55 protein-coding genes (2 of these 55 cut by a window edge) are annotated in these 57,671 nt (G+C 54.2%); 11 read left to right on the top strand and 44 right to left on the bottom strand.

What is annotated here, in order from left to right:
* The 4 genes in view from BLW59_RS06840 to BLW59_RS06825 are tightly spaced (at most 42 nt apart) and all read left to right on the top strand, a layout consistent with a single transcriptional unit that may run on beyond the window.
* Window positions 1–542: the final stretch of a restriction endonuclease subunit S gene (locus BLW59_RS06840; RefSeq protein WP_074697174.1), read on the top strand. The gene continues 595 nt to the left of window position 1, outside the view; only the last 542 of its 1,137 coding nucleotides appear in the window; its start codon lies beyond the left edge, outside the window; its stop codon occupies window positions 540–542.
* A gap of 20 nt (window positions 543–562) precedes the next feature.
* Complete coding sequence (locus tag BLW59_RS06835) at window positions 563–1,819, top strand: AAA family ATPase (RefSeq protein ID WP_074697194.1); 1,257 nt, start codon at window positions 563–565, stop codon at window positions 1,817–1,819.
* Window positions 1,812–2,468, top strand: a complete 657-nt coding sequence (locus BLW59_RS06830; protein WP_074697173.1) for an HNH endonuclease — start codon at window positions 1,812–1,814, stop codon at window positions 2,466–2,468. The genes BLW59_RS06835 and BLW59_RS06830 overlap by 8 nt, the downstream gene beginning before the upstream one ends.
* A gap of 42 nt (window positions 2,469–2,510) precedes the next feature.
* Window positions 2,511–5,924 carry a DEAD/DEAH box helicase family protein gene (locus BLW59_RS06825; RefSeq protein WP_074697172.1) on the top strand — a complete coding sequence of 1,138 codons (3,414 nt, stop codon included), beginning with the start codon at window positions 2,511–2,513 and terminating at the stop codon, window positions 5,922–5,924.
* Window positions 5,925–5,957: 33 nt separating this feature from the next.
* Here BLW59_RS06825 and BLW59_RS06820 read toward each other — a convergent pair whose 3' ends face one another.
* From BLW59_RS06820 to BLW59_RS06795, 6 genes are all read right to left on the bottom strand, one after another.
* The gene (locus tag BLW59_RS06820) at window positions 5,958–6,542 is read right to left on the bottom strand and encodes a ComEA family DNA-binding protein (RefSeq protein WP_074697193.1); all 585 of its coding nucleotides are present in this window, start codon (window positions 6,540–6,542) and stop codon (window positions 5,958–5,960) included.
* Between the two features lie 99 nt (window positions 6,543–6,641).
* Window positions 6,642–8,309: a 2-isopropylmalate synthase gene (locus BLW59_RS06815; protein ID WP_074697192.1), complete on the bottom strand. Its 1,668-nt coding sequence runs from the start codon at window positions 8,307–8,309 to the stop codon at window positions 6,642–6,644.
* Window positions 8,310–8,442: 133 nt separating this feature from the next.
* The gene (gene dut, locus BLW59_RS06810; protein WP_074697171.1) at window positions 8,443–8,895 is read right to left on the bottom strand and encodes a dUTP diphosphatase; all 453 of its coding nucleotides are present in this window, start codon (window positions 8,893–8,895) and stop codon (window positions 8,443–8,445) included.
* A complete protein-coding gene (gene hfq, locus BLW59_RS06805) occupies window positions 8,895–9,164 on the bottom strand; it encodes an RNA chaperone Hfq (protein ID WP_074697170.1) in 270 nt (89 codons plus the stop codon). Before hfq ends, dut begins: the two co-directional genes overlap by 1 nt.
* 2 nt (window positions 9,165–9,166) lie before the next feature.
* Window positions 9,167–10,135: a tRNA (adenosine(37)-N6)-dimethylallyltransferase MiaA gene (gene miaA / locus BLW59_RS06800; protein ID WP_074697169.1), complete on the bottom strand. Its 969-nt coding sequence runs from the start codon at window positions 10,133–10,135 to the stop codon at window positions 9,167–9,169.
* 7 nt (window positions 10,136–10,142) lie between these two features.
* Window positions 10,143–10,817, bottom strand: a complete 675-nt coding sequence (locus tag BLW59_RS06795) for a metal-dependent hydrolase (protein ID WP_029540541.1) — start codon at window positions 10,815–10,817, stop codon at window positions 10,143–10,145.
* 124 nt (window positions 10,818–10,941) lie between these two features.
* On the opposite strand from BLW59_RS06795, the gene BLW59_RS06790 reads away from it, so the two are divergent.
* The gene (locus tag BLW59_RS06790; RefSeq protein WP_074697168.1) at window positions 10,942–11,652 is read left to right on the top strand and encodes a thiamine diphosphokinase; all 711 of its coding nucleotides are present in this window, start codon (window positions 10,942–10,944) and stop codon (window positions 11,650–11,652) included.
* 1 nt (window position 11,653) lies between these two features.
* On the opposite strand, the gene BLW59_RS06785 is transcribed toward BLW59_RS06790, so the two are convergent.
* From BLW59_RS06785 to infC, 4 genes are all read right to left on the bottom strand, one after another.
* On the bottom strand, window positions 11,654–12,460 hold the full coding sequence (locus BLW59_RS06785; protein ID WP_318258396.1) for a TrmH family RNA methyltransferase: 807 nt from the start codon (window positions 12,458–12,460) through the stop codon (window positions 11,654–11,656).
* Window positions 12,461–12,538: 78 nt separating this feature from the next.
* Complete coding sequence (gene rplT / locus BLW59_RS06780) at window positions 12,539–12,892, bottom strand: 50S ribosomal protein L20 (protein ID WP_074697167.1); 354 nt, start codon at window positions 12,890–12,892, stop codon at window positions 12,539–12,541.
* Between the two features lie 46 nt (window positions 12,893–12,938).
* The gene (gene rpmI / locus BLW59_RS06775; protein ID WP_029540547.1) at window positions 12,939–13,136 is read right to left on the bottom strand and encodes a 50S ribosomal protein L35; all 198 of its coding nucleotides are present in this window, start codon (window positions 13,134–13,136) and stop codon (window positions 12,939–12,941) included.
* A 26-nt stretch (window positions 13,137–13,162) separates the two neighbouring features.
* A complete protein-coding gene (gene infC / locus BLW59_RS06770) occupies window positions 13,163–13,723 on the bottom strand; it encodes a translation initiation factor IF-3 (protein ID WP_074697166.1) in 561 nt (186 codons plus the stop codon).
* A 285-nt stretch (window positions 13,724–14,008) separates the two neighbouring features.
* Here infC and BLW59_RS06765 point away from each other — a divergent pair, with 285 nt between their 5' ends.
* The gene (locus tag BLW59_RS06765) at window positions 14,009–15,283 is read left to right on the top strand and encodes a hypothetical protein (RefSeq protein WP_029540550.1); all 1,275 of its coding nucleotides are present in this window, start codon (window positions 14,009–14,011) and stop codon (window positions 15,281–15,283) included.
* 67 nt (window positions 15,284–15,350) lie between these two features.
* On the opposite strand, the gene BLW59_RS06760 is transcribed toward BLW59_RS06765, so the two are convergent.
* The 8 genes from BLW59_RS06760 to BLW59_RS06725 all read right to left on the bottom strand — a co-directional run bounded on the left by BLW59_RS06760 (window position 15,351) and on the right by BLW59_RS06725 (window position 27,083).
* The gene (locus BLW59_RS06760; protein WP_051650023.1) at window positions 15,351–16,913 is read right to left on the bottom strand and encodes an AAA family ATPase; all 1,563 of its coding nucleotides are present in this window, start codon (window positions 16,911–16,913) and stop codon (window positions 15,351–15,353) included.
* Window positions 16,914–17,079: 166 nt separating this feature from the next.
* Window positions 17,080–17,790 carry a hypothetical protein gene (locus tag BLW59_RS06755; RefSeq protein WP_074697165.1) on the bottom strand — a complete coding sequence of 237 codons (711 nt, stop codon included), beginning with the start codon at window positions 17,788–17,790 and terminating at the stop codon, window positions 17,080–17,082.
* Between the two features lie 153 nt (window positions 17,791–17,943).
* The gene (glmU, locus tag BLW59_RS06750; protein WP_074697164.1) at window positions 17,944–19,317 is read right to left on the bottom strand and encodes a bifunctional UDP-N-acetylglucosamine diphosphorylase/glucosamine-1-phosphate N-acetyltransferase GlmU; all 1,374 of its coding nucleotides are present in this window, start codon (window positions 19,315–19,317) and stop codon (window positions 17,944–17,946) included.
* 53 nt (window positions 19,318–19,370) lie between these two features.
* A complete protein-coding gene (locus BLW59_RS06745) occupies window positions 19,371–20,096 on the bottom strand; it encodes a GntR family transcriptional regulator (protein ID WP_029540573.1) in 726 nt (241 codons plus the stop codon).
* A 41-nt stretch (window positions 20,097–20,137) separates the two neighbouring features.
* Entirely contained in the window at window positions 20,138–21,007 is an 870-nt protein-coding gene (gene ispE / locus BLW59_RS06740) for a 4-(cytidine 5'-diphospho)-2-C-methyl-D-erythritol kinase (protein ID WP_074697163.1), read from the bottom strand.
* Window positions 21,008–21,107: 100 nt separating this feature from the next.
* Complete coding sequence (locus BLW59_RS06735; protein ID WP_081348423.1) at window positions 21,108–22,514, bottom strand: cache domain-containing protein; 1,407 nt, start codon at window positions 22,512–22,514, stop codon at window positions 21,108–21,110.
* A gap of 173 nt (window positions 22,515–22,687) precedes the next feature.
* Entirely contained in the window at window positions 22,688–26,503 is a 3,816-nt protein-coding gene (locus BLW59_RS06730) for a phosphoribosylformylglycinamidine synthase (RefSeq protein ID WP_074697161.1), read from the bottom strand.
* Window positions 26,504–26,612: 109 nt separating this feature from the next.
* Window positions 26,613–27,083 carry a YhcH/YjgK/YiaL family protein gene (locus tag BLW59_RS06725; protein ID WP_029540577.1) on the bottom strand — a complete coding sequence of 157 codons (471 nt, stop codon included), beginning with the start codon at window positions 27,081–27,083 and terminating at the stop codon, window positions 26,613–26,615.
* A 235-nt stretch (window positions 27,084–27,318) separates the two neighbouring features.
* On the opposite strand from BLW59_RS06725, the gene BLW59_RS06720 reads away from it, so the two are divergent.
* Together BLW59_RS06720 and BLW59_RS06715 are read left to right on the top strand one after the other, a co-directional pair.
* Window positions 27,319–27,798, top strand: coding sequence for an Lrp/AsnC family transcriptional regulator (locus BLW59_RS06720; RefSeq protein ID WP_029540578.1), 480 nt, complete (start codon window positions 27,319–27,321; stop codon window positions 27,796–27,798).
* Window positions 27,795–28,982 (top strand): aminotransferase class I/II-fold pyridoxal phosphate-dependent enzyme, encoded by a 1,188-nt coding sequence (locus BLW59_RS06715; RefSeq protein WP_074697160.1) that lies wholly within the window; start codon window positions 27,795–27,797, stop codon window positions 28,980–28,982. Before BLW59_RS06720 ends, BLW59_RS06715 begins: the two co-directional genes overlap by 4 nt.
* A gap of 59 nt (window positions 28,983–29,041) precedes the next feature.
* Here BLW59_RS06715 and BLW59_RS06710 read toward each other — a convergent pair whose 3' ends face one another.
* The 8 genes from BLW59_RS06710 to BLW59_RS06675 form a co-directional block, all read right to left on the bottom strand.
* Window positions 29,042–29,398, bottom strand: a complete 357-nt coding sequence (locus BLW59_RS06710) for a hypothetical protein (protein ID WP_074697159.1) — start codon at window positions 29,396–29,398, stop codon at window positions 29,042–29,044.
* 33 nt (window positions 29,399–29,431) lie between these two features.
* Entirely contained in the window at window positions 29,432–30,850 is a 1,419-nt protein-coding gene (locus tag BLW59_RS06705) for an alanine/glycine:cation symporter family protein (RefSeq protein ID WP_074697158.1), read from the bottom strand.
* Between the two features lie 32 nt (window positions 30,851–30,882).
* Window positions 30,883–32,274: an aminopeptidase gene (locus tag BLW59_RS06700; protein WP_074697157.1), complete on the bottom strand. Its 1,392-nt coding sequence runs from the start codon at window positions 32,272–32,274 to the stop codon at window positions 30,883–30,885.
* Window positions 32,275–32,428: 154 nt separating this feature from the next.
* Window positions 32,429–33,394: a tRNA dihydrouridine synthase DusB gene (gene dusB / locus BLW59_RS06695; protein ID WP_074697156.1), complete on the bottom strand. Its 966-nt coding sequence runs from the start codon at window positions 33,392–33,394 to the stop codon at window positions 32,429–32,431.
* Window positions 33,391–34,185 (bottom strand): type III pantothenate kinase, encoded by a 795-nt coding sequence (locus BLW59_RS06690; RefSeq protein ID WP_029540584.1) that lies wholly within the window; start codon window positions 34,183–34,185, stop codon window positions 33,391–33,393. The genes dusB and BLW59_RS06690 overlap by 4 nt, the downstream gene beginning before the upstream one ends.
* A gap of 29 nt (window positions 34,186–34,214) precedes the next feature.
* On the bottom strand, window positions 34,215–35,210 hold the full coding sequence (locus BLW59_RS06685) for a biotin--[acetyl-CoA-carboxylase] ligase (RefSeq protein WP_074697155.1): 996 nt from the start codon (window positions 35,208–35,210) through the stop codon (window positions 34,215–34,217).
* Between the two features lie 133 nt (window positions 35,211–35,343).
* Entirely contained in the window at window positions 35,344–38,544 is a 3,201-nt protein-coding gene (locus BLW59_RS06680) for an efflux RND transporter permease subunit (protein ID WP_074697154.1), read from the bottom strand.
* Between the two features lie 12 nt (window positions 38,545–38,556).
* Complete coding sequence (locus BLW59_RS06675) at window positions 38,557–39,717, bottom strand: efflux RND transporter periplasmic adaptor subunit (protein ID WP_139283580.1); 1,161 nt, start codon at window positions 39,715–39,717, stop codon at window positions 38,557–38,559.
* 190 nt (window positions 39,718–39,907) lie between these two features.
* On the opposite strand from BLW59_RS06675, the gene BLW59_RS06670 reads away from it, so the two are divergent.
* The gene (locus BLW59_RS06670) at window positions 39,908–40,345 is read left to right on the top strand and encodes a MarR family winged helix-turn-helix transcriptional regulator (protein WP_175463371.1); all 438 of its coding nucleotides are present in this window, start codon (window positions 39,908–39,910) and stop codon (window positions 40,343–40,345) included.
* Between the two features lie 67 nt (window positions 40,346–40,412).
* Here the strand turns inward: BLW59_RS06670 and BLW59_RS06665 are convergent, their stop codons facing one another.
* From BLW59_RS06665 to rsmD, 17 genes are all read right to left on the bottom strand, one after another.
* Window positions 40,413–41,207 (bottom strand): MBL fold metallo-hydrolase, encoded by a 795-nt coding sequence (locus tag BLW59_RS06665; protein ID WP_318258400.1) that lies wholly within the window; start codon window positions 41,205–41,207, stop codon window positions 40,413–40,415.
* A 159-nt stretch (window positions 41,208–41,366) separates the two neighbouring features.
* Window positions 41,367–42,332, bottom strand: a complete 966-nt coding sequence (locus tag BLW59_RS06660) for a type I phosphomannose isomerase catalytic subunit (protein ID WP_029540593.1) — start codon at window positions 42,330–42,332, stop codon at window positions 41,367–41,369.
* Between the two features lie 102 nt (window positions 42,333–42,434).
* On the bottom strand, window positions 42,435–43,151 hold the full coding sequence (gene rnc, locus BLW59_RS06655; protein ID WP_074697151.1) for a ribonuclease III: 717 nt from the start codon (window positions 43,149–43,151) through the stop codon (window positions 42,435–42,437).
* 15 nt (window positions 43,152–43,166) lie between these two features.
* On the bottom strand, window positions 43,167–44,411 hold the full coding sequence (gene fabF, locus BLW59_RS06650; protein WP_074697150.1) for a beta-ketoacyl-ACP synthase II: 1,245 nt from the start codon (window positions 44,409–44,411) through the stop codon (window positions 43,167–43,169).
* Between the two features lie 99 nt (window positions 44,412–44,510).
* Window positions 44,511–45,452 (bottom strand): NAD(P)H-dependent flavin oxidoreductase, encoded by a 942-nt coding sequence (locus tag BLW59_RS06645; protein ID WP_029540598.1) that lies wholly within the window; start codon window positions 45,450–45,452, stop codon window positions 44,511–44,513.
* A 93-nt stretch (window positions 45,453–45,545) separates the two neighbouring features.
* Window positions 45,546–45,779, bottom strand: a complete 234-nt coding sequence (locus tag BLW59_RS06640) for an acyl carrier protein (RefSeq protein WP_029540599.1) — start codon at window positions 45,777–45,779, stop codon at window positions 45,546–45,548.
* Between the two features lie 55 nt (window positions 45,780–45,834).
* Window positions 45,835–46,578 (bottom strand): 3-oxoacyl-[acyl-carrier-protein] reductase, encoded by a 744-nt coding sequence (gene fabG / locus BLW59_RS06635; protein ID WP_074697149.1) that lies wholly within the window; start codon window positions 46,576–46,578, stop codon window positions 45,835–45,837.
* Window position 46,579: 1 nt separating this feature from the next.
* Complete coding sequence (gene fabD / locus BLW59_RS06630) at window positions 46,580–47,524, bottom strand: ACP S-malonyltransferase (RefSeq protein ID WP_029540601.1); 945 nt, start codon at window positions 47,522–47,524, stop codon at window positions 46,580–46,582.
* Between the two features lie 51 nt (window positions 47,525–47,575).
* On the bottom strand, window positions 47,576–48,523 hold the full coding sequence (fabK, locus tag BLW59_RS06625; protein ID WP_029540602.1) for an enoyl-[acyl-carrier-protein] reductase FabK: 948 nt from the start codon (window positions 48,521–48,523) through the stop codon (window positions 47,576–47,578).
* The gene (plsX, locus tag BLW59_RS06620; protein WP_074697148.1) at window positions 48,523–49,560 is read right to left on the bottom strand and encodes a phosphate acyltransferase PlsX; all 1,038 of its coding nucleotides are present in this window, start codon (window positions 49,558–49,560) and stop codon (window positions 48,523–48,525) included. Before plsX ends, fabK begins: the two co-directional genes overlap by 1 nt.
* A gap of 25 nt (window positions 49,561–49,585) precedes the next feature.
* The gene (gene fapR / locus BLW59_RS06615; RefSeq protein ID WP_074697147.1) at window positions 49,586–50,146 is read right to left on the bottom strand and encodes a transcription factor FapR; all 561 of its coding nucleotides are present in this window, start codon (window positions 50,144–50,146) and stop codon (window positions 49,586–49,588) included.
* A 415-nt stretch (window positions 50,147–50,561) separates the two neighbouring features.
* On the bottom strand, window positions 50,562–50,741 hold the full coding sequence (gene rpmF, locus BLW59_RS06610) for a 50S ribosomal protein L32 (protein WP_029540606.1): 180 nt from the start codon (window positions 50,739–50,741) through the stop codon (window positions 50,562–50,564).
* A 30-nt stretch (window positions 50,742–50,771) separates the two neighbouring features.
* Complete coding sequence (locus BLW59_RS06605; protein ID WP_318258390.1) at window positions 50,772–51,329, bottom strand: YceD family protein; 558 nt, start codon at window positions 51,327–51,329, stop codon at window positions 50,772–50,774.
* 23 nt (window positions 51,330–51,352) lie between these two features.
* Complete coding sequence (gene larC, locus BLW59_RS06600) at window positions 51,353–51,823, bottom strand: nickel insertion protein (RefSeq protein WP_074697146.1); 471 nt, start codon at window positions 51,821–51,823, stop codon at window positions 51,353–51,355.
* Window positions 51,824–51,853: 30 nt separating this feature from the next.
* Window positions 51,854–52,486: a DivIVA domain-containing protein gene (locus tag BLW59_RS06595; protein WP_074697145.1), complete on the bottom strand. Its 633-nt coding sequence runs from the start codon at window positions 52,484–52,486 to the stop codon at window positions 51,854–51,856.
* Between the two features lie 81 nt (window positions 52,487–52,567).
* Window positions 52,568–53,050, bottom strand: a complete 483-nt coding sequence (gene coaD, locus BLW59_RS06590; protein WP_074697144.1) for a pantetheine-phosphate adenylyltransferase — start codon at window positions 53,048–53,050, stop codon at window positions 52,568–52,570.
* The gene (gene rsmD / locus BLW59_RS06585; protein WP_074697189.1) at window positions 53,047–53,628 is read right to left on the bottom strand and encodes a 16S rRNA (guanine(966)-N(2))-methyltransferase RsmD; all 582 of its coding nucleotides are present in this window, start codon (window positions 53,626–53,628) and stop codon (window positions 53,047–53,049) included. Before rsmD ends, coaD begins: the two co-directional genes overlap by 4 nt.
* Window positions 53,629–53,789: 161 nt before the next feature.
* On the opposite strand from rsmD, the gene BLW59_RS06580 reads away from it, so the two are divergent.
* A complete protein-coding gene (locus BLW59_RS06580; protein WP_318258389.1) occupies window positions 53,790–55,481 on the top strand; it encodes a DUF4127 family protein in 1,692 nt (563 codons plus the stop codon).
* A gap of 154 nt (window positions 55,482–55,635) precedes the next feature.
* On the top strand, window positions 55,636–57,033 hold the full coding sequence (locus BLW59_RS06575) for an ATP-binding protein (protein WP_074697143.1): 1,398 nt from the start codon (window positions 55,636–55,638) through the stop codon (window positions 57,031–57,033).
* A gap of 107 nt (window positions 57,034–57,140) precedes the next feature.
* On the opposite strand, the gene BLW59_RS06570 is transcribed toward BLW59_RS06575, so the two are convergent.
* Window positions 57,141–57,671 carry the 3' portion of a DUF362 domain-containing protein gene (locus BLW59_RS06570; RefSeq protein WP_029540619.1) on the bottom strand. 597 nt of this gene lie beyond the right edge of the window, so 531 of the gene's 1,128 nt are visible here — the last part of the coding sequence; the start codon falls outside the window, past its right edge; it ends in the stop codon at window positions 57,141–57,143.

Below are 57,671 nucleotides of genomic sequence, written 5' to 3'. Positions count from 1 at the left end.
CTGTCATAGATTTGTGTGATTGTATGGTTCCAGGGCGTGACAAGCCAAAGAGTTTTACTGGAGCTACCCCATGGATCACAATAGATGACTTAAATCCATTAAGTGTTACCAAAAAATCAAAGAAATCTCTAGGTTTAACTGATGAAGAAATAGAAGAAGTTAACAGAAAAAAAGTCCCTGCTAATAGTGTATTAATGAGTTGTGTAGGAAATTTGGGCATATGTTCTATTGCAGGTAATGAATTGATTATAAACCAACAATTACACTCATTCCAATGTGACCCAAATGTGAATCCTTACTATTTGATGTACTCATTAAGCTGGCAAAAAGCATATATGGAAGCAATGGCTACCAAGACAACCGTGCTATATATGAATAAATCGGTATGTAATTCTATACCAATAATGGAAGTACCTGTTAACCTTCAAAACAAATTCGCCGACTTTGTAAAACAAACCGACAAATCGAAATTGGCCTTCCAGCAAAGCATCGACACCCTACAAACTTTGAAGGACAAGCTGATGCAAGACTACTTTGGATAAACATGAAAGGATATATTGTTATGAATGAAAACTTCATTAAGACCCTAAAAATTGATAAAGTACGTCATTTAGAAAACATAACCATTCCTTTATCAGAAGAAAAATGCAAACATTTGATTTTAACAGGCAAGAATGGCAGTGGCAAGACCAGTGTACTTGAAGCATTGAAAGCATATTTATCAATCTATACTGAAGATGCACGGATGCAGGAATTAATAAAATTTTGGCGTGACTCTATAAACAGAAGCAAAAACACCGACAATAAAACTATAACAAGCATAAACGACATAACAAAACAAGAAGAAATAACGGGGTATAAAAAAGAACTAAGTCGTTATGAAAAAGGGCTTGTACCAGAAATAAATAACCTTAATGAAATGCGTGTAAAAATAGCCGAAGGTAAATTTATCATTTCATACTACGGTGCAGAGCGCAATTACGTAATTCAAAACGAAAAACAAATCAGCAAAGTCGATATAAAAACCAAATATAAAATATCTGACCGTCCTGGTGATGTCTTTGTCAAATATATCCTAAATCTCAAAGCAACAGAAGCCATGGCAGAAAAAAACGGAAAGCCGGAGCGTGCTGCTGAAATAAGCGCATGGTTTCAAAGATTCGATAAAACCCTTCAAAAAATTTTCAAAGATGAAAACGCCCATCTCGAATTCAACTTTGAGACCTATGAATTCCATATTATGATCCCCCATCGCGAAGCATTTTCTTTTGCAGAAATGTCAAGTGGCTATGCGGCAGTATTGGATATCATAACAGATATAATGATGCGCATGGAAGAAAAAGTAAAAAGCAGCTTTGACCTTCCTGGTATCGTAATGGTTGATGAAATAGAAACACACTTGCACATAGAATTACAAAAGGACATCTTGCCCATTCTTATAGAGCTATTCCCTAACATTCAGTTTATCGTAACAACACATTCACCATTCATTTTAAGTTCTATAGATAATGCGGTTATTTATGACTTGGAAAGCAAAACATTAGTCAATAATGATAAAGGTCTATCTAACATAACATACGAAGGTGTAGTAGAAGGATACTTCAATTCATCGACTCTTTCCAGAGAACTGGTGAATAAATTCAATCGCTATAAGCAACTGGTCTCTAAGAAACAACTTAGCGATGATGATTACGCAGAAATTATTGATTTAGAAGCTTACCTTGATGAAATCCCCGATTTCTTGGCTATGGAAATAATGGCTGATTATCATAAAATGAAATTAGAATTAAGCAATCGGGAGGCTACCACCAATGGTTAAATGCAATAAATCCAAAGAACCACCAGCCTCGCTGGCTAGGGAGAAATTAAAGGGTGCAAATGGTTCTTGTCGCTGTGATGACGTAATAAATCAGTTGCTTTTTGATTTCAACAATAAATGCTATATTTGCGAAATAAAAGGAATCGCTGATCCAGAAGTTGAACATTTACACCCACACCATAATAGTAAGTATTTAGATTTGAAATTCGATTGGTCTAACTTGTTCTTAAGCTGCGCACATTGTAACAAAGTCAAAAACCAAGCAAAATATGAAAATCACATCATAGATTGTTGCCAAGAAGACCCAGAAATACATTTACACAGTGTTTATAAAGACGGAAATGTATATGTATCAGCCATAGATGATAGCGAAGAATCACAAAGAACAGCTGAATTGATATATGAAGTTTTTAATAAAGAAACACCAGCATTGCGCAACATTGCTTCAAAGTATAGATTGAACGCTTTGAGAATAGAAATGAATAACTTCTTCAAAGAATTAGCTTCCTATAAGAAAGATCCTCAAAACGCTTTCCACAAAAGGAGAATCATGGTAATGCTAAAGACCAGTTCCAGCTTTGCTGCCTTCAAGCGTGATTATATACGTGATAACGCAGATACCTATGCTGATTTATTTAACCAGTTGTAGATGCTTCTCCCATATCAACATACATGACAAGGAGATGACACCATGGTCTCAAACTTCGATTTTGTCTCCCAGACCCCCGCCTGGGAACACATAGCTGAACGAGCAAAGAAGGCCGAGCAGGGGCTGGCTGTAGCCCCGGAAGTAGCGGCTATCTTTGGGCGGTCGGCTATGGAGCTCTCCATCAAGTGGGTCTATGGGGCCGAGGGCATGGATATCAGCGACCCTTGTAAGGCAGGCAAGGACAGGGAGCTTTTCTCTTTGCTGAAGGACAGGGGCTTTGCCGAGGTGGTTGGAGATAGCAGGCTTCTTCACATGCTGGACCAGCTGCGGCTTTTCGGTAACAGGGCTGCCCATGGCGGAACACCTCTCTCCTTCCGGGACGGGGTGCTCTCCCTGAGGATTCTCTTTGAATTTCTCAGCTGGATGGCTTACTGCTACACCTCCATACAGGGAGAAATGGTCTTTGACGAGAGCCTGCTGCCCTCTGCTCAGGAGAAAACTCCCCTCAGCCAGAAAGAACTCCAGAAACAAGCAGCAGAGATTGAAAAGAAAGACGCAGCCCTGTCCCAAAAGCAGCATGAGCTAGAGGATAAGAACCGGGAACTGGACGAGATACGGAAGCAGCATGAAGCGCTGCAACAGGAACTCACCCGCCTGCGGCAGGAACGACAAGCCCAAGGTAGTTTCCATATCAATCCCATTACGGAAGCCGAGACCCGTAAGCGCTATATAGATTTCGACTTGGAAGCTGCAGGCTGGATCATAGGGGAAAATTGCCGCATCGAGGAAGAAATCTCTGGTATGCCCAATGTCTCACATACCGGCTTTACTGATTACGTTCTGTACGGGCGGGATGGGAAGCCTCTGGCTATCGTGGAAGCCAAGCGCACCAGCCTTGACCCCGAGAAGGGTGCCAAACAAGCGTCGCTGTATGCCAAGCTTTATGAAGAAAAGTATAGCCGCCGCCCCTTTGTCTTTATGACCAACGGACTGCGCACCCTGTTTCTGGATGAGGCTTCCGGCTATCCCCGCCGGGAGGTGTCCGGCTTCCTCACCCAGGATGATCTGCAGATGCGCATGGACAGACGCGGGCAGCAGCAGCCCCTCGCCGAGATCGAACCAAACCATGATATTGCGGGACGGCCCTATCAGCTTGAAGCCGTGAAGTCCGTAGAGGAATCCTTCGACCGCAAGCGCCGCAAAGCTCTGATTGTCCAGGCCACAGGCACAGGCAAGACCCGTGTTGCTATCAGTCTCTCCGATGTGCTTTTCCGCGGTGGCTGGGTGAAACGCATACTTTTCCTGGCTGACCGCACCGCTCTAGTGAAACAGGCCAAGCGCAGTTTCATGGATTTCTTCAGCAATGAAATCCCCATGGCCAACCTTATGGACAGCAGGGATGATGCTGCCACGGCCCGGATTATCTTTTCCACCTACCCCACCATGATGAATGCCATAGATACGGCCAAAAATCCTGAAGGGCGCCGCTTCTTCTCCCCTGGCACCTTTGACCTCATCATCATCGACGAGAGCCACCGCAGCATTTATCAGCGATATCAGGCCATCTTCCGCTATTTCGATGCCATGCTGCTGGGGCTGACCGCCACCCCCAAGAACGAGGTGGACAAGAACACCTACCGCCAATTCGAGTTAGAGGACGGCAATCCCACCTTTGCCTATCAATATGACGAGGCGGTGGAGCAGGGCTATCTCGTCCCCTATCAGCAGTTCGAGCGCACCACAGAGCTTTTGCAGAAAGGACTGCATTACAAAGACCTCAGCGAAGAAGACAAGGCCCACTATGAGGAAGTCTTCGGCCTGGCGGGGGACAATGCCCCGGATATCGAGAATACGGCTTTCAACAGTTACGTCTTCAACCGCCAGACGGTGCAGATGGTCATTCAGGACCTGATGAACCTTGGCCACTATGTAGAGGGTGGCGATAAACTGGGCAAGACCATCATCTTTGCCAAGAACAGGAAACACGCCAGATTCATCGTGGATATTTTCCATGAAATGTATCCCGAACTGGGTGATGATTTCATCCAGCAGGTGGACGGCAGCATAGATTACCATGAGCAGATCATCGATGACTTCCGCACACCCGGCAAACACCCCCAGATTGCTGTTTCCGTGGATATGCTGGATACGGGCATTGATGTGCCGGAGATACTGAATCTTGTCTTCTTCAAGATGGTACGCTCATACAGCAAATTCTGGCAGATGATAGGCCGTGGCACCCGGCTTTGCGCCGGGCTTTTCGGGCCTGGGCTGGACAAGAAAAATTTCTATATCTTCGACTACGGCGGGAATTTTGAGTTTTTCAGCCTGCAAGGGAACAAGCTGAAAGAAAGCAAGAACCAGCCTTCGCTGACCGAACGCATCTTCAATTTGCAAGCCAATCTTTACCTGCTGCTTTACAAGGACAAGGATACTGAACGCCAAGCCTTTGCCCAAACGCTTTTCAAAGAATTGCACGGCGCTATAGTTGCCCTAGATGATAATAGCTTCCGTGTGATGCAGAACCGACAGCAGGTAGAGAAGTACCGCAACATGCTCACCTGGGCGAATTTCACGGCAGATGATGTGGCAGAGATTGAAAAGCATATCTCCCCCATCATCCCCGGTCAGGATGAAGAGGTTATGGCCAGATTCTTTGACCAGAAAATTTACGGCATGATGTATGACTATCTGCTTGGCAAGGATATAGGCGCCAAGGCCCAGCAGGTGGAAGAAACGGCAGATAAACTTAGTTCACCTCACCTGCTGACCATTCCCCAAATCAAGGAAAAGCAGCCCTTCATCCAACAGGTGCGCTATCCTGAGTATTGGGATAACGTGACTCTGGCGGGCATCGAAAAAGTCCGCACAGAACTGCGCGGACTGCTGAAATTCCTTGAGACCGAAAACACCAAAATCTACTATACAGATTTCACCGACCATATGCTTACTGTCAACGAGCCCCATACAGTCATGCCCCAGCAGACCTCGGAAACCTACAAGAAGAAAGTGGAGCGCTATCTCTTGGAGCACAGGGACAATATCGCTGTCCACAAGCTCCGTACCAATAAGCGCCTCACTGCCACCGACCTGCGTGAACTGGAAAGGGTTCTCTGGGAGGACTTGGGCACTCAGGAAGATTACCGCCACCTTTACGGCGAACGTCCCGTGGGACTGATGGTGCGCAAAACAGTAGGCATGGACAGAGCCGCCCTGGAGGAAGTCTTCGCAGAATTCTTGCAAGAGAACAGGCTGAACCTAAGGCAGATTGATTTCGTGAAGCGCATCATCGACTATCTGGCCAAAAACGGGGAAATGCTGCCCCAGGATGTCAAGAAACCTGCCTTTGCAGGGCTGAATAATGTGGCACAGCTGTTCAAAGGGCACCTTGATGAGGTGAACCACATATTCGCCAAGGTTAAGGAAGTTACAAATAACGGTACTGAGATTGCGTAAACGAAAGCCTTCCCCTCAAGGGGAAGGCTTTCATCAGATGCACACCTTGTCCTTGAGCTTGGCAAACTTCGCCTCCCCTATGCCCTTGATTTTCTTCAGATCGGAGATATCCTGAAAGCCCCCCTCTGTCTCACGGTATTCTATGATTTTCTGCGCGGTGGAGGGGCCTACCCCCGGCAGGCTGTCCAAGGCCTGGGCATCGGCGGTGTTGATATTGATAAGTTCCCCTGCGTCGGACTTGCCGTTATTAGCGGATTTAGATTTGTCTGCACCTGCCGCTCTGGTGACCTGGGCTTTTTCCGGCACCTGCACCTTCTGCCCATCCTTCAGGACCTGCGCCATATTAATGCGCTCGGCATCCCCGGTGGGGAGCACCCCCCCGCAGCTGTTCACCGCGTCACCTATGCGGGCTCCTTCCTTGAGGGTCACCACCCCGGGGCGGTTCACGGCTCCGGTGACGTAGACGGTGATTTCATGAGCAGGCACTTCCGCGCTCCGGCTCTCACCCGGAGAAAGCTTCACCGCAGAGTCTTGCTCCGAATAGCCATACATGAGCCCCCCTGCTGCCATGGTCCCCAGCAGCAGCAATATCATCATGGAGCGTTTGAACATGGGCACGAGCATCCCTCCCCAAAATTCAGTCAGGCTTTTCCCATAGGCTTCTATACCACTAAAAAATCTCCTGCCAGATGACAGGAGATTTTTCATTATCTTTATTTACTTGCCAGTCTTCATGCGGTTGATGGCGCTGAAGAGGGCCTGGATGGAAGCGGTGATGATATCCGTGTCGAGACCAGCTCCCCAGACGGTACGGCCTTCTTCCGTGACTATGCCGATGTAGGCCATAGCCCGGGAGTTCTGGCCCAGTTCCAGGGCGTGCTCGCTGTAGGTCACGTCCTTGTAGCTGATGCCCAGGTTCTTCTGCAGGGCGTTGGACACCGCATCCAGACGGCCATTGCCCTTGGCCACGAAGGTTTCCGACTGGCCATCTACGATAAGGTCCACGGTGCCCTTGCGGGTGCCGTCCGGTTCCTTTTTCAGCAGGAAGTCAACCAGCTGATAAGGGCTGGTGACATTGACATATTCCTCCATGAAAATCTTGTAGATTTCCTCTGGCATAAGCTCCTTGTGCTTGTGGTCGGAAACGCTCTTGACACAGTAGCCAAAGTCCTCCCGCATCTTCTTGGGCATATCGATGCCGTACTTCTGCTCCATGATGAAGCCCACGCCGCCCTTGCCGGACTGGCTGTTGATGCGGATGACATCCCCATCGTACTCCCGACCCACATCCTTGGGGTCGATGTAGAGGTAGGGCAGGGTCCACTTGTCCGGGTTCTTCTCTTCCTTCCACTTCATGCCCTTGGCAATGGCATCCTGATGAGAGCCGGAGAAAGCGGCGAAAACCAGCTTGCCAGCATAGGGCTGGCGGGGGCTGACCTGCATGCGGGTGACATTCTCATAGAGGTCAACCAGCTCAGGCATATTGGAGAAATCCAGTCCAGGGTCAATCCCCAGAGCAAACATATTCATGCCCACGGTGATGATATCCACATTGCCCGTACGCTCACCATTGCCGAAGAGAGTGCCCTCCACCCGGTCAGCGCCGGCCAAGAGGCCCATTTCCGTATCTGCCACGCCGCAGCCCCGATCATTGTGGGGATGCAGGGACAGCACCACATTGTCACGATACTTGAGGTGCTTGTTGATGTATGCCACCTGCATGCCATAGACATGAGGCATAGACATTTCCACCGTCACAGGCAGGTTGATGATAGCCTTGCGGTCAGCAGTAGGCTGCCAAACATCCAGCACCGCATTGCAGACCTCCAGAGCATATTCCGGCTCCGTGCCGGTGAAGCTCTCAGGAGAATACTCAAAGCGATAATTGGCCCCGGCCTCTTCCGTCAGCTGCTTCAGCAGCTTGGCCCCTTCCACGGCGATTTCCTTGATTTCCTCTTTGGACATCTTGAAAACCTGCTCCCGCTGGGCCACGGAAGTGGAGTTATAAACGTGGACAATGGCGTTCTTCACGCCCTTCAAGGCCTCGAAGGTCTTCTTGATGATGTGCTCACGGGCCTGGGTCAGCACCTGGATGGTCACGTCATCAGGAATCAGGTCCTCCTCCACCAGGCGGCGCAGGAACTCATACTCAGTCTCCGAAGCCGCAGGGAAGCCGATCTCGATTTCCTTGAAGCCCACCTTGAGGAGCATCTTGTAGAATTCCAGCTTCTCCTCCAGGCTCATGGGAATGATTAGGGACTGATTCCCGTCACGCAGGTCCACGCTGCACCACACAGGCGCATGGTCAGGCGCGTCCTTCTTTGCCCATTCCAAATCTATTTCCGGCGGCATGAAATAACCCTTGCTGTATTTCTGATAGTTCATCATCAAAGCATCCCTCCATATATCGTATACTACGATAACACACAGGCCGGATTATAGCAAGTATTTTGTATAATTTTGTAAACCAAGTATTCTTCAAGAAGAAAATAAGAGACAAATGTACTCTATAAAAGAATCATTTGCCCGTGGAGCCAAAACCTCCCTGCCTGTCTTTCCCTGCTCCCGCGGTATCCCCATCAACTGTGAGGTACTTCATGAACACCCCCTGAGCCAGCCGCTCCCCGGCAGCCAGCTCCACAGGCTCCTTGCCCCTGTTCCAGAGAGCGATGAAGATGTGCCCCTCATTGTCGGGATTATTATAGTAGTCCGCGTCCACAACCCCCACGCTGTTCATGAGCACCAGCTGCCGCTTCACAGCCAGGCTGGAACGGATATGGATATACAGCACCTCGTCAGCCTGCATATAAGCCTTGACCCCCGTAGGCACCATAGCCATCTCACCGGGAGCAATCACCATGCTCTCAGCAGCAGAAAGGTCATAGCCCGCACTGGAAGCCGTGCCCCGGCAGGGAAGCTCAATCCCCTTCCCCGCATAGGCGCCAACTATTTCAAAACCGCGCACTGCCATCAATCTGCCTCACCAGATGCTTCTTCCGTCTCCTCCCCTTCAGGCCTGAAGGTATTCACCGGCCTGGCCGGGCTGACGGTGGAGACGGCGTGCTTGTAGACCATCTGCTGGCGGCCCATGACGTCCATCATGATGACGAAGTTGTCAAAGCCTTTCACCATGCCCTTGATCTGGAAGCCGTTTACCAGATGGATGGTCACCTGGATATTGTTCTTGCGCACGTTGTTGAGAAAAGTATCCTGCAAATCGGTGTTATTCTTCTTTACCATATTTACGCCCCCCATATTTCCTTCATCTTCTCATGGCAATTCTTCAATAATTCTCCCACAGGCTGGTCTGCTGCCAACCATTCTATATAGGGCATCTTCCTGTACCAGGTGAGCTGCCGCTTGGCAAAGTGCCGGGTGGATTTCTGGATAAGTTCTATGGCTTCCTCCCGGCTCATTTCCCCTGAGAGATAGCTGGCAGTCTCCTTGTAGCCGATGCCCTTCATAGCCTGAGTATCACGGGCAAGGCCGCCCTCCAGCAGCCTCCGTACCTCGTCTTCCAGCCCTGCTTCAAACATCAGCTCCACGCGCCTGTTTATGCGCTCGTAAAGCTCCTGCCTGTCACGCTCAAGGCCTATCACTATTGTCTCATAGCAAAGTTCCTCACGGCTTAGCTCGCCGTTCCCTGCCTGCCGCCTTTGGGAAATCTGCTCTCCGCCGAAGTGCTGCACCTCCAGGGCACGGATAACCCGGCGGAAATCATTGACATGAAGGCGCTCTGCCGACTGCGGGTCAACCTCAGAAAGCAGGCTGTGGACATACTCCTTGCCTTTTTTGCGTCCCAGGTCTTCAAGATAGGCACGATACTCCTCGTGCCCATCGGTGTCGTTGAACTCATAGCCTTCCAGCAGGGCCTTCACATAAAGGCCCGTGCCGCCTGCCAGGATGGGAACCTTCCCCCTGGCATTTATCTCCCTGATGCAGTGGGCTGCCTCGCTGACGAAATCCGTCACCCCGTAGTTTTCCCAGGGCTCCCGGATATCTATCAGGTGATGTGGCACCCCCTCCTGCTCCTCCTGGCTGGGCTTGGCAGAGCCGATGTCAAAGCCCTTATACACCAGCATGGAGTCCCCGGAGATGATTTCCGTCCCCAGTTCTTTGGCCAGGGCAATGGAGAGAGCAGTCTTCCCCACAGCAGTAGGTCCCAATATGACTATGAGCCTGTCTTTCTTTTCCTTGGTATCTATGTTCATTTATCCTTTATGCTAATTCCAATTCCCCGCCGGGTTCCACAATCAGGACTTTGGCCTGTGTTTCCTTCTCCGCCAGGGCCTTGAACTCCTGCGCATCCTGGGCGATAACCGGCCAGGTGTTGTAATGGACAGGAATGACATGCCTTGCCCCCAGGAACTTGACCGCCTGGACTGCATCCTCGATGCCCATGGTGTAGTTGTCCCCAATGGGCAGCACTGCATAATCAATCCTGTCACGCTTGCCTATCAGCTGCATATCGCTGAACAGGGCGGTATCTCCGGCATAGTAGATGTTGAGGCCGCCGATATTTATGACAAAGCCGCAGGGCGTGCCTCCCGGAACCCCTGCACTGTGCAGAGCCATGGTCATGCGCACACAGCCAAAGGGCAGGTCAAGGGAGCCTCCCAGATTCATGGGATAGCAGGTCAGGTGGCCAACGCTCTCAGCTTCCGAAATGACCTCCGGCGTGGTGATGAGACCTGCCCCGGTGTTGTAGGCAATCTCCGGAGCATTGCCCAGATGGTCGCCATGGGCATGGCTGACCAGCACGAAGTCGCATTTCACATTTTCAGGTTTCACCGTAGCTTTAGGATTACCGGTGAGGAACGGGTCTACCAAAACTTTATGTTTGCCATCATCAAGAAGGAATGCCGAATGTCCGTAGTACGAAAACTTAACCATTGTGTAAGTCCTCCTTTATTATCCCCCTCAGCCTATGCTATTATGTATCATATAGCACTGTTATTATACCATATATAAAATAAAACCTAAACAAAAACCCAACACACAAATAGAGGTCATTGCCATGGAAAAAAATATTTCTCCCGCTTCCCTGCACTTGCCACAACTCACCGCCCTGCTTCCCAAAGGACCGGAGCCAAGCCACCTGCTGGTGGCAGGCGGACGCCCGCCGGAAAGCTCCTGGCTGCAAAAAGCCGCCCAGGGGCGTACTCTCTGGGCGGCGGACCACGGGCTGGACAGCTTGTTCAGAAGCGGCCTGAAGCCCTCATATCTTCTTGGTGACGGTGACAGCGTATCAACAGAAGCGCTGGCCTGGGCGGAAAGCAGCGCCATAAAGGCAGACCGCTTCCCCCAGGACAAGGACTACACAGATACCCAGCTGGCCCTGCTCAAGGCACAGGAACAGGGCGTGAAAAGCGTGCTGCTGGCAGGTGCCATGGGCGGACGCTTCGACCACGCCTACAACACCCTCTTCACCTGCGCCTTTTCCCCCTTGCAGTGCATAGTAGCAGATGAAAGCGAAGCCCTTTTCTACCTCCACGGCCAGGAGGAAATTGCCCTGACCTGCCATGAACGACCCACGGCAGTATCCCTGATTCCCTTCAGCTCCCGCTGCCAGGGAGTCACCTGCCGGGGACTGCACTGGGAACTCACGGAGGCCCTGCTCTTGCAGGGGGTGCCCAACGCCACCAGCAACAGGCTGGCTGACGGTGAAAGCACCTTCTCCGTCAGCCTCGGGCGCGGCACCTTGGGGGTTTATCTCTGCTGGGAATGATTCAGCTGTAATTTCTCTGCCTCAGGGCCTCGAACAGGGCTACTGCCGCTGACACGCCCACATTCAATGACTCGGCACCGCCCACCATGGGTATGTAGGTCTTCTCCCCTGCCTTCAGCAACTCGGGGGAGACACCGTTGCCTTCATTGCCGAAGACCATCATGACAGGCTGGGCAAGGTTACGCTTATAAAGGGGCTTGGCAGTTTCATCAAGGGCGGTAACCAGCAGCGAGCACTCACGCCCCCTGGCAAATCCGATGACTTCATCTGACTTCAGCCCGCCGATGATGGGCAGGTGAAACAGGGAGCCCATGGTAGAGCGCACCACTTTGTCAGAAAACACATCTGCCGTCCCCTTGGTGCAAAGCACAGCAGAAGCTCCGGCGGCATCTGCCGTGCGGATTATGGTGCCCACATTGCCCGGGTCCTGCACTCCGTCCAGGACCACATAGAGAGGATTTTCCGCAGCCTGCAAATCCTGCAGGCTGTTTTTTTGCTGCTCCACGACCAGGAGAATGCCCTGGGGCTGTTCGGTGGTGGCGGCCTTGAGGAAGATTTTCTCTGTTGCAAGGCAGACTTCTGTGATTGAGGATAATCTATCAGCCAGTGTCCTGCCCCGTTCCGTTGACAATAACTGATCAGTCACAAGGGCGAACCTTATTTTCCATGAAGATTCCGCTGCCATTTCGCAAAGGCGCACGCCCTCGGCCAGAAAAAGGCCCTCCTTCTCCCGGCTCTTTCTTTGGTGAAGCGAAGCTGCTAATTTTATTTTTTTGTTGGCATCGCTTTCAATGTGCATGAAGTCCATAGGAGACTCCTTTCAGTTGCTAAAAAATGGGCTGACAGGAATCAATCCTGTCAACCCATTTTGATTTACTGTAATAAATTACAGGTTCTCCTTAGCCACAGCAACGAGCTTGGCGAAAGCAGCGCTGTCGGACACAGCCAGGTCAGCCAGCATCTTGCGGTTGACCTCAACGCCAGCCTTGGTCAGGCCGCACACGAGACGGCTGTAGGACATGCCGTTCAGGCGGGCAGCAGCGTTGATGCGGGCAATCCAGATACGACGGAACTCGCCCTTCTTGGCACGACGGTCACGACGTGCATAGTAGAGGGCCTTCATGACAGTCTCATTGGCCTTCTTGAACTGCTTGCTCTTGGAACCCTTGTAGCCCTTGGCGAGCTTCAGAATCTTCTTATGACGACGATGTGCAGTCACGCCGACTTTAACTCTTGGCATTGTATTTCCTCCTAATATCTATCAGAACTTACGTAGCTATCAATGATTATGCGTAGGGCAGCATGCTCTTGATGCGGCTGTAATCAGCCTCGGAAGCAAGGGCAGCCTTGCGCAGGTTACGCTTACGCTTCGGGCTCTTCTTCTCCAGGATGTGGCTCTTGAAAGCCTTGTTACGCTTGATTTCGCCGCTGCCGGTCATAGTGAAACGCTTAGCAGCTGCACGACGGGTCTTGATCTTCGGCATTATGTTTTCCTCCTCAAAATTCTTTCTTATTCAGCATCCTCAGCGGGTGCCTGCGCCTGAGGCTTCTTGGCCTTCTGTGCCTTGGGAGCCAGAATCATGGTCATGTTCTTGCCCTCAAGCTTTGCATTGCGCTCCACAGAAACCGTGTCTCCCAGGGTTGCTGCCACCCGGTCAAGGATTTCCCTGCCCAGCTCAGGATGGCTCAGCTCACGGCCACGGAACATGATGGTGACCTTGACCTTGTTGCCCTCCTGGACAAAGCGGACAGCATTCTTGACCTTCACATCGAAGTCATGCTGCTCGATGTTGGGGCGAAGCTTGACCTCCTTGATGCTGATGGTCTTCTGCTTCTTCTTGGCTTCCTTCTCGCGCTTCTGCTGCTCATAGCGGTACTTGCCGAAATCCATGATGCGGCAGACAGGGGGCTTAGCCTTGGGAGCAACCTCCACCAGGTCCAGATGCTGCTCCTCAGCCATGCGGAGAGCCTCGCGGGTGGGCATGATGCCCAGCTGCTCGCCGGTAGCGCTGGTGACGCGGACCTCACGGATGTGAATCTGCTCATTGATGCGTAATGATTCCCTGCTAATAGTAAAAACACCTCCTAATTAAAGTAATCGTCTTTAGCAAAAAGAGAGATGGCATACGCCACCTCTCCATAATCTCACATTATGAACCCAAACGGCCTTCAGCCGACAGGTGAGAGCGGTGGCTCTACTTGCTCAACAATGGGTAGTTTACCATTTTGCAGGCCAGGTGTCAAGGATTTTCTTATCATGGAAAAACAGGGCAGGACTTTGCCGCGACGATGTCGAAATAGCAGGATTCAAGAGGATAACTATTGGCTCGGAAAAGATTTCGGAGTGATATCTATCATGAAAAAGGCACAATCAGACAATACCCTCCTGCTCGTGGGCCTGGCCCTGGCCGTCCTGCTGGCAGCCAATGCCCTGCTGGGCTTCATGCTGACAGGCCAGTCCCGCTCAGCCATGAAAGTGCTGATCCAGAACCGCATGCTGGACATATCTAAAACAGCTGCAGACATGCTGGACGGCGACAAGCTCAAAGCCCTCAAAGCCGAAGACAAGGGCAAGCCTGACTATCAGCAGGTAAATGATACCCTGGCGTATTTCCAGAACAATATAGACCTGAAATACATCTACTGCGTGCAGTACATCGGCAACAAGCAGTTTGTCTTTTCCGTAGACCCCACCATAGAAGACCCGGGAGAATTCGGCTCGCCGGTGGTCTACACGGACGCCCTTTATCAGGCCAGCCTGGGCCAGTCAGCCGTGGACGAGGAACCATATACCGATGAATGGGGCAGCTTCTACAGCGCCTACAGCCCGGTATTGGGCTCCGATGGCAAAGTGGCAGGCATCGTGGCCGTGGATTTCGATGCCGAATGGTATGACAACGAACTTGCCAAACAGACGCGCACCATCGCTTTCTGCCTGGCGATTTCCACAGGCCTCTGCATCTTGCTGGTACTGGTGGCTACACGCAGCCTGCGGAGCAGATTGCGGGACATGACGAAGAATCTCAGCGACCTGTCCCATGACCTCAGTGAACTTACCTGGGCAGTGGCCGATATTGAAGCCCAGGGAGATGAACATCAGCCCCCCAGGAAAGATGAAACCAACCTGGGCAATCTGCACGAACGGGTGCAGGAAGTCAGAGACGGGCTGCGCCGCTATTGGGAGGATTCCAGCTCCAAGGCCAATAACATCATCACCGCCCTTGGCTCAGACTACCGCAATGTCTACTATCTTGATCTGGACACTGGCGAAGGTACCTGCCACAAAGCCATCGGTCTTGACTGCAGCCTGACCCCAGGCCAGAAATTCACCTTCCTGGATACCATGGAAGAATATGCGAAATCCTTCGTGGTGGAAGCTGATCGGGAAGCATTTCTGAAGTTCATGCACCCCGAGGCAATCCACCAGGCCATGGGAGAAAAGAGGCTGATCACCCATCTTTTCATGGTGCACCGCGATGAACTTGAATTCTACGAGCTGGTGCGCATCGCCGCCATCAAGAATCCAGACAGCCGCAGCGGGCTGGGGGTACATGCCGTAGGCATAGGCATCAGGGAAGTAGACTGGGAAACCAGCCAGTTCCTCGCCCGAAACCGCCATCCCGAAAAGTAAGACTTGCAACGAAAAGAAGCCTTCCCACAGCTTCATGACAGCTGTGGGAAGGCTTCTTTATGCTTTTTCACGTATCCTGGGCAAAGGAAATGCTCCATACATCCTCTGCCACGATGGTCATGAGATCCTCGTCCGTGAGCTCCTCCGTGCTCTCCGCCAGGCGGTCACCCAGATTGGTGAGGGCCTTTTCGAAGTAGTTGCGCACGGTGCGGCCATTGGCAAAGTCCGGCTTGCGGCGGGCGTAGAGTTCCTTGAAGGACTCCCCCAGGTAATCCTTGGCTTCATCAGAAAGCACGAACTGGGCTTTCTCGCACATGCCCTCAAAGATTGACAGCAGTTCTTCCGGCTTATAGTCCGGGAACTCGATGTACTTGTTGAAGCGGGATTTGAGGCCAGGGTTGGTGCTCAGGAACTTGCCCATGAGGTTCGTATAACCTGCCACGATGACAATGAGATTGTCACGGTGATCCTCCATGAGTTTAAGCAGGGTGTCAATGGCTTCACGGCCAAAGTCCTTGCCGTCTCCCCCGTTCAGGGAATACGCCTCATCGATGAAGAGCACGCCTCCCAGAGCGCTTTCCACTACCTTCTTGACCTTGGGAGCCGTCCAGCCGATGTACTCGCCCACCAGCCCCGCACGGTCAGTCTCGATAAGCTGCCCCTTGGACAGGATGCCAAGCTCCTTGTAGATTTTCGCCAGGAGCCGCGCCACAGTAGTCTTGCCTGTGCCAGGGTTGCCTGCAAAAACCAGATGCCGTGAAACCGGTACCTGCTGCAAGCCACGCTTCTCACGGAGCTTGTTGAGGCGCAGTGAATTGATGATGCTCTGCACATCCTTCTTGACCTGCCCCAAGCCCACCAGGGAATTGAGCTCCTCCATAAGCTCCTCGTAGCTGGGCTCCGGCTCTTTAGCCTTGGCCTTGGCCACGGCTTCATTGACAGCCTCGGTCTTTTCTTCCTCAGTCTGCACCGGGGCTTCCTCTACCGGGCTTTCTTCTTCCACTTCTTCATAGCTGGCTTCCCTTTTTTCCAGCTGCTGGGCTTTTTTCTCTGCCTCGGCTCTGGCCTGAATGCAGTCGGCATAATCGATCTGGTCGATCATGCTGCCCATTTTGGCAAAATAACTCTCAACCGTAATGTGCTTGGAGCATTTCAGTCCCGAAATGCAGATCTCCACATCACCATCTGTCCATGTCAGGGAAGGCAGGCATTCACTTATGTCGCCAACAGCCTCCACGCTATAAGGACTCAAGATTTTCTTGAATGCCCGCTGCGCCAGCTCCACGCTGGTTATCTTCAGCCCATGTTCCTTGGCCTGGTCGTCAACTCCCACAATGAGATCGCAGACCTCACCATAGGTAATGCCGTCTGCCCGGTAGTTGACACAAAGACCGAACAGACCTTTCTTCCTGAAGGAAAAATATATTTCCTCCACCCTGTCCTGGCAAGGCAGGGACATTTCCCCATCGGGAGATAAACTGTAAAGAGATTTATCTGCCGATTCCCCGCTTCCGTCCAGCAGGTGATTCATATCCGCTATATCCATCAACTCTTCCACCGGGCTGTCAAAGCAGACAGTCTTGTGAAAGATTTTCTGGGCAAAGGGGATTCTCATCATATAAGGCGGCATGCCAATATCCCATCCTCTCGTGCATACATTTCTTGCATGGTAACCACCTATCAATTTTTCCTGAGCAGGTGAGACACCTGTTCAATTTTTGATTATATCACAAAAGAAGGCCCAGTTGTAGATAACTGAGCCTTGTATGCAAAAAACTTATTTGGACCAGAGTCCCTTACTCCTGAGCGTCCCCTTCCTCCATCATTTCCGGGGGCGGGCCGCCCTGGGGGCCGCCCATGTGGTGAGGAGCACCCTCGGGACGGAGCTTGCTCTTGTCAACCCCCAGCTGGTCAGCCACATCGCTCCAGCGGTTGTTGATCTTCTTCATGTCCAGCACAGCCTGGACATCCTTGCCGCTTTCCTTGGCGAGGACGGCAGCCATCATGATATCCTTGCTCTGGTAGCCATTCTTGAGCAGGGCCAGGGCCTTATCCTGGGCCAGCAGGCCCTTCTGACCTATGTGCATGGCCCGCATCTCCAGCATGGCCTCCCTGATCTGGGCATGGGTCACGCCCAGGGATTTGCCGATCTCCCTCCAGTCCTTCTGGTCCTTGTGCAGGGCCAGCACATCCTTGAAGGATTTGCCGGTGATTTTCGCATACATGGCCGCCTGGCCAATATCGCGGAAATCTTCCTTGTCCTCGATGGCCTTCTTCACCTCTGACTGCTTCACGCCAAAGGTCTCAGCCACGTGCTTGGCAGCCTCGTCAGCATTCATCTCTACCTTGGGATGCTGGCCCGGCATCTTCTGCCCTGCCATCGGAGGAGACGGCATGCGGTGCCCCTCAGGCGTCTCAGCCTGGGCAGACATGGTCCCCAGACCGCCGCCCAAAAGCACAGCACCAGCCAAAATCCCAGTCAGCATTTTTTTCTTCATAGCATTCATTTCATTCACGCCTTTCCTAAAACGATAACAATCTTGGTTTTCCTTGACTATGACAATAGTATAAAACCTAATGATTAAAAAGTCTTTAGGGACGGATTAGATTTAGATTTAAATTTGCTGAAAGAAAAATGGAATTCCAAGGCTTGAAAGCAATTACTGATTGCGCTTGTCCAGCCAGCCCTCGATGTTCTTCTGGCGGGCGCGGGCAATGGCCAGCGTCCCCTGGGGTACGGTCTTGGTGATGGTAGAGCCAGCGCCGATGTAGGCACCGTCCTCCACGGTAACAGGAGCCACCAAGTTGGAGTTGCAGCCCACAAAGGCATCGTTGCCGATAACGGTGCGGAACTTCTTCTTGCCATCGTAGTTCACCGTGATGGTGCCGCAGCCCATGTTCACCCCGGAACCCATATCGCAGTCACCGATATAGGAAAGATGCGGCAGTTTGGAACCCTTGCCCACAGTAGAGTTCTTCACTTCCACGAAGTTGCCCATCTTCACGCCCTCAGCCAGGTGGGAAGCAGGACGGATATGGTTGAACTGGCCCAGAGCCACGCCATCGTCAATCTGGCAGTCATGGGCATAGCAGAACTGTCCCACTACGTTGTTGCCGCACTTCACATTCTGGAAGCGGACGCTGGGGCCGATTTCGCACTCCTCGCCAATGACCGTGCCGGCTTCCAGCCAGGTCATGGGATAGATGATGGTATCGCGTCCCACCTGCACATCGAAATCCACATAGGTGGTATCCGGGTCCATGAGGGTGACGCCCTCTGCCATCAGCTGCTCATTCTTGCGGCGGCGCAGGATCTTCTCAGCGCCAGCCAGCTGCTGACGGGAATTGATGCCCAGAGTGGACTCGTAATCATCTGCAGCCACAGCCCAGATTTTCTCCCCCTGGCTGCGCAGGATTTCCAGCACATCCGGCAGGTAATACTCGCCCTGGGCATTGTCGTTGGTAACCTTACCCAGAGCCTCGAACATGGCCTGGATATCGAAGCAATAGATGCCGGAATTGACTTCCTTCACCTGGCGCTCCTCTTCCGTAGCATCCTTGTGCTCCACAATCTTCAGCACGGAGCCGTCCTCGCTGCGGATAATGCGGCCGTAGCCCGTTGCATCCGGCATGATGGCCGTGAGCACCGTAGCCTTGGCGCCGGCTTCCTGATGGGACTCATAGAGCTTCTTCAGCAGGTCACCAGTGAGCAGGGGCGTATCACCGCAGAGCACCATGACCGTGCCCTGGGTGCCGGAGAGCAATTCCCTGGTCTGAAGCACGGCATGGCCCGTACCAAGCTGCTCAGCCTGGGTCACATATTCCACACCCTGCTGCTCCCCCATGGTCTCACGGACTACATCGCCGCCAAAACCAGTGACTACCACGTTGCGGACAGCCCCGGCCTCTTTGGCTGCATCTATCACATGCTGCAGCATGGCTTTGCCGGCTGCCTTGTGCAGCACCTTCGGCAGCTTGGACTTCATGCGGGTGCCCTTGCCGGCGGCAAGGATTATGGTTACCAAATCTGACATATTATCCTATCTCCTATCTTCAGCACATCTGCTGTACTTTATCTTACTTTTCCTTACTTTTCCTTCGCGGCCTTGCTGGTTTTCTTGCCCTTGGCCTGCTTCTTGTTCACCACTTCCATGGCCTGCAGGAGGGTCTTTTCTGAGTTTTCCATGTGCATTTCTGCCGCCTTGCGGGCTGTATTCACATCCCCCTGGGCGATGGCTTCCACAATGGCCCTGTGCTCCTCCAACGTAGCCTCCAGACGGCCAGGATAAGACATGGACAAAGTGCGGAAGCGCGTAAGCTGATCGCGCAGATTGGAAATGACCCCCACCAGCCTGGTATTCCGGGCTGCATGGTACAGGAGGTCGTGGAACTCAATATCCGTTTCCACGATTTTCTCAATGTCATTATCCGCTATATAGCCCCCGATGATCACCAGCAGGCGCTGAAGATGCTCCAGCTCCTCATCTGTGATGCGCTCAGCTGCCAGGCCATTGGAAAGAGACTCCAGCGCGGTGCGGATTTCAAAGATCTCGTTGATATCCCTTATGGACATGGTGGCCACATAGGTACCCCGGCGGGGCATCATGATCACATAGCCTTCCAACTCCAGCTTGCGGATGGCCTCCCGCACGGGAGTGCGGGATACGCCCAGTTCTTCAGCCAGCTGTATCTCCATGATCCGCTCCCCGGGCTTCAAGACGCCGTTGCGGATTGCTTCACGCAGTGATTCGCAGACAACTTCCCTCAAGGGCTGGTAGCTGTCAAGCTTGATGGGAGATAATCTCCTGTCCATAACGATTCCCCTATTCTGATTCTGGATTTTACTGAAAGTGTTTATACAAAGCGGGTGCCGCAGCCGCTGGTGCGGGTGACAAACACATCCGCCCGGGTCACATGACGCAGGAAGCCGGCGATGCGCAGGGCTTCGCTTTTCTTGGCGGTCAGGCCGAAGACAGTGGGGCCGCTGCCGGACATCATGCTCACCAGCGCCCCTTTTTCCATCATGAGCTTCTTGTAGCGCTCTATGACCTCATACTTCTTAATAGTAACACTTTCAAGCACATTGCACAACAAGGGCGCCATGGCTTTGAGGTCCTGGGCAATGATTTTTTTCTCCACCAGATCGTTATCAGGGTGGCGCTCCGCCCCCTGCTCGTCGTAGTTCTGATAAGCCCAGGCTGTGGACACGGAAACCCGGGGCTTGGCCAGCACCACCCAGGCAGTAGGCATGCCCTTGAGCCGCCGCAGCACTTCTCCCCTGCCCGTGGACAGCATGGTCCCCCCCATCAGGCAAAAGGGGATATCAGAGCCCAGCTCCGCCCCCAGGGCGCAAAGCTCCTCATCAGAAAGCCCCAGACCGTAAAGCCTGTCCATGCCCCTGAGCACCGCCGCCGCATCAGCACTGCCCCCGGCCAGTCCGGCTGCCACAGGGATGCGCTTGGTGAGGTGGATATTCACGCCCCCCTTGAGTCCGCATCGCTCCTGCACCAGAGCCGCTGCCTTCCAGACCAGATTGCTCTCATCGGCCTTCATCCAGGGCACATTGATCTTCAGCCCGATGCCCTCCCGCGCCTTCTCCAGGCTGAGGGTATCATGCAGGGCAATAGACTGCATGATCATGGCCACCTCGTGGTACCCGTCAGGCCGTTTGCCCAGTATGTCCAGGGTCAGGTTGATTTTGGCTTTTCCTTCTATTTTCAGCAAAGCAATCCTTCCTATCTGTCAGTTATTCTCTAATGATATTATCCTTTGGCTTGTGGGTCTGTCAATAACAGAATGCCTAGCTTTGCACCCAAAAACGCCTTCATGGCTTATTCTTCTCTTTTTTCCTGTTCTCAAGCTCTTCACTGTAGACGCGGTAGCAGCAGCGGCCGTCTGACTTGGCTGCATACAAAGCCTGGTCGCTGCGGTTCATCAGCACATCAATGGGAACCGGCTGGTCATCAGCATAGGCAATGCCGGCACTGACAGTCAGGCAATTAAGCCCCGGATCCTGATGATAGACAGATATCAGCTGCCGCATGAATGACTCCAGCCGCTCCTCCACCGACTCTCTCTGCACCTTCCCCGTGAGCACCACCAGGAACTCATCTCCACCCATGCGCACATTCAGGGCATCAGGAAACTGCAATTTCAAGACCTCAGCCAGGATCAGCAAGGCTGCATCCCCTGTCTGATGGCCGAAATTGTCATTGACCTCCTTGAAGTGATCCAAATCCAGGGATATCAGGGTAAACACGGTATCGGCAGAACACTGCTTGATGAACTCCCCAAAATGACGCCGATTGGCCAATCCTGTAAGCACATCATGCTGGGCCATGCTCAGGATAAGCATCTGATTCTTGTAGAGATTCTTGTTCATCTCGCTCATAGCGCGGCTCATGGCCCCCAGTTCATCATCCCGCCTGGACATCTCCTGCATCTGGGCCTCGGTCTGCTCATCCATCTTGAGCACGCCCTCTCCCAGTTCCTTCATGCGCTTCGTTGCCACCTGGATGGGATAAGCCAGCTTCCCCCCTGTGTAAACCGCCAGCAGCACGAAAAGCGCTTCCAGCAGCACAAGTCCCGTAAGCATGCGGGCAACGTGCTCCTTCATATTCTCCATAAAGGCCTTTTCCCGCATGACTACCCGGCGGTCAATCTGGTCAATCCAGATGCCTGTGCCAATCACCCAATGATAGGGGAAAAATTCCATCGTGTAATAGAGCTTGGGCAGAGGCTTTTCGGTACCTGGCTTGGGGAACATGAACTCCGAGAAGCCTCCCCCCTCTTTGGCCTGATTGATCATCTCACGGATGAAATAGCGCCCCTCCGGGTCCTGGGACTCCAGGCGGGGCTTGCCCTCAACTTCCGTCCCCAGCAGCACCACATTCACTCCCTCATCCGTGTCGATGGTAAAGTACCCCTGTCCATTGTCATAGCGCATATTCCGCACCAGGTCAGCTGCCCGCTGCATAGCCTGTTCCTGGGTAACCTCACCACGCATCTGAGCCTGATAGCAGGTTTCCACTACACTCCAGGCCGAATGGGTCTGCCATTCCAGCTGCAGCTCGGCATTTTTCTCCATATCCTTGCGAAACTCCCGCATCATGCGCTGATTCTCCTGCACAGCGCCATAAACGCTGACAGCTCCCAAGATCAGCATAGTCAGCAGGGATATGCCAATGAATATCATAGTCAAACGAGATTGCATCGATCTGAACTGCATCATCGAAATCCCTCACCTACAAGATATTTTGCCTTTTCGACCAAAGACATTTGTAGATTCCGTTGATAATATAAGTTCTACAATTCCTTAAATCTCCCTGCAAAAAAACTCCGTGCGAAACAATTAAAAACAGCCACAAGAGAAGACTCTCATGGCTGTCTGCAGCAAAGAATATCTTACTTGTAGTACCTGACCCCAGCTTCAAAGAGCTGCTGGTCCTTGGCCCCCGGCACGTTCAGGGCTACGCTCTCGCCGATGCGCTCGGAGTGGCCCATCTTGCCCAGGACGCGGCCATCGGGGCTGGTGATGCCTTCGATGGCGTTGACAGAGCCGTTGGGGTTGTAGGGCATATCCAGAGTGGGATTGCCGAACTGATCCACATACTGGGTGGCAATCTGTCCCCGTATGCGCATCTTGGCCACCACTTCCTGGTCAGCTACGAAACGTCCTTCGCCGTGGGATACGGCAATGGTATGCACATCTCCCACCTGCACGTTGTTGAACCAGGGAGAAAGATTGGAAGAAACCCTGGTCTGCACCATGCAGGACACATGGCGGCCAATGCTGTTGTGGGTAAGGGTAGGCGAGCTGTCGGACAGGTCGCGGATCTCACCGTAGGGCACCAGGCCCAGCTTGATGAGGGCCTGGAAGCCGTTGCAGATGCCCAGCATGAGACCGTCCCTCTGCCTCAGGAGCTTCATGATCTCTTCCTGGATGCGGGGATTCCGGAACATGGCAGCAATGAACTTGCCGGAGCCGTCCGGCTCGTCGCCGCCGCTGAAGCCGCCGGGCAGCATGACAATCTGGGCTTCCTTGATGCCCCTCACTATGGCCTCCACGGTCTCTGCCGTGGCCTGGGGCGTGAGATTGCGCACCACCAAAGTCTGGGGATCGCCCCCTGCCCTCTCCCAGGCACGGGCGGTATCATACTCGCAGTTGGTGCCGGGGAACACGGGAATGAAGATCTTGGGCTTGGCCACCTTGGTATCACCGCCAGTGAGGGGCGTACCCTTGGTATAGGGTACATAGGTAGCCTTTTCCTTGAAGAGGGACTTGGCCCGGGCCTCGGTGGGGAAAATCTTCTCCAGAGGCTCCGTATAGGCAGTCTCTGCATCAGCGAGCATGACCACCGTCTCCCCGAAGACCATGCTGGGACCGCCGGTGGTCCGGCCCAGCTCGAAGAAGCCGGTGCCAGCGAGCAGTTCCTCCACCTGCACCATTTCCGGCACTTCCAGGATGATGGAGCCGTACATGGGCTTGAAGAGGTCTTCACGGCTGTAGGGCCAGGTTTCCATATTGAAAGCAAAGCCAATGCCATTGCCCAGGCACATCTTGGTGACGGCGGCGGCAATGCCGCCCACTCCCACGCTCTGGGCAGAGAACACTTTGTGGTCCTCAGTCAGGCGGCTGATCTTGGCAAAGTTATCCTTCAAACGGTCAAAGTCAGGCAAATCCTGCTCATCCAGGGGGCAGGGCACCAGATAGACCTTGTTGTCCACGTATTTGAACTCAGGAGAAATGGCCTGGTCAGCGGGGAACACATCCACCGCAAAGGCAGCCAGGGTGGGCGGCACGCAGATTTCCTCACCGTCCTTGCTGGTGAAGGTGCCGGACATGGAATCCTTGCCGCCGATGGCGGGGATAGCCAGCTCATGCTGGGCATAGAGGGCGCCCAGGAGGGCAGAGAAGGGCTTGCCCCACTTCTCCGGATCCTTGCCCAGGCTCTCGAAATACTCCTGGAAGGTCAGGCGGATGCGGTCAGCACGGCCGCCCAAAGCCACCATCTTGGCAGCAGACTCCACCACGGCATAGAGGGAACCGTGGAAGGGGCTCCAGCTCATGAGATCCGGGTTAAGGCCGAAGGTCATGGCCGTAGCGGTCTTGGTCTCCGCTCCCAGCACAGGAAGCTTGGCCACCATGCCCTCGGCAGGAGTCAGCTGCTTCTTGCCGCCGAAGGGCATGAGCACGGTATTGCCGCCGATGGTGGAGTCAAAGCGCTCCGACAGTCCCTTCTGGCTGCAGACATTGAGGGAGCCAAGATTAGCCAGCCAGGCCTGCTCCAGGTCATTCCCTGCAACCTTCACTTCCTCCGGCACCTCCCGGAGATAGCGGTGCTCGCTGTCCGGCTGGGTCACTTTGGCAGTCACATGCTGGCGCACGCCGTTGGTATCCAGGAACTCGCGGTTCATCTGCACGATGGCCTTGCCGCGCCACTTCATGATGAGACGGGGCTTCTCCGTAACCACAGCCACCGGCACAGCTTCCAGATTCTCCTCATCGGCAAACTGCTTGAAAGCTGCCACATTCTCAGCGGCCAACACCACAGCCATGCGCTCCTGGGACTCGGAAATGGCCAGCTCCGTGCCGTCAAGGCCTGCATACTTCTTCTTCACAGCGTCCAGGTCGATGACCAGGCCGTCAGCCAGCTCGCCAATGGCCACCGCCACGCCGCCGGCGCCGAAATCATTGCAGCGCTTGATGAGGCGGCTCACCTGAGGATTGCGGAAGAGGCGCTGGATCTTGCGCTCCGTAGGAGGATTGCCCTTCTGCACCTCTGCCCCGCAGGTAGTAAGCGATGCTGCCGTATGCTCCTTGGAAGAGCCCGTAGCACCGCCGCAGCCGTCACGGCCGGTGCGGCCGCCCACCAGCACGATCACATCGCCGGCAGCCGGTCGCTCACGAATGACGTTCACCTTGGGAGCTGCCGCAATGACAGCGCCGATTTCCATGCGCTTGGCCATATAGCCTGGGTGATATACCTCACGCACCTGCCCCGTGGCCAGGCCCACCTGGTTGCCGTAAGCACTGTAGCCTGCAGCCGCCCCCAGGGTGATCTTCTTCTGGGGGAGCTTGCCGGGCATGGTGTCCTTGAAGGCAGCCCGCGGGTCAGCCGCACCAGTCACGCGCATGGCCTGATAGACATAGGAACGGCCGGACAGCGGGTCGCGAATAGCGCCACCCAGACAGGTGGCGGCACCGCCGAAGGGCTCGATTTCCGTGGGGTGATTGTGGGTCTCGTTCTTGAACATCACCAGCCAGTCTTCATCCTGTCCCCCCACATCAGCCTTCACCACAATGCTGCAGGCGTTGATTTCCTCAGACTGGTCCAGGTCGTCCAGCTTGCCTGCCCGGCGCAGGGCCTTCATGCCGATGACGGCCAGGTCCATAAGGGTCACGGGGCGCTCCTCGTCCCGGTAGATATCCGTCCTGTCCTGCTGATAGAGGCCATAAGCCTTTTCCAGGGCAGGGCTGAAATAGCCCTCGTCAATCTTGATTTCGTCAATAGCCGTGGTAAAGGTGGTATGACGGCAGTGGTCAGACCAGTAAGTATCGATGACCCGCAGTTCCGTAAGGGTAGGATTGCGGATCTCCTGCTCGAAGAAATACTTCTGGCAGAAGGCCAGATCCTCCAGGCTCATGGCAAAACCGCGCTCCTTGTGGAAGGCTGCCAGTTCCTGCATATTGAGGCTACCGAAGCCCTCCAGCACTTCCACGTCCTCGGGCTCCTCATAGTGCTGCACCAGGGATTCCGGCTTTTCAAGCGCTGCCTCCCGGCACTCCACCTCATTGATGCAGTAGGCCTTGATTTTCTCGAAGACCTCGCGGCTCACATCACCCACCAGCACGATGCAGCGGGCGGTGCGGATCTCGGGGCGCTCCTTCTGGGTCACCAGCTGCACGCACTGGGCGGCAGAGTCGGCGGCCTGGTCATACTGGCCCGGCAGGTATTCGACGGCAAACATCCGTGAATTGGGGAAATTGGGCAGTTTTTCTTCATAGATCACATCCACCGGGGGCTCGGCGAACACCACCGGCCGCACCCTGGCATATTCCTCATCATCAAGGCCTTCGATATCATACCTCTGGATAATGCGGACAGCCTTGAGCTGATCCCTAAGGCCAAAAGTTTCCTTGAGGTCGCTGCAGAGCTGCTGGGCAGGAATATCGAAATAACCCTGTCTTTTTTCCACGAAAAGTCTTCTTACCGTCATGAGTGCCTGTTTCCTCCAAACCATCATACACAAGTGACACGGCAATAAAATTGAAATTTAATATATAGAAATAGGCATGGCAGATAAGCTCCGCCATGCCCATATTCCATCACAAAAGATCTACAGATACCTTCACCACTGCCTTGACAACCTCCATGGGCTTGTCCACTGCACACTGGGGCGCATGGACATCGTCAGGATAGAGCACAGCAAAACAGCCCGGCTTCAGCAGGATGTCGCTCTCCGGTATCAGGCATTTATAGAAGGCAATGTCTTTTTCCTCGTCATAAGGCTCCAGAACCTCCAGGTCGGGACTGAAGGGGCACCAGCCCACATACTCCTCCCCTGCAGCCAGGTACTGGATATCAACGTATTTCTTATGGGTCTCAGGATGGCAATCCTCCGGCAGTTTGGTCACGTACCTCTGCAGGTTCACAAAACAATCTTCCCCCTGGATGAGGTACTTGCCATCCTCCATCTTGGTGAAATCATGGTTGCGCAGATACTCCAAGGCCTTGGTAATAGCCTCGGGATAGACTACATGTCCCTTGTCAAAAGTGTCAATGCTGCCAATAACCATATCCGACTGCCTCCAAATAGCGGGAATCTCCCCCACGAAATTAAGAGATAACTTTCTCTATGCCTATTTTAGCCGAAAGATGGTGAGTTGGCAAGGAGACCTCTTAATATTTTCGCAAAAGGACATCCGACTTGTTTTCCAGCTGCTCCCTACTTAAATATCTTGCCAGCTTCACGGGCTTTATGCTAAGATAAGCACTAGCAATTGTACACTTTACATATAAGGAGGATCCCTTATGCGAGAACTGCTAGAGCTTCTGGAGCACGATGCCCGCCGCCCCGTCAGCGAACTGGCTTCCATGCTGCAGCGCAGCGAATACGAAGTAGAAAAGAATATCAAGGACCTGGAAAAGAACAAGATCATCCTTTCCTATAACACCCTCATCAACTGGGAGAAATTCGGCGACGATACAGTGACCGCCGTCATCGAGATCAACCTTACCCCCCAGAGGGAAGTGGGCTTTGATGCCATTGCCGAGCGCATCTACCGCTTCGACGAAGTGCGCACCGTTTATCTTATGAGTGGCAGCTTTGACCTGCTGGTCATCATCGAGGGCAAGTCCCTGAAGGACGTGGCCAACTTCGTAGCCACCCGCCTGGCCACCATCGAAGGCGTCACCGCCACCCGCAGTCATTTCATGCTGAAGCCTTACAAGAAGGACGGCGTCATCATCAACGATGAGGAACGTGACCGCAGATTGGTGGTGTCCCCATGATTGAGAAAAGAAGCGACTGGCAGGAGCGTCTCTCCCCGGGAGTGAACGCCATTGCCCCCTCGGGCATCCGCAAGTTCTTCGACATCGCCGCCCAGATGGAGGACGTCATCTCCCTGGGCGTGGGCGAGCCGGATTTCGTCACCCCCTGGTCTATCCGCGAATCCTGCGTCTATGGCCTGGAGCAGGGCTACACCTCCTACACTGCCAACCGGGGCATGCCGGAACTGAGGCAGGAAATAGCCGCCCTCTACCAGCGCCGCTATGACACAAGCTACGACTGGGATACGGATATTCTCGTGACCGTAGGTGTCAGCGAGGCCCTTGACATCGCCATGCGGGCCATCCTGGCCCCCGGGGACGAAGTGCTGATTCCCGAGCCCTGCTACGTGTCATATCAGGCCTGCACCATCCTGGCCGGCGGCGTGCCTGTGGCTGTGCCCGCCAAAGCTGAGAACGACTTCCGCATCACGGCGGCAGAACTTGAGGAGCACGTCACCCCAAAGACCAAGGTGCTGCTGATTGGCTATCCCAACAACCCCACGGGCGCCATCATGACCAGGAAGGACCTGCTGGCTGTGGCTGACTTTGCCGAAAAACACGACCTCATCGTCATTTCCGATGAGATTTACGGCGATCTCACCTACGGCGAGGAAGATCACATCTGCTTCTCCTCCCTGCCGGGCATGCAGGAACGCACCATCCTGCTGAACGGCTTCTCCAAGGCCTACGCCATGACCGGCTGGCGCATCGGCTACGCCATGGGCAACAAGGCCATCATCGCCGCCATGACCAAGATTCACCAGTACACCATGCTCTGCGCCCCCATCACTGCACAGGTGGCAGCTGTGGAGGCCCTGCGGCACGGGGAGAAATACATGAAGAAGATGGTAGCGGAATATGACCGCCGCCGCCGCCTCATCTACGACGGCTTCATCAAGATGGGCCTGGAATGCTTCGAGCCCAAAGGCGCCTTCTACATCTTCCCCAGCATCAAGAGCACCGGCTACACCTCTGACGAGTTCGCCGAAGCCCTGTTGCAGGCTGAGCACGTAGCCCTGGTCCCCGGCAGCGCCTTCGGTGCCTGCGGCGAAGGCCACGTCCGTTGCTCCTACGCCACTTCCATAGACAAGATTTCAGAAGCTCTCAACCGCATTGAGAACTTCCTGAAAAACCATAGGAAGTAAATTAAAAAGACAGGTATTGAGAATGCATCATCCTCAATACCTGTCTTTCTTTTGCCAAATCAGCGGATAAGAAGCCTTTTGATGAAATAGTAAGCTATGGCCAGCCCCACTGCCCCCAGCAGTACCGGCAGGACAAAACTTACAAAGAGCACCACCACAGTCGCCACGCCAATCAGGGCAGCTATGCGCACAATCCTGGTGCGCCAGTCATTTCCCAGAATGATGCGGCTCCAGCCCAGGCCCTGGGAGAAGGGAGCGTGGCTGGAATAGACGCGGTAGTATTGGGGCTGCTCCCTGTCCTGCTGATAGTCATGACGGCTGTCAGCTTCATTGCCATCGGCATCTATGGTCACACCCTCATAGGAGTTCTTCTCATCACGGGTGAGCACCCGCACAGATTCCTTTTCCTCTTCCATGTTCACGCCTCCCCCTCTATAAGCAAACGAAAATTAAATATCAGCCTGGCAATCGATGCGTTCCCCGTTCTTCTCCTTTTCCACCACCTGCTTCTGGAACTCGAAGCACTCGCTGGCTACATCATTGGAAAGCCAGAGCAGGCAGATAAGGTTCGGGATGGCCATGAGGCCGTTCATGGTATCGGAAAAGTTCCAGACCACTTCCAGGGAAGTGGTGGCACCCACGAAGGTGATCATGCCGAAAATCACCCGGTAGCTCATGATGACCTTGCGGTTCTTGATAATGTACTCCAGGGCCTTTTCGCCGTAATACTCCCAGCCCAGAATGGTAGAGAAGGCGAAGAGGGACAAAGAGATGGAAATAACCAGCTTGCCATACTCACCAAAAACCGTAGAGAAGGCCAGGATAGTGAGCTGTGCCCCGGACACGGGAGCCCCGGTAGCAGGGTCAATAGTGCCCAAAAGACCAGAGGAGGCAATCACCAGCCCCGTCAGCATGCAGACAATCATGGTATCGAAGAAGGTACCAGTCATGTTCACATAGCCCTGACGGGAAGCGTGGTCAGTACGGGCAGCAGCTGCCGCAATGGGGGCAGAACCCAAGCCTGCTTCGTTGGAGAATACGCCCCGGGCCACGCCCCAGCGCATAGAGGTGAGCATGGAGGCCACGATGGAGCCGCCCACGCCGCCTGCCACGGAGTCAAAGGAGAAGGCCATGCGGAACATCTCCGCCACGCCTGCTGGCACTGCCTCGAAATTAACGATAATGACAATAAGAGCTGTAACAAAGTAGAAAGCCGCCATGGCAGGCACCACGATGCTGGACACCTTGCCGATGCTGCGGATGCCGTTCACCAGCGTGCAAGTGGCTGCCACCATGATGACAGTACCGGTAATCCAGGTAGGTATATCATAACTGGTAAAAAGTGCTGCAGAAATCGAATTTGCCTGGGTCATGTTGCCGATGCCGAAGGAGGCCAGCACCACGAAGGAGGCAAAGAGAGCCGCCAGAGTACGCCCGATGAACTTATTGGAGAAGCCATGCTTCATGGCGTACATGGGACCGCCGGACATCTCACCCACGCTGTTAGTCTCACGGTACTTCACCGCCAGCACGGACTCAGCGTATTTGGTGGAAAGGCCGAAGGCGGCGCTGATCCACATCCAGACAAGAGCTCCCGGGCCGCCCAGCACCATAGCCGTGGCCACGCCTACGATATTGCCTGTGCCCACCGTGGCGGACAGGGCCGTCATCAGCGACTGGAAGGGAGAAATATCCCCCTCATGGCTCTTTTTCTGGCGGAAAATCATCTTGATGGCATAGACAAGATTTATCCAGGGCAGGAAGCGCAGCCTTATCGTCAGGAAGATGCCGGTGCCCACCAGGAAGGCCAGCATGACCGGCCCCCAGACAAAATCATTGATGTCTGCCAAAAGTCTTGATACATCCATAAGCTATCCCCTCACCTTTCATTCTCTTCTGCTCAGGCTTCCACAAGGAAGGCCTGATACCCCTTCCAAACTTCATATATATCCACCTTGCTGGTAGCTTCCCAGGGAGCGTGCATGGAGAGCACTCCTACGCCGCTGTCGATGACCTGCATGCCGTAAAGACTCATGATGTAGGCGATGGTGCCGCCCCCACCCAGGTCAACCTTGCCCAGCTCTGCCAGCTGGAAGTGGACATTATGCTTCTTCATGATGCCGCGGATCTCTCCCAAATACTCCGCATTGGCATCGTTGGAGCCGGACTTGCCCCTGGCCCCGGTAAACTTGTTGAACACCATGCCCTTGCCCAGATAAGCCACGTTCTTCTTGTCAAAGGAAGAAGCGTAGAGGGCATCATAGGCGCTGGACACATCAGAGGAAAGCATCTTGGAGTTGGCCAGGGTGCGGCGCACAGAGAGGTCGCTGCCCTGTCCCATGGCGTTCAGCAGCTCTGCCACCACGTTCTCGAAGAAACGTGACTGCATGCCCGTAGCGCCCACGCTGCCGATTTCCTCCTTGTCCACCAGCAGGCAGCAGGCAGTGCGGCGCATGCGCCCCGTCTCCAGCATAGCCATGAGGGACGTATAGGAGCAAACCCTGTCATCCTGCCCATAGGCCAGCACCATGCTGCGGTCAAAGCCAAGCTCCCTGGCCTTGCCAGCAGGCACCAGGGCAAGCTCAGCGGACTGGAAATCCTCTTCCTCAATGCCATACTTATCTTTGATAAGCTTCAGCACGCCTGCCTTGACTGATTCCTTCTCCCCTTCCTTCAGGGGATAGTTGCCCACCAGGATATCAAGGCTCTCGCCTTCCACCACCTTGGCACCGGCCTTCTTCAGCTGTTCCTGGGAAAGATGGACCAGCAGGTCAGTGACGCAGAACACCGGGTCTTTTTCATCCTCGCCGATGCAGATCTCCACCACTTCGCCGGAGGGCTTCACCACCACGCCGTGCAGGGCCAGGGGCAGGGCCACCCACTGATACTTCTTGATGCCGCCGTAGTAATGTGTATCAAGGTAAGCAAGTCCCCCCTCCTCATAAAGGGGGTTCTGTTTCACATCCAGGCGGCAGGTGTCGATATGTGCCCCCAGAATGTTCATGCCCTTCTCCAGCGGCTCCTCGCCGATATTGAAGAGCACCACGGACTTCTTCATGTTCACCGCGTAGACCTTGTCACCGGGGCGCACCTGCTCCCCTGCTTCCAGCATGGCATAGAGGTCGCGGTAACCGGCCTTCTCTGCCAGTTCCACCGCCTCAGCGGCGCTCTCCCGCTCAGTCTTGCAGCGGGAAAGGAAATCTATGTAGCCTGCAGAGAGCTTCTCCAGAGCTTCCCTGTCGCTGTCCGTATACTGGCTCCAGATGGAGTCTTTTGCTTTATCTTCAGCCATGAAAAACGTTCCTTTCTGTATCAAATAGCCTTCCCCTTGAGGGGAAGGTGTCAGCCGACAGGCTGACGGATGAGGTGGCCTGCTGCAGTCAATCAACATAGCGAGACACCTCATCCACCGCTTCGCGGTCCCCCTTCCCCTCAAGGGGAAGGCTTCAGAGGTGGTCTTCTAAGATTTTCTCAAAGTCCCCACGGGTAGTTGCCTTGTTGAACCTGTCACGGAACAGCGCCCCATGCTGCAGGCCTCTGGTATACCAGGTGGCGTGCTTGCGCATTTCCCGGGGACCGATGTAATCGCCCTTGTACTTCAGCAACAGGTCAAGGTGGCGCATGATCACTTGGGCCCGTTCCTGCATGGTGGGGGGCGGCAGCTCCTCCCCGGTGGCCAGATAATGGGTCAGGCGCTTGAAAATCCAGGGATTGCCCTGGGCGCCGCGTCCAATCATGACTCCGTCTGCCCCGGTGACTTCCATTATCTTCTTCAAATCGGCACAGGTCCTCACATCTCCATTGGCAATGACGGGAATGGAAACAGCCTGCTTCACCTCAGCAATCTTCTCCCAGTCTGCCTGACCGGCGTAGAACTGAGCACGGGTGCGGCCGTGGACAGCGATGGCGTCAACGCCTGCCTCTTCCGCCATCTTGGCGATTTCCAGCACATTGACATTTTCCTCGTCCCAGCCAAGGCGCATTTTCACCGTGAAGGGCATCTTCACAGCCGCCCGCACAGCCTTCATGATGGCGTAGGCCCGCTCCGGGTCCTTCATCAGGGCAGAGCCTTCGCCATTCTTCACCACTTTCGGGGCAGGACAACCCATATTGAAGTCCAGGATATCACAGGTGCCCTGAGCCTCCACAAAGGCCGCCGCCTCTGCCGCCATCTCCGGGGTAGCAGCGAAAATCTGCATGGCCAGGGGGCGCTCTCCCGGCTCGGAGTTCAGCATCTTCAATGTCTTCTCATTGCGAAAGTGGATGCCCTGGCTGCTGACCATCTCCGCATAGCAGAGAGGGCAGCCCATATCGTGGGCGATGATGCGGTAGGCCGTATCCGTCACCCCCGCCATGGGAGCCAGGAACACCGGATAGTCGAAGTGGAAAGCGCCGATATCTATGCCCTTCATTCCTGCACTTTCCTTTCGCCGCTCTTAACCTGATTGCGCTCATAAAGGGCACGAAGGCCCGTGAGGGTCAGGAAGTGGTCTATCTTGTCGATGGTAGCCGATTCCTTGGCAATCATCTTGGCCAGGCCGCCTGTGGCGATGACCTTCATCTCACAGCCCATTTCTTCCTTGATGCGGCGCACGATTTCATCGATCTGGCCCACATAGCCGAAGATGATGCCCGCCTGCATGCCCTGAATGGTGTTGCGGCAGATGACCTGTTTGGGAGGCACCAGCTCGATGCGTGGCAGCTGGGCCGCCTGCTGGAACAGGGCATCGGCACTGGTGCCGATGCCGGGAGCGATGACGCCTCCCAGGAAATCCCCGTTCTCCGCCACCACATCAAAGGTGGTGGCCGTGCCGATATCGATGACAATCAGGGGACCGCCGTACTGCTCATAGGCACCCACCACATTGACGATGCGGTCTGCACCGATAGCCCTGGGATTCTCATAGTGGAGCTTGATGCCCGTCTTGATGCCGGGCCCCACCACCAAGGGCTTGATGTGGAAATAGCGCTCGCACATCTTCATCATGGGCACCACCAAAGGCGGCACCACAGAAGAAATGATGATGGCCTCAATATCCGTCATGCTGATGCCCTGAAAGCGGAAGAGGTCATTTAAAAGCATGCCGTACTCGTCACCAGTCTTCTGCCTGTCCGTAGAGATACGCCAGTGCTTCACCAGCTTCTTGCCCTCGTAGGTGCCCATGACCGTATTGGTATTGCCTATATCAAAAACTAACAGCAAAGTATTTTCCTCCCATTGGGAACTAGAACTCATTTCTTCGGCCTGATGGATACATCCCCTGCCATCACCGTGCGGATCTCGCCGTCTTTTTCCACCAGCAGGGCGCCGTAGGAATCAATATCCACAGCCCTGCCCGTGAACTCATCACCGCCGTGGATGCCGATGACCCTGACTTCCTGTCCCAAGGTCACCGAATACTTTCGCCAGGCCTCAAGAACGGGGGTGAAGCCCTTCTCCAAAGCCGTCTTGTACCACTTCTCAAGAGAACGCAGCACCGCCTGCAGGAACTTCACTCTGGGCACCGGCTCTCCTTTCATGATTTCCATGGAAGTGGCCTTGCCCCGCAATTCCTCCGGGAAGTCCTCCTCCTTGATATTGGCATTGATGCCGATGCCCAGGACGATGTGCTTGATGCGGTCTATGTCGCAGCCGGCCTCCGTAAGGATGCCCACCAGTTTCTTGCCCTCGTAGACAATATCATTGGGCCATTTGATGCCCGGCGTCAGGCCGAACTCCCGCATGGCCTCAGTCACAGCCACCGCCGCCAGCAAAGTGCATTTGGGCGCCTCCTGAGGGGCAAAGGGCGGACACAATACCAGCGAAAACCAAATGCCTGTCCCCGCCGGAGAAAAGAAGCTCCGCTCCAGGCGCCCCCGCCCACCGGTCTGGCTCTCTGCCACCACCACCAGGCCATCAAGCTTCTTCCAGCCGCCAGGGCCATTCTTTATGAGCATCTGCTTGGCCACATTATTAGTAGAATCCACCTGCTGGAAATTCTTGATCAGGCGGCCCACCAATTCCGTATTCAGACCGTGGCTTATCTCACTGGCCAGCAGGCTGTCCGGACTTTCCCTCAAAGAATAGCCATTGCGGGAATGGCTGACAATCTCATAGCCAGAGCTGCGGAGCTCCTGGATGTGTTTCCACACAGCCGTCCTGGTGACCCCCAGTTTTTCTGCCATCTCTTCCCCGGAAACGTAGCGGTCTCCGGATTGCCGCAATAGGTCAAGTATCTTGCCACGCATATATTTCCCCCCTGCCGGGACTTAAGGAACTGTTCATACAAAATTACACTGTAACAGTATACCATAAAAGCCACGCAAAATAAAAGCTGGCGGGACAGTTTCCTGTACCGCCAGCGGTTGGATCTAAAAATCCTTACATGTAATCGATGGAAGACTTCTTCTTCTCCTGCTTCATATAGCCAAGCTTCTTGGCTATCCACTCCGTGATGACGAAGAAAACAGGAATCAGGAAGACACCCATGAAGGTGGCAAAGAGCATGCCACCCACTACCGCCACGCCCATGCCGTTGCGGGCGGCTGCGCCGGCACCGCTGGCTATAGCCAGAGGCAGGCAGCCGATGATGAAGGCAAAGGAGGTCATGAGGATAGGACGGAGACGCAAGCCTGCTGCCTCCAGGGCGGCCTTCACAGGCTCCATGCCCCTGTCCACACGCACCTTGGCGAACTCCACGATCAGGATGGCGTTCTTGGCCGCCAGGCCGATGATCATGATGATGCCGATCTGCATGTAGACGGAGTTCTGCAAGCCTGAGTTCATGTGCCCCGTGAGCATCATGCCCAGATTGGACAAAGCCCACTCGGAGAACAGGGCGCCGAAGATGCCTGTAGGCACCGTAAAGAGCACGGCAAAGGGCACGCTCCAGCTCTCATAGAGGGCTGCCAGGCACAGGAACACGAAGACCAGCGCCAGGGCCAGCACCTGGAAGGTGGAGCTTGCAGCTTTCTTTTCCTCGCGGCTCTGGCCGGACCACTCAATCTCAAAGCCAGTACCGGCTTCCTCCCGGACAATCTGCTCGATGGTATCCATGGCCTGTCCGGAGCTGTAGCCGTCGCCGGCATTGCCCTGGATGCTGACGGCCTTGGTGCCGTTGAATCGGGAAATAACCGTGGGGCCCGTGCTGTTCCTGGGAGTCAGCAGGGTGCTAAGAGGAATCATGGTGCCGGAGGAACTCCGCACAAACATGAATTTCATGGCATCCGTCTCGCTGCGGAAGGCGGTATCAGACTGGAGCACCACCTTGTAGCTGCGGCCAAAACGGTTGAAGTCGTTCACCTGGGCGCCGCCGAAGTTCACCTGCATGGCTGTGAACACATCAGACAGCTTCACATCCATCTTCTTGATCTTCTCGCGATCCACATCATACTCGATGGTAGGAGAAGTGATGGAATAGGTGGTGCGCACACCCTGCAGGGCAGGGTTCTGATTAGCCTTGGCCACGATGCGATTCGTAATCTCATAGAGTTCCTCATCCGTATGGCCAGACATATCCATGAGCTGCAGATTCCAGCCGCCCACATTGCCCAGACCGGGCAGGGCAGGAGGATTGGCAGCAATGACCGTAGCCTCGGGAGCCAGCTGCGCTCCCAGGCCGAAGAGAGTGCCCACGGCAGCATCCACGGACTGATCCCCGCCGGGGCGCTGGCTCCAGTCCTTCATGCCGATGATCAGGAGGCCTGCGCTTGGCTTGCTGGTGAAGGCCAGCATATCAAAGCCCGTGACCGCCATGGATTGGTCTATGCCCTTGATGCTCTGGAGAGCCGCAGCCTGCAGCTTGTCCATGGTCTTCTGGGTCTGGTTCAGGGAAGTTCCCTCAGGCAGGTTGACCATGGCGAAAGCGTAGCCCTGATCCTCCGAAGGCACGAAGGTAGAGGGCAGCTTCATATAGAGCAGGGCCATCAAGCCCGACACGATGAGCAGGAAGATCACAGCCAGCTTGGCATTGGCAATGCCCCGGGCCACTATCCCCACATAGCCTTTCTTGGTTCTCTCAAACCAGTTGTTGAAAGCGGTGAAGAAACGGTCCAAAGCGCCGTCCTGCCCTTCGCTCTCCTCATGGCGCTTGAGAATCATGGCACAAAGAGCCGGAGTCAGGGTCAGTGCCACGAAGGCAGACAGGGCCATGGAAACCGCGATGGTGAGAGCAAACTGGCGATAGAGCACGCCGGTCATGCCCCCCAGGAAAGCCACGGGCACGAACACCGCCGCCAGCACGAAGGCAATGGCCACTACCGGGCCCTGCACTTCATCCATGGCGCGCTCGGTGGCGTCCACAGGCTCAAGTCCCTCTTCCATGTGCTTCTCCACGTTCTCGATAACCACGATGGCGTCATCCACCACCAGGCCGATGGCCAGCACCAGGGCAAAGAGGGTCAGGGTATTGATGGAGAAATCCAGGAGAATGAAGGCTGCCAGGGTACCAATCAGAGATACCGGCACTGCCAGCAAAGGAATTATAGTAGCGCGCCAACTCTGCAGGAAGAGGAAGATAACGAACACCACCAGGAGCAGAGCCTCGAAGAAGGTCTCCAGCACCTCTTTGATAGAAGCGTTGATATAGTTGGTGCTGTCCATGATCTCGCTGACTTCCAAGTTGGGAGGCAGATCAGACTTTGCTTTTTCAATGATTTCCTTGACCCCTGCCACCGTCTGCATGGCATTGGCGTCATTGGTAAGCTGGATGCCGAAGCCCACGGCGGGAGCGCCGTTGCTCTTGGTCACAAAGCCATTGTCCTTCTGGCCTTCCTCCACCCGGGCCACGTCCTTCAGGCGCACGAAGGAACCATCTGTGCCATGGGTCTTCAGCACGATGTTACCGAATTCCTCAGGGGTGGAGAGACGGCCCTGGATTTTGCCCGTGTACTGCTTTTCCTGGCCATTGTCCACAGGCATGCCGCCTACGGTACCTGCCGGAGCCTGCACATTCTGCTCATTGATGGCATCGGTTACGTCCTTCACCGTCAGATTATACTCTGCCAGGCGGTCAGGATTCAGCCAGACACGCATGGCATAGTCGGCGCCGAAGACCTGCACATCACCTACACCAGCTACACGCTTGATCTGATCCAAAAGATAGATATCCGCATAATTCTTCATGAAAGCACGGTCATACGTACCATCAGGAGAAGTCAGGGACACCATGTAAGCCATATCGTTAGAAGACTTGCGGGTGGTTACGCCCACGGACTGCACCGACGAGGGCAGGCTGGCATTGGCGATGGCCACGTTGTTCTGCACCTTGACGGAATCCATATCGCCGTCAGAGCCCGTATCAAACACCACGCTGAGGCTGTACCGGCCAGTATCGTTGGAGGTGGAGCTCATGTAGTCCATGCCCTGGGTGCCGTTGACCTGCTGCTCAATGATCTGGGCCACCGTGTCATTTACTACGCTGGCGTTAGCGCCAGTATAGGACGTACCGACAGAAATAGTCGGCGGGGCAATCTGCGGGTACTGCGCTATAGGCAGCTGCACAGCCGATATAAGGCCCACGATTACGATAATGATGGAAATGACTATCGCAAAGATTGGGCGGTGGATAAAAAACTTTGACAAAACGCCGCCCCCTTATTTCTTGACAGTAGAAGCGTCGGGATCGAAAAGGGAAGTATCGGTATTCAGGGAGAAGCCCATTTCCTCAGGCGTCACCATAGTCACCGTAAGGTCCCTGCCCTCCTGCAGGTTGGTAAGGCCTTCCACCACCACAATATCGCTGGCATCGATGCCTTCCTTGATGATGTAGTAGCTGCCCACCTTTTCCCCAAGTTTCACGGTGCGGGCCTCGGACTTGGCATCCCCGTTCACTACCATGACAAAGGACTTGCCCAAGAGCTGCTGCACGGCACGCTGTGGCACCAGGATGGCTCCCGGCACAACCTCACCCGTGAGCTTCACCCGTGCGTACATGCCGGGGAGCAGGATGCCGTTGGGATTGTCAAATAGAGCCTTCAGGGTCAGGGTACCCGTATTATCGGATAAAGCGCGGTCAGACTCAGAAATGACGCCAGTGAGTGGATATTCCGTACCATCAGACAGGGTAAGGCTCACATTCACATTGCTGTTGGGATCACCCTGCTGCATGGCCTTGATGTTCATGAATTTCAGGAACTCAGTCTCGGAAATGGAGAACTGGGCATAGATGGGGTCAGAGGAACCGATGGTCACCAGAGTGGTGTTGCCGGCAGTGGCATAAGTGCCTACTGCCACGTCATCCACGGAGAGCTGGCCCGTCATGGGAGCATAAACCACCGTATCGTCAAGATCTTCCTGAGCCTTCTTCAGCAGGGCCGCATTGGCAGCAGCAGCAGCTTCATAGGCATTCACCTGAGACTGCTGGTTGGCCACAGTCTGCTCCGCTATGGCATCAGACTTCAGGAGTTCCTCATAGCGGTAGAGGTCTGTCTGGGCATTGCTCAGATTGGCCTCGGCCTGAGCCAGATTGGCATGGGCGTTCAGCACCGCCGACTCATACTGGCGGGAGTCAATGCGGTACAGGGGCTGTCCCTCCACCACATACTGGCCGCCCTGGACATATTTTTCGATGATCTTGCCAGAGACCTTGGCCTGGACCTTCACCTCATCCTTGCCTACCAGGGAGCCTGCATACTCACTGGTGAGGGGCGTATCCTGCTGGATGACGTTCATGGCCTTCACCTGGGCACCGCCCTTCTGGGCCTGCTGCTGCTCCTTGCCGCAGCCAGAGAGCACCACGGAGAGGCAAAGGGCCATCACCAGGGCCAAAGCCTTCTTGTTTTTCGTCAAAAACAAAGCAAAAAACCTCCTTCATACTATAACTCAACAACTACAACGTTTCTGGAGATTAGTAAATAAGTGTTTACTATCAATGGATTATATAGTATTATATCGGTAAAGAAAAGTCAAGAACCAGCTAATAAAACCCAACCAAGGAGGAATGGAAATGACCTTGGCAGATTCCGGGCATGCCCTTTCCCAAGACTTTCTGGAAACCCTCATGCTCATCCATGTGAATTTCTTCCGCAACAAGAACCTGCCCCTGCCCCTGAACCAGTACGGCCTTCTCATGGTCATCCACACGGAAGGCCCCATCACCAACAACCGGGCCAGTGAGATACTGAAGATTTCCAAGCAGCAGATGAGCACCGTGGCAGAACGCCTGCTGCAGCAGGGCTACATCAGCAAGAACGCAGACTGCCGCGACCGCAGGTGCTGCCTGCTGGAGCTGACAGAAAAGGGTCTGGAAATCATCAATCAGCAGAATGACTATGTGCGGAAAAAGTTCGAAGACAGGCTGCACAAGCTCACCAAGGACGAGCAGCAGAAACTCTCAGAAGCCATACACAGGCTGAATCGTTCCATAGACACGATGTTTTCTTGATAACGAAAGAACCGGAACACCTGGGAAACCATGGTACTCCGGTTCTTTTTTCATGCCCTTGGCAAGATCAAAGCTCAATCACATCCAGATCGTCAGGCACGAAAATCTTACCATGGTAGTATTTCGCCGCCTCGGCGCTGTAATCCTGCTTGCGGGTTTCTATATGTTTGTCTTCCGTGTGGTAAAGCACCAGGTTCCTGGCCCCCAGCTCCTCAGCCAGCTCGCTGGCCTCCTTCACGGTGCTGTGGTTCTTCTCGTAGGGCTTGAAGACCTCCCTGTCCTCATAGCGGCAGAAGGCCTCTGCCAGCAGCCAGTCCGCCCCTGCCGCATACTCCCTGTCATGCTCATTGTAAGGCTCATCCCCCAGGCAGACGAACTTCATGCCATCGGGGAAAACCAGCCGGTAGCCAAACTGCTTAGCCTTGGTAGAGCAGATATCAAAGGCGGTGAGATTGGCAAAGGGCAGCTCCACGCTTTCCCCGTCCTGCACCTCATGCACCAGGATATCCGTCCCCACCCTGGCAAAATCCTTCTTCTTCAAGGTCATCTTCGTCATGGTGATGAGCATGTCCTTCACCACATCATGGCAATAAATGTGAAACTGCCCCTCGTACTTTCCCTTGTTCATCAGGTCAGCCACCTTGCGCATGACCCAGATAACCCCCAGCACATGGTCAGTATGGCCGTGGGTCACAAACATGTGGTGGCAGTCACCGAATTTGAAGGGAGTCTCCTCCAACTGGCGCAGGATCCCATTGCCGCCCCCCGCATCAGTCAGGAACAGCCCCTGCTCCGTCTCCAGATAAAAGCAGGTATTGAAGCACTTGGTAGCCATGGCAAAGCCAGTCCCCAAAACATACATCTTCCGCACAAAAACTCCCCCTCTTACAGTACACCCAGACCACTCCAACTGGCCCCCAAGGATGGGGGCCAAGGGGCCTTTGAATTCAGGATGAATTCAGGCCCAAAGGTTTTCTTTTGGTACTTTTCTTTGCATCAAAGAAAAGTACAAGCCGCCCCCTTACTTCTCAACTAAAAGGCACTCACCCTCACCAGAGAGTCTGTAATCCTCCATGCCCACCGGCAGGAAAACCGTCTCCCCCTTGGCAAGCTCAGTATCCTTGCCGCCGCAGACCAGCTTCAAACTGCCGGACAGCACCGTCAAAGACTGGAAAGACTCCCCGGGAGCCTTGAAATCCGCCTCACCATCAACCTCCAAATGATAAGTCGTGAAATAATCGCACTTAGCCAGCAGCGACACCCTGCACCCTTTCAGCAGGTCAATTTCTGCCAAGGGCCTCGTATTTAGCGGCAGCGGTTTCCTCCTGGTCACTGCCAAGGCCTTGCCGATATGCAGGGGCCTAGACTTGCCGTCTGCCCCCACTCTGCCGTAATCGTAGACGCGATAGGTGGAATTGGAGCTCTGCTGCACCTCGCAGATGAGGATGCCTGCCCCGATGGCGTGCAGGGTCCCCGCCTCGATGAAGAACACATCCCCCTTGTGCACCGGCACCTGGCGGCAGACCTCCAGCAGGGTGTCTTCCTCGATGCGGTTCCTGAACTCCTCCTTGGAAATCTCCTTCTCAAAGCCGTAGATGAGCTTCGCTCCAGGCTCGGCATCCAGCACATACCACATCTCCGTCTTGCCCTGCTCACCTTCCACCCGCTGGGCGTATTCATTGTCCGGATGCACCTGCACAGAAAGGCTGTCCCTGGCATCGATGAACTTGATCAGCAGGGGGAATTCCGCCAACCCCTGACATTTCGGCCCCAGGATCTGCTGCCCCTGTCGCTCAATGTATTCCCTCAGAGTCAGGCCCTTGTCCTCCCCCTCGGCAATGATGCTCTCTCCGTCCTTGTGGCAGGAAAGCTCCCAGCTCTCCGCCACCTTCTCCATCTCCGAGGCCTTGCCGTACTCCTCCCGCAGGCGGTTGCCCCCCCAGAGATAGTCTTTAAGCGGTGCCTGCAGCTTAACAGGATAAAGCATATATCTTCCTCCCCTTCATAATCTAGTCACATTTTAGCACAAATTACAGACAACAAAAAGAGGTGGAAGCTGTGATTATCTTCCACCTCTAAATATGCAATTTCAGCCCTTCCACTTAGCCAAGGCTGCCCTGGCGGCCTGCTGCTCTGCCGCTTTCTTGCTGCGGCCGGAGCCTTCGCCGTAGGGCACGCCGTCCACCAGCACCCGGCTGGTGAAGATCCTTTCGTGAGGGGGGCCGGACTCGCCTGCTTCTTCGTAGGTTATGACCTTTTCCGGGTCCTTGTGTACCAGTTCCTGGAAAGTGGTCTTGTAGTCCGTCAGGATCTCCCCTACCCGGCTGGCCTGCTGGAATTCATGGGAAAGCTGCCTCACCACGTAGTCCTGGGCAGTCTCCCAGCCCTGGTCCTCATAGATGGCGCCGATAACGGCCTCGAAGGCATCCTCCAGATTGGTCTGGCGGTTGCGGCCGCCGCCCATTTCCTCCCCCCGGCCCAAGAGCAGATGCTCACCCAGCTTCAGGTCTTTGGCCAGGCGGGCCAGAGTCTCCGAGCGCACAATGCTGGCCCGGATCTTGGTAAGCTCGCCCTCGGGAAGGTTTTTGAAACGACCATACAGATAAGTGCTGGAGGCAAGCTCCAGCACTGCGTCCCCTAAGAATTCGAGACGTTCATTATGGTCAGTCTTCCTTTTCGCCTCATTGGCGTAGGAGGTATGGGTGAGTGCCCGGTCCAGCAGGGCAAGGTTCCTGAACTTCACGCCCAGGTTCCCCGCCAGCTTTTCCAGTTCCTCACGCCTTTCCTCAGAAAGGAATTCAGACATATCTGTTCCTCTTGCTTACTCAGCGTACTTCTTCAGCAGCAGGCAGGCATTGTGGCCGCCGAAGCCGAAGGAGTTGGACATAGCTGCGCGCACGGTCTTGGCCTTGGCCTTGTTGGGCACATAGTCAAGATCCAGTCCCTCGTCCTGAGTCTCATAGTTCATGGTGGGAGGCATCATATCATTTTCCACAGTCAGGGCAGTGGCAATAGCCTCCACGCCGCCGGCAGCACCCAGCAGATGACCGGTCATGGACTTGATGGAGGACACGGAAACCTCCTTGGCAGCCTCGCCCCAAACAGCCTTGATAGCCTCGCTCTCACCCTCGTCGTTCAGGTGGGTGGAGGTGCCATGGGCGTTCACATAGTCAACCTCGCTGGCCTTCATGCCTGCATCATCCAGAGCCAGCTGCATGCACTTGGCCTGATAGGTGCCATGGGGAGCAGGGCTGGTCATGTGATAAGCGTCGGAGTTGGCGCCATAGCCAATCACCTCGGCGTAGATATGAGCGCCGCGAGCCTTGGCGTGCTCCAGGCTCTCCAGCATCACAATGCCTGCGCCCTCGCCCATGACGAAACCGCTGCGGTTCTTGTCGAAGGGACGGGAAGCATGAGCAGGATCATCGTTGTGATCCATGCAGAGGGCCTTCATGGCAGCGAAACCTGCCACAGCAGCGGGAGAAATGCAGGCCTCGGTGCCGCCAGCCAGCATGGCATCAGCATCGCCGCGCTGAATCACGCGGAAAGCGTCACCGATGCAGTTGGTGCCCGTAGCGCAAGCCGTCACCACGCACTCAGAGGGGCCGTGGAGGCCGAACTGGATAGCCACATGGCCGGTGGCCAGGTTGGCAATCATCATGGGGATGAAGAAGGGGCTGATACGGGAAGGACCCTTGGCAAAGAGCTTCTCGTACTGGCTGTGCATGGTCTCGATGCCGCCGATGCCAGCGCCGATGTAAGTGCCGATGCGGTCACGATCTGCTTTCTCAAGATCAATCCCGGAATCCTCAATGGCCAGCTTGGCTGCAGCCACAGCGAACTGGGCATAGCGGTCCATGCGCTTGGACTCCTTCTTGTCGATGTAATCAGCGGGATCGAAATCCTTCACCTCGCCGGCGATCTGGGCGCCGTACTCGGAAGCATCGAAACGGGTGATCTTCTCAATGCCGTTCTTGCCCTCCAGGAGGCCCTTCCAGAATTCGTCCTTGCCGATGCCGATAGGGGTGACGGCACCAAGGCCGGTGATAACTACGCGATTCTTCACAACAAATCTCCTCTCGCAATTGAAACCGTTCTCAAAAAACTTCAAACAAGGTTCCTAATCAACAGAATAGGGCGCGCAGAGCACGCCCCCCATTTCCTCTTAGATTGCCGCTACCTCAGCCTTGAGCTGCTCAAAGATATCATGCACGCTCATGATGCTCTTGATAGTGGGCAGACGCTCTCCCGTAAAGACCAGCCCCGTCTCCACATCGCCCTGCTGAGCCCTGATCAGGGAGCGGATGATGCAGAAATTGTGCTTGCAGGCCTTCAGGCAGGCATCACAAACCGTCGGCGGCACGGGCCCTTCCAGCACCTTAGCGGTGAAGGGAGTGCGCACGGCGCGCCCGGGAAGTCCCACAGGACTGTGGATGACCACTACGTCCTCGGGCTTGGATTTCAGATAATATTCCTTCAGGGCCGGTGCGCCATTGGCCTCCTCAGAAGCCGCAAAGCGGGACCCCATCTGGACGCCATTGGCACCCATGTTTATCAAATCAACGACATCCTGACCGGAAAGGACACCGCCGGCTGCAATCACCGGCAGCTTCACAGCTGCACGTATATCCGGGATAAGGTCCCTCACAGAGGTGTCCGTTCCCAGGTGGCCGCCAGCCTCCTTACCCTCTACCACAATAGCAGTAGCGCCAAGACGCTCGGAAATCTTTGCCAATTTAACTGACGATACAATCGGTACGATAGGCGTGCCGGATTCCTTGCCCAGGCCGAACATATCACGGGAGAACCCCGCACCAGCTACCACCAGGTCAATGCCCTCATCGATGGCAGTCTTCACTACCTCTGCAAAGTCGCGGGCAGCCACCATGATATTGATGCCGATAATGCCTTTGGTAAGGGAACGAGCCAGTCTTATCTCGTAGCGCAGTTCGTCATGGGACATTCCGGATGCAGCAATGAGCCCAATGCCACCCTCGTTAGCTACCGCAGCAGCCAGACGAGCCGTTGACAGACGAATCGCCATTCCTCCTTGGATAATAGGCATTTTTGCGATTTTCGTGCCAATTTTCAGCTCTGGAAGCTTCAATGTTACTCCTCCAATCAATCTCCCCTCTTGACAAAATCCCGCGAAACTGAAGTTCACGGGATTTTTCAAAAGGTAAGACGCCCAAAACTATTGTCAGTCTTTGTTCTGGTCGATGTAGGTAACTACATCCTGAACAGTCTTGATCTTCTCAGCAGCCTCGTCAGGAATCTCGATGTTGAATTCCTCCTCGAAAGCCATGATCAGCTCCACGATATCCAGGGAATCAGCACCAAGATCATCGATGAACGTAGACTCGATTGCTACCTCATCAGCCTCAACACCCAGCTGCTCAACCACGATATCTCTTACTTTATCGAAAGTAGACATGAAGTTTCACCTCCTTAAATTGGTGTACTTGCAAAAGTACCTAATATAGATAATATCACATTACCATGCCACCGTCTACATTGACAATCTGGCCTGTGATATAAGCTGCATTTTCGCTCACCAGGAAGAGGACGGCATTTGCCACATCCGAGGGGCTTCCTTCCCTCTTCATGGGGATAGTGCCCAGGACAGCTTCCTTGGCCTTCTCATTCATAGCGTCAGTCATGTCCGTGGCAATGAAGCCCGGAGCCACCATGTTCACGGTGATGCCGCGGGAAGCAAGCTCCTTGGCGGCAGACTTGGAGAAGCCGATAACGCCAGCCTTGGAAGCTGCGTAGTTGGTCTGACCGGCGTTGCCGGTAAGGCCTACCACAGAAGCCATATTCACGATGCGTCCGCTACGCTTCTTCATCATGAGCTTGGCCACAGCCTTGGTGCAGTAGAAAACACCCTTCAGATTGATGTCCACCACAGCCTCGAAGTCCTCGTCCTTCATACGGGCCAGCAGGCCGTCACGGGTAATGCCGGCGTTGTTCACCAGGATATCGATGGTGCCGAAAGCCTCAACGACCTTCCCGACCATGGCTTCCACAGCGTCCTTGTCAGCCACGTTAGCCTGCACCAGGATGGCCTCGCCACCCATCTTCTCAATCTCAGCCTTGACTTCTTCGGCCTTGGCCTGGCTGCCGGAGTAATTCACAGCAACCTTGGCGCCCTCGGCGGCCAGCTTCAGGGCCACAGCCCTGCCGATGCCCCGGGAAGCACCTGTAACAAGCGCAACCTTTCCGTCTAAAAGCATATTAGCGGACCTCCTTGAAATAGTCAAGCGTTTTTTGCAGGGACTCCATATTTTCTACGTTGAGGCTCTGGATAGCCTTGTCAATACGGCGGTTGAAGCCGCAGAGAGTCTTGCCGGGGCCTGCTTCCACAAAGGTGTCGGCACCGAATTCCTGCATGGTCTTGACGCAGTCAATCCACTTCACAGGATTATCTGCCTGCTTCACCAGGTTCTCCTTGATCTCCTCAGCCTTGGTCTGGAGCTTGCCCGTATAGTTTGCCACTACCGGGAAAGCTGCATCATGGAGAGCTACCTTGTCAAGCTCTGCGGAGAGCTTCTCAGCAGCAGGCTTCATGAGCGTGCTGTGGAAAGGTGCAGAGACAGGCAGAATCACGGCCTTCTTGGCACCAGCTTCCTTCAGGGCCTCCACGGCTGCCTCAACACCTGCAGTGGTGCCGGCAATGACCGTCTGGCCCGGGCAGTTGAAATTCACGGCCTGCACTGCACCCTTGGCTGCCGTTGCCTTCTCGCAGGCATCCACGATGACCTCATCAGAAAGGCCGATGATGGCAGCCATGCCGCCCTCGCCTACAGGTACAGCCTCCTGCATGAACTGGCCGCGCTTGTGCACCAGTACCACTGCATCCTGGAAGGACAGCACGCCTGCTGCCACCAGGGCGGAATACTCGCCCAGGCTGTGGCCGCCAGCCACCTCGGGCTGAATGCCATTTTCCTTCAATACTTCATTGGCAATGACGCTCATGGTGAGGATAGCAGGCTGGGTATTGGCCGTGAGCTTCAGGTCCTCTGCAGGACCCTCAAAGCACATATTCATAATGGAATAACCAAGAGCTTCGTCTGCTTCCTTGAAAATCTTCTTGGCTACATCATAATTATCATAGAAATCCTTGCCCATGCCGACAGCCTGGGCACCCTGACCGGGGAATACAAATGCCAGTTTATTCAAAGCAATGCCTCCTAGAAAGATAAGCAGGAAACTTCTTATTGCAATAACCTATTACTTGCAGGTTTCCTCAATGCCAGTGATGACCTTGGGCAGGCCGTTCACGATATCTTCAATGATGGTCTTGACGGGCTTGATGTCATTCAGCATGCCGGAAATCTCGCCAATCATGACAGAACCGTTCTCCACGTCACCTTCATGGGTAGCGCGGCGCAGGCTGCCTGCACCCAGCTTCTCAAGCTCCTCAGCAGGTGCCTGGGCGGCCTCCATCTCCTCGTACTTGCGGGAAAGCTTGTTGGCCAGCACCCGGGCAGGATGGCCCAGGGAGCGGCCGGTGACCACAGTGGAGCGGTCCTTGGCCTTCAGCACCATCTTCTTGTAGTTCTCATGGGCAATGCACTCCTCAGAGAGGACGAAGCGGGAACCCATCTGCACAGCCTGTGCCCCCAGGGCAAAAGCTGCTGCCATGCCGCGGGAGTCTCCGATGCCGCCGGCGCCGATGACAGGCACGTCCACGGCATCCACCACCTGGGGCAGGAGCGCCATGGTGGTGATTTCACCGATATGACCGCCGGACTCAGTGCCCTCAGCGATGACAGCGTCAGCACCGATGCGGGTCAGACGCTTGGCCAGAGCCACAGAAGCCACCACGGGGATGACCTTGGTGCCGATTTCCTTCAGGGCGGGCAGATACTCGCCGGGATTGCCAGCGCCAGTGGTGACCACGGCCACGCGCTCGTCGATGACCACCTGCATGACCTCCTTGACAAAGGGGCTCATGAGCATGATGTTCACGCCGAAGGGCTTGTCCGTCCAACCCTTGCACTTCTGGATCTCAGCCCGGAGGATATCAGGCGGCATATGGCCTGCACCAATGATGCCCAGGCCGCCGGCATTGGATACTGCCGAAGCCAGCTCAGCCGTGCCGATCCAGGCCATACCACCCTGGAAAATCGGGTACTTTATGTTGAGTAGCTTACAAATCGCATTGTTTTCAAACATCAATCATTATCCTCCTTAGAGCCGTCAGTGACCAGCTGCTCCTCTTCCTGGAGTGCCTCCTGGATATGGGTGAGGACGCTCCCTTCCACATAGTCTTTCGCCACGCCGATGGCGCTGCAGATGGCCTTCGCATTGGATGAGCCGTGGCTGATAAGGCAGCAGCCGTTAACGCCAAGGAGGGGCGCGCCGCCGTACTCGCTGGCATCCAGCTTCTTGCCCAGCTTCTTCAAAGTGGGCATCAGCAGGAGTGCTCCCAGCTTCGGCAGTATGCCTCCTTCTTTCACGGCATCCTTAATCAGCTTCATGATGGTCTTTGCCAGACCCTCACCAAATTTTAGCACAACATTGCCAACAAATCCATCACAAATTACGACGTCGAAATTCCCCTTGGGAATATCCCTGCCTTCTGCGTTGCCCTGGAAATTGATGGTGTGCATGGTCTTCAGTATCTGGTAAGTAGCCTTGGCCTGCTCGTTGCCCTTGGTTTCCTCCTCGCCGATATTCAGGAGGCCCACCCGGGGGCTCTTCCTGCCGAAAACATATTCGGCATAGATGGAACCCATGATGCCGCTCTGCACCAGATGCTCCGGCTTGGAATCAACATTGGCGCCGGAGTCAAGCAGGAGAGTCACCCCCTTGGGGGTTGGCATGGGGGTGGCAATGGTAGGACGGCCTATGCCCTTGATGCGGCGAAGGATCAGCTGGGCTGCCGTCACAGCTGCCCCGGTGCTGCCTGCGGAAAGTACCGCATCGCACTCGCCGTCCTTCACCAACCTGGTAGCCACCACTACTGAGGAATCTTTCTTCGTGCGCACAGCGTCAGCAGGATGTTCATCCATCCCGATGACCTGTGTGGTGTGATGAATAGTGATGCCCAGTTTCTCCCAGCCATCTTCTCTTTTCAATACCTCACGAATCTGAGGCTCATCTCCCACCAGTACGATCTCACAGCCATATTTTTTTGCTGCCCTGACTGCACCAAATACAATCTGTTCCGGCGCATAGTCTCCGCCCATGGCATCGACTGCAATCTTCACGCTGCCGCCTCCCAATAAATCAACTTCAATTCTCTCCCCAGGAAACCATTATAAACTTGGCTCTGAAAACTTCCTGAGTTTCATTGCGGGTCTTCACCCAGACAAAATACTTATTGCCCCGCACCCTTACGATCTCTGCCTTGGCAATAAGTTTTTCGCCCACATGCACAGGCACCTTGTACTTGACGTTGGCCACTCCCGTCACTGCCATAGGCGCATCAATCACCGCTATGGCCAGGGAATTGGCCTGTGAGAACATGTACTGCCCCTTGGCAATCTGCGTCTTGGCGAAAACCATATCCTCAGTGATGCGCAGGAGAGAAATCCCCGAATGACCCAGTTCCAGGTCGATAAGCTCGCCTACCACTTCACCGCTTCTGAGCGCCTTCACCTTGTTCTGAGCCGTTTCCGCCATCTTGCGGATACGCCCCCTGAGTTCCGGGATGCCCAGCTCCAGCCTGTCCAGCCTGATGGTCTGGACACTGACGTCCAGATTCTTGGCCAGTTCCTCATCAGTGAGGAAAGGCTTGTCCTTCACCTGAGCCAGCAAAAGCTGCTGCCTCTCCTTCTTCTTCACCCGTGCCATGTTCTCACCTCCTTTTAGTACCTGCTGCTACTATCTCATATAATGGACTATTATAAAGGGTATGTCTTAAAAATGCAAGGGTCATGTGTCATGAAAATAAAGTTGTTCGACTGTACATTCTTGGTGGACAGACTTAATATTGTTATACTTACGATCAGTTTTTTCATATAGGAGAATTGCGTTTCTAGCAGATCTTACCTCCACCGCTTGCGGGGGAGGGGGACCGGCGAAGCCGGTGGAAGGGGGAATCGAAGTCGTAACGTTACCCTCACACCCCTTCCACCGCCTAACGGCGGTCCCCCTTCCCCGTTTCACGGGGCAGGTAAGACCTACGATTTACGAAACAATTCTAAAATCAGCTATTCTCGCGCACATGAAAAAAGAGCAGAACCTCGCGGTTCTGCTCTATATAGCCTTACTCAGCGGCTGCGATGACCTCTTTGCCATCATAGTAGCCACACTCAGTGCACACATGATGCGGCATCTTGGGCTCGTGGCACTGGGGGCAGGAAACGAAACCAGGGGCCTCCAGCTTCCAGTTGGCACGGCGGCTGTCACGACGAGCCTTGGACATTTTACGCTTTGGAACTGCCATGTCGGATACACCTCCTTCAAGGTACTTCTATCAGTCTTCCTTATTTATCAGTTGCTGTAATGCTGCCAGGCGGGGATCCGGGACGAAGCGGTCGCAGCCGCAGTCGCCTTCATTGAGGTCAGCCCCGCACACCGGGCAAAGGCCCTTGCAGTCGGGCCGGCAAAGATTGCTGAGGGACTGGGCTGCCAGGACGGTATCCCGAATCATATCCGTGATATCAACATAGTCCCCATCCACCATCAGGCCTTCAGGGTTCTCTTCCCCAGCTTTCTGGAATTCCTCCTCAAAGCTGAGAACCTGCTCTTCCTCACAGTCCTTCAGGCAACGGTCACAGGTAAAAGCCTTGACCGCCTTGATTTCCCCAAAAACACGATAACAGACGCCCGTATAGACCAGGCTGCCCCGGACACTGATTTCTCCCACAAAGGAAAAATCCTCCCCCGTTGCCCCCAGCTCTTCTGCGGTCGTCTGATAGGCGAAGGGAATCTCCTGTCCCAGGCTCCCTGCCGCCTCAGCAATACTCATTTTCATCATTTCAGCATCAACCTCAGATATTTTAACACCATTGTTCTGATTTTGCAACATCATTTTGTCCTCCCTCACGGGAAGACTTAATCTCCCAGCCTTGCTTCAAAGGCGCGCATAGCTTCCTGCTGCACAAGTTTCAGCGGCACTTTCTTCTCTCTGGCCGCCCGGCAGCAGTCCTCATACTCAGGAGCCACATTGATGAGATGGCCGCCATAAGCACTGACCTTGCAGGTAATATCCCCATATTTGGTATCCACTTTAGCCAGATGGCGGTCAGCTTCCAGCCTTTCTTCAATGCGCCGCACCCTGATGCCTATGCTGGTGGTTTCCCTGAAGATAATCCTGGCACAAGCGTCCTTCTTATCCTCGCTCGCCAGCACAGAGAGCATCTGCCCCGGGCGGTTTTTCTTCATATAGATAGGAGTCGTCCACACATCCCTGGCCCCGGCCTCAAAAAGCCTGTCATAGAGATAGCCGTAAATCTGGGGATTCATGTCATCGATATTGGTTTCCAATAGCAGAAGATTATCTGCTGCCCTGACCTCTTCCTGCATGAATATCGCCTCCCGGCATGAGCCTGTGCCTTACTCTTCAATAGGCTGGGGAGCCGCAGCCGGATGATTGTTCACCGGATGTGGCTGGTTCATCTGGCTCTTGGCCTGCTGCAGCACCGTCAAAGCCTGCTGCAGGCCGGTCTCAGCCTGACGCACACCCTGGAAGGTGCTGCTGACATGGGCGATGAGCTGGTCAAAGACCTGATTGGCATAGCTGTCGGCATCACTCTGCAGCTGGGTGGCATTGGCCTGGGTGCGCTCCATGATCTCCCTGGCCTGGGACTGAGCCTGCTCCATAAGGGTGCGAGCCTTTTCCTGGCTCTCCGTCACCGTGGCTTCAGCCTGACTGCGGGCTTCGGCCATGATCCTTTCTGCCTCGCCACGGGAGTTCCTGATGATTTCCTGCTCATCCGTAATGCGCTGGGCGTATTTCTTGGCCTCTTCCACAATGCGGTCAGCTTCCTTCTGAGCTTCCTCAAGTATGGCATTCTTATTGGCCTTGATGGCATTTGATTCTTCCAGCTCGCTGGAAACATCATGGCGCAACTCATCCACATAATGGATCAGGTCGCCATCACTGACCATGGTCTTTTCCGTGAAAGGCACGCGACGGGCCCCAACCACCAGATTCTCTATCTTATCCAATGATTCAAAAACTGACATAAATATTGCTCCCTTTCTTTTCCCTAAATTTATCCACCTGTCAAGCCCCTGGACAACCAGCCAGAAACTGTATTTCAGAAATCACATCTTTTCATGATGCTCCAGAATAGCCCGCTCCACACAATCTGGCACCAGGCCGTGTATCTCTCCGCCGAAATGCACCAGTTCCCTTATCCCTGAAGAACTGACAAAAGAGTATTCCGGGCGGGTAAGCAGGAACACCGTGTCAAGCTTCTTGTCCAGATGCCTCAGCATATAGGCTTCATTCTGCTCATATTCCAAATCCTTCACGGAGCGTACTCCCCGGACGATGATATGGGCGTCGTGCTCCTCCATGTATTTGGTCACCATCCCCGAGAAGGAATCCACCTTCACATTGGGCAGGTGTCTGACAGCTTCCTCAATCAGCGCAACGCGCTGTTCCACTGGCAGGAAAGGCTTTTTAAGCATATTGTTGAAGACGCAGACAATAAGCTCATCAAACATGACACTGGCCCGCTCAAATATATCAATGTGGCCGTTGGTCACCGGGTCAAAACTCCCGGAGCAGATGGCTCTCTTCATTCTCCTGCCTCCTCACAAGCTGCCAGATAATCTTTTCGCTGGAAGAAACTCAGCTGGGTGGTGTGCCCATAGCGCTTATTCAGCACCAGCTGGAGCTTCTCCAGCTGCGGGTACTCATTTTCATCAGCCCCGTGCTCCACCACCAGTATGCCCTCATAGGCAAGCACATCATTTTCATCCAGGACCTCCAGCGCCCTTTCCCATAGTCCCCGATGATAAGGAGGGTCACAGAAGATCAGGCTGAAGCTGCGGCCGGCGGCAGAGAGGCGGCTGAGGGCGCTGTACACATCACAGCCCATGACCTCGGCCCTGTCTGCCAGACGAGTGTGGCGGGCATTCTCGCTGATCAGGCCTGCGGTGGCCTTATCCACCAGCACGGCCCCTTCCGCCCCCCGGGACAGGGCTTCCAACCCCAGGCTGCCGGTACCGGCAAAGATATCCAGCACAGTCCGGCCCTCAATCATCCTGCCCAGGATATTGAACAGGGATTCCTTCACCCTGTCGGCTGTGGGCCGGGTGTCCTGCCCCTTGGGGGTCTTCAGTTTTGCGCCCCGGGCGCTGCCCGTGATAATCCGCATTTCCTGCTCCATTCCGGCGGTGCCTGCAATGGTTGCACCCGCCAATCTTCTTACACAGAAAACATTCTATCATATTTTTTCGTTTTCGTGAACAGTTCTATGACGTATAATATCATATATGTATGGTTATTCATCCACAAATTCAGCAAAGGAGCCTTGCCTTGCTTAAAAATAAAAACCTTGCCTCTCTCACTCTTATCCTGCTTATAACAGCTTTCGCCTTAGGCGTCTGGCACTTGCACACCCCTGCTCCCGCTGGCAGCCCCCTGCCCCTGCCCCAAATCCCTCCAAAGGCAAAAATCACCCTGCTGCCCCTGGATGGCCGCCCTCCCTGCCGCCAGTTTGTCATCAATGGCGGCAGGATTGCAGGGCTTGAAGTTTCCGTGCCTCCAGGCGAACTGCAAGACTACTACTCACTGCCAGGCAACACTCAGGGCATGAAAGACTGGCTGATGAACGACCTCAGCGATTCCTCCGCCGCCCTTATCTCCATTGACCAATTGCTCCACGGCGGGCTGCTGGCTGCCAGAGAAAAAAATGCCAGCCATGCAGAAGTGGACAGCCTGACAGCATATCTGAGGAACCTGCACGAAAAATATCCCGCTGTCCCTCTCTACGCCTTTTCCATCCTGCCACGCCTCACACCCCAGGACAGCATTGACGGCTACCAGGAACGGAAAGACCTGATAGCCTACTCCCGCCTGGCCGGCAGGAAAGCCGCCGGGCTGGCAGTTGATGAAAACGAACTCAGGCGGCTTGAAGAAGCCATCCCGCCCCAAAGCCTTTCAGCCTATCTGGCCCACTTCAAGGAAAATGAATACCTCAATCAGAAACTTATCGACCTGACCAGGGAGGGCATACTCACCAAGCTGGTCCTGGGACAGGACGACGGCGAAGCCTACAGCATTCCCAATATAGAGAAAAGCGCCCTGCTGGGCTACATAGCTGCCAGCGGCCTGGACAGCTCCCGTGTATTCCTCACCCACGGGGCAGACGAGATTGCCCTGACCCTGCTGGCAGGCATCGAAAATCAGCGCACAGGCTTTGCTCCCAAAGTCTGCCTTGACTGCAACACCCCGGAAACGCTGCAGAAGATCATGCCCTATATGGCTGTGGACATGGAAACCACCGCCCGGGAGAAGATTGCCCTGCTGGGAGGCGAAGAAACCAACAACCCCGAAGAAGCAGATTTCATTCTCTTTATGTCAGCCATAGACAACAAGGAGGATACCTTGAAAAGCCGGGCAAAAAGCACCGCCCGACTGAATAAATATCAGCTGGCAGGAAAGCAGCTGGCCATCGTTGACCTAAGCCAGCACTTCACTGGCAGCGAATGCCTTTTCCCCCAGCTCCTTGAGGAAGATTTTCCCGTCAGCAGCCTTGCCGCCTACTCCGGCTGGAACACCGCCAGCAACTCCATCGGCACCGCCAGCAGCCAGGCCTCTCTGTACCTAGCCGCCCTCTCAGCCTGTGAGGACAAAGACGAAGCCGTGCAGACGGCCTACGCCCAGAGCGCTTTCCTGCAAGGACGGATCATGGAAGACTACTACTATCTCAAGCAGGACATCGACGAAGTGAACAACAGCCTGAAAAAGGCCGGCTACACCAACACAGCCGACCTTGACCTGGAGCACAACTACCGCTGGGCCACCGCCATGCTGCAGAAGTCCCTCAACGGACATCTGTCAGCCTACCAAAACACCCGTGCCGCCCGCACCCCCTACCAAGTGGCATGGCAAAAGGGCGAGCTCACGCTCGCCCTCCATCATCTGAAGATAGACGCATCATTCCCCTGGCCCCGCACCTTTGAGGTTAATCTGCTGGCGTATCCAGAACTGCATCAGATACCTTAACCTGTCTGCCAATGGTGTAACGCCGAAGAAGATGTTGCCCTTTAAAAAGTCAGCCGCCAAATGGAGCGGCTATTTTCTTTTCGTTTATTCTGTTGTAAAATATAGTAAATAGTGATTTAGTAAATCATAATTTACTAAAAAGGAGATAAGAAATATGCAGCAGTATGATTTCATTGGAAGAGAAAAGGAACTGGCCAGATTAGATAAAATGTACGACAGCCAGACACAGGAAGCCACATTGATTTATGGGCGGCGACGTGTAGGCAAAAGCGAACTGATAAAGCAATTTGTCCAGCAACACGTTGATGATGCCATATATTTTGAGTGCAAGCAGACTACTGAATCAAATAATGTAGCAACTCTTGGAGAATTAGTTTCCGATAAAATGCAACTTCCCCCTCTAGGATTCGCTAATATAGAGCAATTGCTAGATTTCGTGTTCAAGCAGGCCTGTGCGAGAAAGATTATCCTGGTCTTGGATGAGTATCCTTATCTGCAAAAGATAGTAACCGGCTTGGACAGCATCTTGCAGGCACTGATTGACAAGTATAAGAACCATTCACAGATCAAGCTGATATTATGCGGTTCCTTTGTGGACACCATGAAAAAACTGCTCCTGCGGCATAATCCTTTGTACGGGCGTATTTCTACAGTGCTCAATCTGAAGCCAATGAACTACCTGGAGTCAGCAAACTTCTATCCATCTTTTTCCCGCGACGACAAGGTGCGGCTCTATAGTGTGTTTGGTGGAATCCCTTACTACAACAGCCTCATAGATGAGCACCTGTCAGTCAAAGAAAACATCATGGAGCTGCTTGCCCTGCCAGGTGCCCGCCTGGAAGACGAAGTTTCCATGTACTTAAGCACTGAGCTTGCCAAGATAAACAGTGCCAATGAAGTGTTTGAGGCCTTGACCAGAGGCTTTTCCAAGTTTAGCGATATCCTGTCCCAGTCCCACTTATCCAGCAGCGCATTATTATCTGATGTCTTGAAAAAACTGATGCTGATGGATATGGTTGACAAAGAAGCCCCCATAAATGACGCTAACAATAAGAAAAAGGCTGGCTATTTCATCAGCGACAATATGTCCATGTTCTTTTATCGGTATATTTTTCGCTATGCCTCCCAACGGCGCATTATGAATCCCGAAATCTTCTACCAGCGTTACATTGAGAGTGATTTTGAGCAATTCTATGTACCCAAAAGGTTCGAAGACATTTGCAAGCAGTTCCTTATCCTGAAAAATCAACAGGGCGAAATGGATGAACCTTTCGAGGCCATAGGCAAATACTATTACGATCTGCCCAAGGAGCATAAAAATGGCGAATTTGACGTAGTGACCAAGGATGACCGTGGCTATGCTTTCTATGAGGCAAAGTTCCGTGATGCCCCTGTTTCAAATGCCATGATAGAAAAAGAAATCCAGCAAGTGAACTCGAGCGGCTTGTACTGCTATCGCTATGGATTCTTTTCTAAGTCAGGGTATGAAGAAATTTCCCGCTCTGATGTGGTCAAATATACCTTGGATAACCTGTATCCTGAGCACCTATAAAGCTGCAAGCAACAAAGCTGCTTGAACGTAATATGACAGTCAGCAAAAGCCGCCTCGCTGAATAAAGCCAGCAAGGCGGCTTTCTCAGTATATGCTGTTATGAAGATTTACTTTATCTTCACCAACTCATACTCCCGGGAACCAAGCCCGATCTTCTCCGCGTGCTCCAAAGTTTCCTTCCAATGCACGTTGGGATTGCTGTCCATGAAGTGGTCGTGATGGCACTGCCAGTCGGGCTTCTTCAGATTGTCTGACAGCTGGCTGTTGGGCATGGGCTCTGCCTGCTGGCAGGCATCAACGCAAGCCTGGTCCAGGGCCACCGGGTCAAAGGAAGCAAACATGCCGATATCCGGCAGGATGGGGGCATCGTTCTCCCCGTGGCAGTCGCAATTGGGAGATATGTCCCTCACGATATTGATATGGAAGCAGGGACGGTCCTGGCAGACAGCCTGGGCATACTCTGCCATCTTCCTGTCCAGCAGATTGCCCGCATCCCACTGCACAGTCTCGATAGCATCGAAAGCACAGGCCCCAATGCAGCGGCCACAGCCCTTGCAAAGGTCTGGATTGATATAAGCCTTGTTATTCTCATAGGTGATGGCATCGGAGCCGCACTCCCTGGCACAGCGGCGGCAGCC

Origin of the sequence: Selenomonas sp. KH1T6 (genome assembly GCF_900108415.1) — a bacterium.
GTDB classification, from domain to species: domain Bacteria; phylum Bacillota; class Negativicutes; order Selenomonadales; family Selenomonadaceae; genus Selenomonas_B; species Selenomonas_B ruminantium_A.
Note: the sequence above shows the minus strand (reverse complement) of the source record. Positions and strands in the feature narration are given on the sequence as shown.

Excerpts from the sequence above, each read along its gene's own strand:
- BLW59_RS06835 (WP_074697194.1), top strand. The coding sequence starts at position 563 with ATGAATGAAAACTTCATTAAGACCCTAAAAATTGATAAAGTACGTCAT.
- BLW59_RS06830 (WP_074697173.1), top strand. The coding sequence starts at position 1,812 with ATGGTTAAATGCAATAAATCCAAAGAACCACCAGCCTCGCTGGCTAGG.
- BLW59_RS06825 (WP_074697172.1), top strand. The coding sequence starts at position 2,511 with ATGGTCTCAAACTTCGATTTTGTCTCCCAGACCCCCGCCTGGGAACAC.
- BLW59_RS06815 (WP_074697192.1), bottom strand. The coding sequence starts at position 8,309 with ATGAACTATCAGAAATACAGCAAGGGTTATTTCATGCCGCCGGAAATA.
- dut (WP_074697171.1), bottom strand. The coding sequence starts at position 8,895 with ATGGCAGTGCGCGGTTTTGAAATAGTTGGCGCCTATGCGGGGAAGGGG.
- hfq (WP_074697170.1), bottom strand. The coding sequence starts at position 9,164 with ATGGTAAAGAAGAATAACACCGATTTGCAGGATACTTTTCTCAACAAC.
- miaA (WP_074697169.1), bottom strand. The coding sequence starts at position 10,135 with ATGAACATAGATACCAAGGAAAAGAAAGACAGGCTCATAGTCATATTG.
- BLW59_RS06795 (WP_029540541.1), bottom strand. The coding sequence starts at position 10,817 with ATGGTTAAGTTTTCGTACTACGGACATTCGGCATTCCTTCTTGATGAT.
- BLW59_RS06790 (WP_074697168.1), top strand. The coding sequence starts at position 10,942 with ATGGAAAAAAATATTTCTCCCGCTTCCCTGCACTTGCCACAACTCACC.
- BLW59_RS06785 (WP_318258396.1), bottom strand. The coding sequence starts at position 12,460 with ATGGACTTCATGCACATTGAAAGCGATGCCAACAAAAAAATAAAATTA.
- rplT (WP_074697167.1), bottom strand. The coding sequence starts at position 12,892 with ATGCCAAGAGTTAAAGTCGGCGTGACTGCACATCGTCGTCATAAGAAG.
- rpmI (WP_029540547.1), bottom strand. The coding sequence starts at position 13,136 with ATGCCGAAGATCAAGACCCGTCGTGCAGCTGCTAAGCGTTTCACTATG.
- BLW59_RS06765 (WP_029540550.1), top strand. The coding sequence starts at position 14,009 with ATGAAAAAGGCACAATCAGACAATACCCTCCTGCTCGTGGGCCTGGCC.
- BLW59_RS06760 (WP_051650023.1), bottom strand. The coding sequence starts at position 16,913 with ATGCCGCCTTATATGATGAGAATCCCCTTTGCCCAGAAAATCTTTCAC.
- BLW59_RS06755 (WP_074697165.1), bottom strand. The coding sequence starts at position 17,790 with ATGAATGCTATGAAGAAAAAAATGCTGACTGGGATTTTGGCTGGTGCT.
- glmU (WP_074697164.1), bottom strand. The coding sequence starts at position 19,317 with ATGTCAGATTTGGTAACCATAATCCTTGCCGCCGGCAAGGGCACCCGC.
- BLW59_RS06745 (WP_029540573.1), bottom strand. The coding sequence starts at position 20,096 with ATGGACAGGAGATTATCTCCCATCAAGCTTGACAGCTACCAGCCCTTG.
- BLW59_RS06735 (WP_081348423.1), bottom strand. The coding sequence starts at position 22,514 with ATGATGCAGTTCAGATCGATGCAATCTCGTTTGACTATGATATTCATT.
- BLW59_RS06730 (WP_074697161.1), bottom strand. The coding sequence starts at position 26,503 with ATGACGGTAAGAAGACTTTTCGTGGAAAAAAGACAGGGTTATTTCGAT.
- BLW59_RS06725 (WP_029540577.1), bottom strand. The coding sequence starts at position 27,083 with ATGGTTATTGGCAGCATTGACACTTTTGACAAGGGACATGTAGTCTAT.
- BLW59_RS06720 (WP_029540578.1), top strand. The coding sequence starts at position 27,319 with ATGCGAGAACTGCTAGAGCTTCTGGAGCACGATGCCCGCCGCCCCGTC.
- BLW59_RS06715 (WP_074697160.1), top strand. The coding sequence starts at position 27,795 with ATGATTGAGAAAAGAAGCGACTGGCAGGAGCGTCTCTCCCCGGGAGTG.
- BLW59_RS06710 (WP_074697159.1), bottom strand. The coding sequence starts at position 29,398 with ATGGAAGAGGAAAAGGAATCTGTGCGGGTGCTCACCCGTGATGAGAAG.
- BLW59_RS06705 (WP_074697158.1), bottom strand. The coding sequence starts at position 30,850 with ATGGATGTATCAAGACTTTTGGCAGACATCAATGATTTTGTCTGGGGG.
- BLW59_RS06700 (WP_074697157.1), bottom strand. The coding sequence starts at position 32,274 with ATGGCTGAAGATAAAGCAAAAGACTCCATCTGGAGCCAGTATACGGAC.
- dusB (WP_074697156.1), bottom strand. The coding sequence starts at position 33,394 with ATGAAGGGCATAGATATCGGCGCTTTCCACTTCGACTATCCGGTGTTC.
- BLW59_RS06685 (WP_074697155.1), bottom strand. The coding sequence starts at position 35,210 with ATGCGTGGCAAGATACTTGACCTATTGCGGCAATCCGGAGACCGCTAC.
- BLW59_RS06675 (WP_139283580.1), bottom strand. The coding sequence starts at position 39,717 with ATGGCCCTTTGCCTCTCCGTGGTGCTCTCTGGCTGCGGCAAGGAGCAG.
- BLW59_RS06670 (WP_175463371.1), top strand. The coding sequence starts at position 39,908 with ATGACCTTGGCAGATTCCGGGCATGCCCTTTCCCAAGACTTTCTGGAA.
- BLW59_RS06665 (WP_318258400.1), bottom strand. The coding sequence starts at position 41,207 with ATGTATGTTTTGGGGACTGGCTTTGCCATGGCTACCAAGTGCTTCAAT.
- BLW59_RS06660 (WP_029540593.1), bottom strand. The coding sequence starts at position 42,332 with ATGCTTTATCCTGTTAAGCTGCAGGCACCGCTTAAAGACTATCTCTGG.
- rnc (WP_074697151.1), bottom strand. The coding sequence starts at position 43,151 with ATGTCTGAATTCCTTTCTGAGGAAAGGCGTGAGGAACTGGAAAAGCTG.
- BLW59_RS06640 (WP_029540599.1), bottom strand. The coding sequence starts at position 45,779 with ATGTCTACTTTCGATAAAGTAAGAGATATCGTGGTTGAGCAGCTGGGT.
- fabG (WP_074697149.1), bottom strand. The coding sequence starts at position 46,578 with ATGCTTTTAGACGGAAAGGTTGCGCTTGTTACAGGTGCTTCCCGGGGC.
- fabK (WP_029540602.1), bottom strand. The coding sequence starts at position 48,523 with ATGTTTGAAAACAATGCGATTTGTAAGCTACTCAACATAAAGTACCCG.
- fapR (WP_074697147.1), bottom strand. The coding sequence starts at position 50,146 with ATGGCACGGGTGAAGAAGAAGGAGAGGCAGCAGCTTTTGCTGGCTCAG.
- rpmF (WP_029540606.1), bottom strand. The coding sequence starts at position 50,741 with ATGGCAGTTCCAAAGCGTAAAATGTCCAAGGCTCGTCGTGACAGCCGC.
- BLW59_RS06605 (WP_318258390.1), bottom strand. The coding sequence starts at position 51,329 with ATGATGTTGCAAAATCAGAACAATGGTGTTAAAATATCTGAGGTTGAT.
- larC (WP_074697146.1), bottom strand. The coding sequence starts at position 51,823 with ATGCAGGAAGAGGTCAGGGCAGCAGATAATCTTCTGCTATTGGAAACC.
- BLW59_RS06595 (WP_074697145.1), bottom strand. The coding sequence starts at position 52,486 with ATGTCAGTTTTTGAATCATTGGATAAGATAGAGAATCTGGTGGTTGGG.
- coaD (WP_074697144.1), bottom strand. The coding sequence starts at position 53,050 with ATGAAGAGAGCCATCTGCTCCGGGAGTTTTGACCCGGTGACCAACGGC.
- rsmD (WP_074697189.1), bottom strand. The coding sequence starts at position 53,628 with ATGCGGATTATCACGGGCAGCGCCCGGGGCGCAAAACTGAAGACCCCC.
- BLW59_RS06575 (WP_074697143.1), top strand. The coding sequence starts at position 55,636 with ATGCAGCAGTATGATTTCATTGGAAGAGAAAAGGAACTGGCCAGATTA.